Source organism: Halobacillus kuroshimensis DSM 18393, from assembly GCF_000425705.1.
Classification (GTDB): domain Bacteria; phylum Bacillota; class Bacilli; order Bacillales; family Halobacillaceae; genus Halobacillus; species Halobacillus kuroshimensis.
Genome location: NZ_AUDY01000008.1, coordinates 55804 through 113474, shown reverse-complemented (window position 1 = coordinate 113474; position 57671 = coordinate 55804). Strand labels below are relative to the sequence as shown.

At 48.8% G+C, this 57671-nt stretch carries 51 protein-coding genes (2 of these 51 only partly in view); 11 read left to right on the top strand and 40 right to left on the bottom strand.

Annotated elements, in window-relative coordinates; translation table 11 throughout:
• Window positions 1-998, top strand: the 3' portion of a protein-coding gene (locus H615_RS0102160) for a Ger(x)C family spore germination protein (RefSeq protein WP_051254558.1). It extends 199 nt beyond the left edge of the window; only the last 998 of its 1197 coding nucleotides appear in the window; the start codon falls outside the window, past its left edge; it ends in the stop codon at window positions 996-998.
• A 244-nt stretch (window positions 999-1242) separates the two neighbouring features.
• Entirely contained in the window at window positions 1243-2343 is a 1101-nt protein-coding gene (locus tag H615_RS0102150; protein WP_027953617.1) for a GerAB/ArcD/ProY family transporter, read from the top strand.
• An 80-nt stretch (window positions 2344-2423) separates the two neighbouring features.
• Here the strand turns inward: H615_RS0102150 and H615_RS0102145 are convergent, their stop codons facing one another.
• Window positions 2424-3977 carry a methyl-accepting chemotaxis protein gene (locus H615_RS0102145; protein WP_027953616.1) on the bottom strand — a complete coding sequence of 518 codons (1554 nt, stop codon included), beginning with the start codon at window positions 3975-3977 and terminating at the stop codon, window positions 2424-2426.
• 273 nt (window positions 3978-4250) lie between these two features.
• On the opposite strand from H615_RS0102145, the gene H615_RS0102140 reads away from it, so the two are divergent.
• Entirely contained in the window at window positions 4251-5015 is a 765-nt protein-coding gene (locus tag H615_RS0102140; RefSeq protein WP_027953615.1) for a sporulation protein, read from the top strand.
• A gap of 79 nt (window positions 5016-5094) precedes the next feature.
• On the opposite strand, the gene H615_RS20710 is transcribed toward H615_RS0102140, so the two are convergent.
• From H615_RS20710 to ilvE, 11 genes are all read right to left on the bottom strand, one after another.
• Entirely contained in the window at window positions 5095-6231 is a 1137-nt protein-coding gene (locus H615_RS20710; RefSeq protein ID WP_051254557.1) for a D-alanyl-D-alanine carboxypeptidase family protein, read from the bottom strand.
• 230 nt (window positions 6232-6461) lie between these two features.
• Window positions 6462-7625, bottom strand: coding sequence for an iron-containing alcohol dehydrogenase (locus H615_RS0102130; protein WP_027953614.1), 1164 nt, complete (start codon window positions 7623-7625; stop codon window positions 6462-6464).
• A 145-nt stretch (window positions 7626-7770) separates the two neighbouring features.
• Entirely contained in the window at window positions 7771-8730 is a 960-nt protein-coding gene (ilvA, locus tag H615_RS0102125; RefSeq protein WP_027953613.1) for a threonine ammonia-lyase, read from the bottom strand.
• Between the two features lie 14 nt (window positions 8731-8744).
• Window positions 8745-9350 (bottom strand): 3-isopropylmalate dehydratase small subunit, encoded by a 606-nt coding sequence (gene leuD / locus H615_RS0102120; RefSeq protein WP_027953612.1) that lies wholly within the window; start codon window positions 9348-9350, stop codon window positions 8745-8747.
• Window positions 9351-9354: 4 nt separating this feature from the next.
• Window positions 9355-10767 carry a 3-isopropylmalate dehydratase large subunit gene (gene leuC, locus H615_RS0102115; RefSeq protein WP_027953611.1) on the bottom strand — a complete coding sequence of 471 codons (1413 nt, stop codon included), beginning with the start codon at window positions 10765-10767 and terminating at the stop codon, window positions 9355-9357.
• 35 nt (window positions 10768-10802) lie between these two features.
• Entirely contained in the window at window positions 10803-11909 is a 1107-nt protein-coding gene (gene leuB / locus H615_RS0102110) for a 3-isopropylmalate dehydrogenase (protein ID WP_027953610.1), read from the bottom strand.
• A 15-nt stretch (window positions 11910-11924) separates the two neighbouring features.
• Complete coding sequence (locus H615_RS0102105; protein WP_027953609.1) at window positions 11925-13472, bottom strand: 2-isopropylmalate synthase; 1548 nt, start codon at window positions 13470-13472, stop codon at window positions 11925-11927.
• Entirely contained in the window at window positions 13459-14490 is a 1032-nt protein-coding gene (gene ilvC / locus H615_RS0102100; protein ID WP_027953608.1) for a ketol-acid reductoisomerase, read from the bottom strand. The genes H615_RS0102105 and ilvC overlap by 14 nt, the downstream gene beginning before the upstream one ends.
• An 18-nt stretch (window positions 14491-14508) precedes the next feature.
• Window positions 14509-15030, bottom strand: a complete 522-nt coding sequence (gene ilvN / locus H615_RS0102095; RefSeq protein ID WP_027953607.1) for an acetolactate synthase small subunit — start codon at window positions 15028-15030, stop codon at window positions 14509-14511.
• Window positions 15027-16742: a biosynthetic-type acetolactate synthase large subunit gene (gene ilvB / locus H615_RS0102090; RefSeq protein WP_027953606.1), complete on the bottom strand. Its 1716-nt coding sequence runs from the start codon at window positions 16740-16742 to the stop codon at window positions 15027-15029. The genes ilvN and ilvB overlap by 4 nt, the downstream gene beginning before the upstream one ends.
• 415 nt (window positions 16743-17157) lie before the next feature.
• The gene (ilvE, locus tag H615_RS0102085; RefSeq protein ID WP_027953605.1) at window positions 17158-18060 is read right to left on the bottom strand and encodes a branched-chain-amino-acid transaminase; all 903 of its coding nucleotides are present in this window, start codon (window positions 18058-18060) and stop codon (window positions 17158-17160) included.
• Between the two features lie 911 nt (window positions 18061-18971).
• Here ilvE and H615_RS21935 point away from each other — a divergent pair.
• Window positions 18972-19097 carry a YjcZ family sporulation protein gene (locus H615_RS21935; protein WP_084162947.1) on the top strand — a complete coding sequence of 42 codons (126 nt, stop codon included), beginning with the start codon at window positions 18972-18974 and terminating at the stop codon, window positions 19095-19097.
• Window positions 19098-19364: 267 nt separating this feature from the next.
• Here H615_RS21935 and H615_RS0102075 read toward each other — a convergent pair whose 3' ends face one another.
• The gene (locus tag H615_RS0102075; RefSeq protein WP_027953604.1) at window positions 19365-19544 is read right to left on the bottom strand and encodes a hypothetical protein; all 180 of its coding nucleotides are present in this window, start codon (window positions 19542-19544) and stop codon (window positions 19365-19367) included.
• Between the two features lie 104 nt (window positions 19545-19648).
• A complete protein-coding gene (locus tag H615_RS0102070) occupies window positions 19649-19888 on the bottom strand; it encodes a ferredoxin family protein (protein WP_027953603.1) in 240 nt (79 codons plus the stop codon).
• 122 nt (window positions 19889-20010) lie between these two features.
• Here H615_RS0102070 and H615_RS0102065 point away from each other — a divergent pair, with 122 nt between their 5' ends.
• The gene (locus tag H615_RS0102065) at window positions 20011-20730 is read left to right on the top strand and encodes a potassium channel family protein (RefSeq protein ID WP_027953602.1); all 720 of its coding nucleotides are present in this window, start codon (window positions 20011-20013) and stop codon (window positions 20728-20730) included.
• A 41-nt stretch (window positions 20731-20771) separates the two neighbouring features.
• Here the strand turns inward: H615_RS0102065 and H615_RS0102060 are convergent, their stop codons facing one another.
• The 3 genes from H615_RS0102060 to H615_RS0102050 are packed head-to-tail and all read right to left on the bottom strand — an operon-like array spanning window position 20772 to window position 23189.
• Window positions 20772-21224, bottom strand: coding sequence for a heme-degrading domain-containing protein (locus H615_RS0102060; RefSeq protein ID WP_035531149.1), 453 nt, complete (start codon window positions 21222-21224; stop codon window positions 20772-20774).
• Between the two features lie 15 nt (window positions 21225-21239).
• Window positions 21240-22424: an MFS transporter gene (locus H615_RS0102055; RefSeq protein WP_027953600.1), complete on the bottom strand. Its 1185-nt coding sequence runs from the start codon at window positions 22422-22424 to the stop codon at window positions 21240-21242.
• 15 nt (window positions 22425-22439) lie between these two features.
• Window positions 22440-23189 carry an IclR family transcriptional regulator gene (locus H615_RS0102050; protein WP_035531415.1) on the bottom strand — a complete coding sequence of 250 codons (750 nt, stop codon included), beginning with the start codon at window positions 23187-23189 and terminating at the stop codon, window positions 22440-22442.
• A gap of 181 nt (window positions 23190-23370) precedes the next feature.
• On the opposite strand from H615_RS0102050, the gene H615_RS20705 reads away from it, so the two are divergent.
• Window positions 23371-24099, top strand: coding sequence for a thermonuclease family protein (locus H615_RS20705; RefSeq protein ID WP_051254556.1), 729 nt, complete (start codon window positions 23371-23373; stop codon window positions 24097-24099).
• Between the two features lie 37 nt (window positions 24100-24136).
• Here H615_RS20705 and H615_RS21750 read toward each other — a convergent pair whose 3' ends face one another.
• The 7 genes from H615_RS21750 to H615_RS0102010 form a co-directional block, all read right to left on the bottom strand.
• The gene (locus H615_RS21750; RefSeq protein ID WP_169516176.1) at window positions 24137-25342 is read right to left on the bottom strand and encodes an aspartate kinase; all 1206 of its coding nucleotides are present in this window, start codon (window positions 25340-25342) and stop codon (window positions 24137-24139) included.
• Window positions 25343-25359: 17 nt separating this feature from the next.
• Window positions 25360-27177 carry an IucA/IucC family protein gene (locus H615_RS0102035; protein ID WP_027953598.1) on the bottom strand — a complete coding sequence of 606 codons (1818 nt, stop codon included), beginning with the start codon at window positions 27175-27177 and terminating at the stop codon, window positions 25360-25362.
• A gap of 9 nt (window positions 27178-27186) precedes the next feature.
• Window positions 27187-28518 (bottom strand): lysine N(6)-hydroxylase/L-ornithine N(5)-oxygenase family protein, encoded by a 1332-nt coding sequence (locus H615_RS20695; RefSeq protein WP_035531144.1) that lies wholly within the window; start codon window positions 28516-28518, stop codon window positions 27187-27189.
• Window positions 28496-29074, bottom strand: coding sequence for a GNAT family N-acetyltransferase (locus H615_RS0102025; protein WP_051254554.1), 579 nt, complete (start codon window positions 29072-29074; stop codon window positions 28496-28498). Before H615_RS0102025 ends, H615_RS20695 begins: the two co-directional genes overlap by 23 nt.
• Window positions 29064-30833 carry an IucA/IucC family protein gene (locus tag H615_RS0102020; protein WP_027953596.1) on the bottom strand — a complete coding sequence of 590 codons (1770 nt, stop codon included), beginning with the start codon at window positions 30831-30833 and terminating at the stop codon, window positions 29064-29066. The genes H615_RS0102025 and H615_RS0102020 overlap by 11 nt, the downstream gene beginning before the upstream one ends.
• A complete protein-coding gene (locus H615_RS0102015) occupies window positions 30820-32238 on the bottom strand; it encodes a pyridoxal phosphate-dependent decarboxylase family protein (protein WP_244877713.1) in 1419 nt (472 codons plus the stop codon). The genes H615_RS0102020 and H615_RS0102015 overlap by 14 nt, the downstream gene beginning before the upstream one ends.
• 91 nt (window positions 32239-32329) lie before the next feature.
• A complete protein-coding gene (locus H615_RS0102010) occupies window positions 32330-33736 on the bottom strand; it encodes an aspartate aminotransferase family protein (protein ID WP_084162943.1) in 1407 nt (468 codons plus the stop codon).
• Window positions 33737-34016: 280 nt separating this feature from the next.
• Here H615_RS0102010 and H615_RS0102005 point away from each other — a divergent pair, with 280 nt between their 5' ends.
• A complete protein-coding gene (locus tag H615_RS0102005) occupies window positions 34017-35699 on the top strand; it encodes a serine hydrolase domain-containing protein (RefSeq protein ID WP_027953593.1) in 1683 nt (560 codons plus the stop codon).
• A gap of 498 nt (window positions 35700-36197) precedes the next feature.
• Here H615_RS0102005 and H615_RS0102000 read toward each other — a convergent pair whose 3' ends face one another.
• From H615_RS0102000 to H615_RS0101990, 3 genes are all read right to left on the bottom strand, one after another.
• Complete coding sequence (locus tag H615_RS0102000) at window positions 36198-36653, bottom strand: SRPBCC family protein (RefSeq protein WP_027953592.1); 456 nt, start codon at window positions 36651-36653, stop codon at window positions 36198-36200.
• A 10-nt stretch (window positions 36654-36663) separates the two neighbouring features.
• Window positions 36664-36951: a hypothetical protein gene (locus H615_RS0101995; protein ID WP_027953591.1), complete on the bottom strand. Its 288-nt coding sequence runs from the start codon at window positions 36949-36951 to the stop codon at window positions 36664-36666.
• 432 nt (window positions 36952-37383) lie between these two features.
• Window positions 37384-38382, bottom strand: coding sequence for an NADPH:quinone oxidoreductase family protein (locus tag H615_RS0101990; protein ID WP_027953590.1), 999 nt, complete (start codon window positions 38380-38382; stop codon window positions 37384-37386).
• Between the two features lie 152 nt (window positions 38383-38534).
• Between H615_RS0101990 and H615_RS0101985 the strand changes: the two genes are divergently transcribed.
• A complete protein-coding gene (locus H615_RS0101985) occupies window positions 38535-39128 on the top strand; it encodes a TetR/AcrR family transcriptional regulator (protein ID WP_027953589.1) in 594 nt (197 codons plus the stop codon).
• A 40-nt stretch (window positions 39129-39168) separates the two neighbouring features.
• Here H615_RS0101985 and H615_RS0101980 read toward each other — a convergent pair whose 3' ends face one another.
• A complete protein-coding gene (locus H615_RS0101980) occupies window positions 39169-39594 on the bottom strand; it encodes an OsmC family protein (protein ID WP_027953588.1) in 426 nt (141 codons plus the stop codon).
• 262 nt (window positions 39595-39856) lie between these two features.
• Here H615_RS0101980 and H615_RS0101975 point away from each other — a divergent pair, with 262 nt between their 5' ends.
• Both H615_RS0101975 and rlmN read left to right on the top strand, forming a co-directional pair.
• The gene (locus tag H615_RS0101975) at window positions 39857-40180 is read left to right on the top strand and encodes a nucleoside triphosphate pyrophosphohydrolase (RefSeq protein WP_027953587.1); all 324 of its coding nucleotides are present in this window, start codon (window positions 39857-39859) and stop codon (window positions 40178-40180) included.
• Window positions 40181-40396: 216 nt separating this feature from the next.
• On the top strand, window positions 40397-41482 hold the full coding sequence (gene rlmN / locus H615_RS0101970; RefSeq protein ID WP_027953586.1) for a dual-specificity RNA methyltransferase RlmN: 1086 nt from the start codon (window positions 40397-40399) through the stop codon (window positions 41480-41482).
• Between the two features lie 38 nt (window positions 41483-41520).
• Here the strand turns inward: rlmN and H615_RS0101965 are convergent, their stop codons facing one another.
• Window positions 41521-44682 (bottom strand): bifunctional cytochrome P450/NADPH--P450 reductase, encoded by a 3162-nt coding sequence (locus tag H615_RS0101965; protein WP_027953585.1) that lies wholly within the window; start codon window positions 44680-44682, stop codon window positions 41521-41523.
• 68 nt (window positions 44683-44750) lie between these two features.
• Entirely contained in the window at window positions 44751-45326 is a 576-nt protein-coding gene (locus H615_RS0101960) for a TetR/AcrR family transcriptional regulator (protein WP_027953584.1), read from the bottom strand.
• Window positions 45327-45587: 261 nt separating this feature from the next.
• On the opposite strand from H615_RS0101960, the gene H615_RS0101955 reads away from it, so the two are divergent.
• Window positions 45588-46013, top strand: coding sequence for an excalibur calcium-binding domain-containing protein (locus H615_RS0101955; protein ID WP_027953583.1), 426 nt, complete (start codon window positions 45588-45590; stop codon window positions 46011-46013).
• Window positions 46014-46116: 103 nt separating this feature from the next.
• On the opposite strand, the gene H615_RS0101950 is transcribed toward H615_RS0101955, so the two are convergent.
• The 10 genes from H615_RS0101950 to H615_RS0101905 all read right to left on the bottom strand — a co-directional run.
• On the bottom strand, window positions 46117-46374 hold the full coding sequence (locus H615_RS0101950) for a phage holin family protein (RefSeq protein WP_027953582.1): 258 nt from the start codon (window positions 46372-46374) through the stop codon (window positions 46117-46119).
• A 78-nt stretch (window positions 46375-46452) separates the two neighbouring features.
• The gene (locus H615_RS0101945) at window positions 46453-47442 is read right to left on the bottom strand and encodes an NADPH:quinone reductase (protein WP_027953581.1); all 990 of its coding nucleotides are present in this window, start codon (window positions 47440-47442) and stop codon (window positions 46453-46455) included.
• Between the two features lie 124 nt (window positions 47443-47566).
• Window positions 47567-48703: an alanine dehydrogenase gene (gene ald / locus H615_RS0101940; RefSeq protein WP_027953580.1), complete on the bottom strand. Its 1137-nt coding sequence runs from the start codon at window positions 48701-48703 to the stop codon at window positions 47567-47569.
• A 22-nt stretch (window positions 48704-48725) separates the two neighbouring features.
• Window positions 48726-50066, bottom strand: a complete 1341-nt coding sequence (locus tag H615_RS0101935; protein WP_027953579.1) for an aspartate aminotransferase family protein — start codon at window positions 50064-50066, stop codon at window positions 48726-48728.
• A 136-nt stretch (window positions 50067-50202) separates the two neighbouring features.
• Window positions 50203-51795 carry a PucR family transcriptional regulator gene (locus H615_RS0101930; protein ID WP_027953578.1) on the bottom strand — a complete coding sequence of 531 codons (1593 nt, stop codon included), beginning with the start codon at window positions 51793-51795 and terminating at the stop codon, window positions 50203-50205.
• Between the two features lie 250 nt (window positions 51796-52045).
• The gene (locus H615_RS0101925) at window positions 52046-52282 is read right to left on the bottom strand and encodes a hypothetical protein (protein ID WP_027953577.1); all 237 of its coding nucleotides are present in this window, start codon (window positions 52280-52282) and stop codon (window positions 52046-52048) included.
• Window positions 52283-52295: 13 nt separating this feature from the next.
• Window positions 52296-53789, bottom strand: a complete 1494-nt coding sequence (locus H615_RS0101920; RefSeq protein WP_027953576.1) for an NCS1 family transporter — start codon at window positions 53787-53789, stop codon at window positions 52296-52298.
• An 87-nt stretch (window positions 53790-53876) separates the two neighbouring features.
• A complete protein-coding gene (gene hydA, locus H615_RS0101915; RefSeq protein ID WP_027953575.1) occupies window positions 53877-55292 on the bottom strand; it encodes a dihydropyrimidinase in 1416 nt (471 codons plus the stop codon).
• A gap of 17 nt (window positions 55293-55309) precedes the next feature.
• Window positions 55310-56596, bottom strand: coding sequence for an NAD-dependent dihydropyrimidine dehydrogenase subunit PreA (gene preA, locus H615_RS0101910; RefSeq protein ID WP_027953574.1), 1287 nt, complete (start codon window positions 56594-56596; stop codon window positions 55310-55312).
• Window positions 56597-56623: 27 nt separating this feature from the next.
• Window positions 56624-57671, bottom strand: partial view of an NAD(P)-dependent oxidoreductase gene (locus tag H615_RS0101905; protein ID WP_027953573.1) — the 3' portion only. 326 nt of this gene lie beyond the right edge of the window; only the last 1048 of its 1374 coding nucleotides appear in the window; its start codon lies off the right edge, out of view; the stop codon is at window positions 56624-56626.

The following is a 57671-nucleotide window of genomic DNA, read 5'->3' as shown; positions in this document are numbered from 1 at the left end:
GGCCCCCTGTCTCCACCTATACCATTACAGGAGAGACGCTGTTTGAAGCTTTTAGAAAGCTTTCGATTAAAACACCAAGGAAAATATACTTATCTCAAATGAGACTTGTCGTCATCGGTGAGTCACTGGCAGAAGACGGGATCATGCCTGCCCTCGATTTTTTATACAGAGACCATGAATTTCGCCCATCCTATTATATAACTGTTGCCAAAAATGCCTCGGTGGAGAACATCCTAAGTGTTCTTACGCCTTATGAAAAAATCCCTGCAAACAAAGTGATGAATTCGATTGAGAACGCGGAGAGCCATTGGGGGGTCACGACAGGCGTACACATTGATACCTTGATTTCCAAGATACGGAGCCCCGGTGAGGAAGCTGTTCTCGGAGGTCTTCTATTAAACGGGGAGGAGGATGTAGGTAACCGGATGTCCAACGTTGAACAAGCGGATGCACCGACAACACTGGAACTGGACGAAACAGCCGTCTTCAAGGAAGACAGACTTGCCGGCTGGTTAACAGAAAAACAAAGCTTAGGATTCAACTTTATAACAGGGGAAGTGAGCAGTACCATCGTGACCCACCCTTGTGAGAATGGTGAAACATCGAGCGTGGAACTCCTCCGTTCAACATCGTCCATTTCAGCAGAGATGGATGGAGATACTCCGAGCATTTCCGTATTGATTGAAGCGGAGGGGAACATCGGTGAAATGAACTGTGATATCAGTATTGGGGAGCCCGAAGGCATTGATCAGATCAATCTAGCACTGGAAGAAGAAATCGAAACCATCGTCCAATCAGCGATTGTTGCTGCACAGAGTGATTTTGAAAGTGATATCTTCGGATTTGGTCAGGCGGTTCACCGGTATGAAAAAAATGATTGGAAAACCTTAGAAAGCGAATGGGACGAAGTATTCAAAGATGTCCGTGTGCAAGTGGATGTCAAAGCAGAGGTTCGCTCAAGAGGAAATTCATCGCGACAGATCGATAAGAAAGGATAAGCTTATGTGGCCAATCATCGGGATCATTTTCGCCGCCTCCGTCATTTTTTCACTCCAATTCCCAGGACTTTGGAAAAAACAGAACAAGAAAGAAATCGCGTGCTTCATAATCGCTTTGCTAACAGCTGTGACCATGAGTATATGGGAAGCCAGGGGGATGAATGTTCCCAACCCACTTGATTATGTTAAAGCTTTTTATGCATGGATTTTTTCCTGGTTTGACTTTTAAAGGAGGTCGAACGTATTGAATCAGCCAGCCATCAGCCCAAGACAGTTTATGTTTATTGTCATTTTCTTCACCATTGGCAGCTCCATTTTGATTGTGCCTTCCCCTATTGCGTCAGCTGCGAAGCATGACGCATGGGTTTCTGTCCTGCTTTCCATCCTGGTTGGGGCCTCTCTTGTCCTGTTCTACATTTTGGTTTGGAAAAGCCTGAAGGGGAAGTCTTTTGTCCAGGCCTGCACCTTCGTGTTCGGTGCATGGCTTGGTCGATTATTCAGTTTCTTTTATCTTGCTTTCCTTTATATTTTATCCGCTCTCGTCCTAAGGAACATCGGTGATTTCATGACGACCCAGATTATACCGGAAACTCCCCTGACATTTATTCATCTGTTCTTTTTACTCGTCGTCATTGTGGGCTGCTATCTCGGAGTAGAAAGCATCGGACGATCTGCTGAAATCTTTATGCCGTGGATGATACTGCTTTTTTTGTTTCTCATATTTTCGATCACCCCTCAAATGAATATGGATCATCTCCGTCCTTTTTTCGACAGTACCAGTAAGGAGATTATCGATGGATCAACGGTGATGATCGGCACGCCTTACCTTGAAATGGTCGCGCTCCTGATGGTGATTCCTTATGTCAAAGAAAGTCCCAAAACAGCTCACGGATGGTTCATCGGCAGCATGATTGGTGGTGGATTTCTGTTTCTCATAACGATTCTGAGTCTTTTAGTACTCGGAAGTGACTTAACCTCACTGAATGCCTATCCAACCTATAATGTAGCTGAGAAGATAAACATCGCAGGCTTTATGGAAGGGCTGGAAATCATCATCGCCATTATTTGGATGATTACGATCTTTTTCAAACTGACGGTCCTCTATTATGCCTCTTCCGTTGGTATTGCCCAATTCCTTAACATCGACAATCATCGGATCCTCCTCCTTCCACTGGGCATGGGAATGATTGTCCTGTCTTTGGTCGCCTATCCGGACATGGCTTACTATGAAAACTTTGTCGCTGACACATGGCTGCCTTATGCAGTCACCCATGGCTTTCTGCTTCCCCTCTTTCTCTGGGGAGGCTTACAGATCAAAAATAGAGCACAGAAAAATACCCTTTGACAGGCATGTTCACCACCTCCCCACACATGATGAACGACGAAAAAACCCGGCAGCCATATGTGCCGGGTTTTTTAAACTGTTCAACTGACATCTTTCAACGCAGGCAGAGGCCTTTTGTAATCTTCCAAATGGCTGGCATCCATCTCTTCGGTAATCTGCTGGATGTCCAAGATCATATCTGTCAGCTGTTGAACTTCTTCTCCCATCGTTTGGATTGTTTTCAGCTGTCCTTTTGACACATCTCGAATATGATCGTTCTGGACTTTCCCCTCTTTTATAAAAGATAAAAGCTGTTCAAACGAACGGGATAACCCATCTGCTGTTATTGTCAGGTTTTCGCCAAACGCTTGGATTTCCTTTGCTTCACCCTTTACGTGCTGTGACTGCTTGAGAATATCCTTGAAGTTCGTCTCCATCTCGTCTAAATGCTTCTGGCTCGCAGTCATACGTTCCATTCCTTCACTTGAACGCTGATCAGCCTGATGAACGTAATGCTGGATGGTTTCCACGATCTCAAAGATTTTCCTTGTCGAAGCTTCCGACTGTTGAGACAACCGTTGTACCTCGGCCGCTACCACACTGAATCCCTTGCCATGTTCTCCTGCCCGAGCCGCTTCAATGGAAGCATTCAAAGCAAGCATCCTTGTATTTTCTGTAATGGATGCGATGTCTTTCGTAACCTGTGAAATACTTTCCGACGACGTGCTTAACAGCTGGACGGTTTCATTCGTTTGCTGGATGCTTGATTCAGTTTGATTCAACTGATCCAGAATCTGATGCAGCGAATCTTCCCCTACCTGGGTAACCCGGGCCGTCTGTGCCGCCTGGTCCAGGACCCCATGAAGGTTTTGATTCATGCTTTCCACGGCCTCATGCATATGCGAAAGGTCGTCAGCATTCTTCACCGCTTCTTTGACCTGAAGATCCGTGTTCTCATGACGTCGTTCTATTAAATCTTCCAACTCTTGAAAAGAATGGCTCGAGCTCTGGGAAGAACGGTTTAACAGCTGGACCGTATCCTTGAGGGCAGCACCCACGGTTTGAAGCTGTTCCATCAACCGCTTGGTTTCTTCCTGTTTTTCATCCGACAGGGCCTTCAATTCCTGGACGTGCCGGTTTTTCAAGACAATCTGATAGGTAGTCCCTGCACTTGTCAGCAGGAGATAAACCCCATGCAGCGCGAACATAAACCACGTATAATCTGACGTTCCATAGAAAAATTCGGTACCTGTAAACATAGCACCGAAGTGAAACAAACCAAAAACAATCGTCATCAAGCCAAGCAGCGCCACCCGGTCATAAAAGGCGGCAAGAGCAACAACTAAAAAGATGGAAAAATGGTAAACGACCATCCCTTCCCCGTTCGTGATCATGCCGATACTGATAAACGTAAAAAGAAGCGCGTGTATCCACGGCAGCGCCTGATGGGTCTTATTTTTGTAATAGAATACGGAAGATAATATAAACAGCAGCAACGGCACCACCATGTACATGTACAGATACGGCGTGTAGGCACTGAAATCCGCAGCTGACCAATGGTGCATCCTATTTCTGTGAATGAGATGAATCAAAAACATCAAAGCCAATCCCACCGCTGAAAACAACAACATCGTTCGATTTTTTTTATGTAACACTAGCCTCTTCCTTTCTACCTGGTCCTTATTCTCTAATATCGACCAAATATAGAAAATTTTCACTTTTTTGAACAAAATATTTTACCTTGGTAAAGAATAACAGCCTCTGAAAGAACTTCATTCCCTTCCAGCACTCATCTGAAACTTTTATCCTAAACCAACACCCTGAACCTTCCTTGCAATAGAGCCTTTATACCCATGAAGAAGCTGAACAAATTTTTTTGAACCCAATTCTTCTTTTCATCCGTATACAATAAAAAAGGAGGAGATCGTATGTTCAAAAAATTATTAGCTAGTGTCGGTGTCGGAGCCGCCAAGGTGGATACCCAGCTGGAAAAGGATCAATTCATCCCGGGTGAAGACGTTCACGGTAAGGTCGTTATCCAAGGGGGAGACGTGGAACAGTCGATTGACGCCATTCATATCTTTTTAATGACTGAAGCTGTCCGCGAGGTGGATGACCGTAAAGTGAAAGAAGAAGTGTCCCTGCAGAAATACGCACTATCCGGACCAATCACGGTTCAAGAGGGAGAGACAAAGGAAATTCCTTTTTCCATCCAAATCCCCTTCCACGTTCCGGCTTCTCTTGGACGACGTCTTCCGATATGGTTTGAAACCGGACTTGATATTCCGAGAGCCCTTGATCCAGAAGACCGTGATCCGGTCACCATTGCTCCCCATCCATACATTCAAACCATTCTGGAGGCGCTGGAAAACCAGCTCGGCTTCCGATTAAGAAAGGTCGAGATGGAATATTCCAAACGGCACGGGTATGTACAGGAATTCGAATTCGCACCTGGCGGAAACTACCGCTCCTACCTAGATGAACTGGAGACTATTTTCTTCCTTAATGAAACCCATGTCGAAGTCATGCTTGAAGTAGACCGCCGTGCCCGGGGACTTGGCGGATTATTCGCTGAAGCGCTTGAAATGGATGAAAGCCGTGCGTCGCTGACGCTTACAAAAGAGGAGCTGACGGGGCACCCTCAGACCGTTGCCCGACGTCTTCAAGAAACGATTGACCGTTATAAAAAATAAAAAGAAGGGTGGCAGGAATAATCCTGCCACCCTTCTTTTAAGATCCTCTGAAAAAGGATATCCTTCGTATTCATCAGCCTTAGAAATGAAGGACTTCCAACGCCCAGAACTTTGGAGGTATGATCAAATAGTTCAGATAATCCGTCCAGGTGTCCTGCTTTTTTTGTGCATCAGTGGTTTCCGGAACGTTCGTTACGTAATCCGTCTTCTCTTCCAACTGATAGTATGTCAACGGCGTGCCTTCTTCACTGCTGATCGTCACTTTCCCGTTGTCATCTACCGAAGCTTCCACCCCTTCCCCTTTCAAAGAGGTATAGGGAATCTCTCCCGGTAGAATATATTCGTCCTTTTTGTCTCCAAGGAGATCCTCTTTTGGGACGAAGGATGTTTCATAATTTTCAAATCCGTAGTCCAGGAGTTTTTCCGTATCGGTGTACACTTGATCTTGATACGGTGTCTTCATTGTGATGGCGATGAAATCTGTGTCTTCACGGGATGCTGTCGTTGCCAGCGTAAAGCCGGCCTGTGGAACAAAACCGGTTTTACCGCCTGTGATGCCTTCGTACGGGTTTTCACGGAACAATTTATGATGGGTATATAACGTGGTTTCCCATGATTCTCCCGTCCAGTCCATGGTTTTGGTTCCAAAGATTTCCATAAAGGTTTCATTCTGCATCGCGTACTGGGTGATTAAAGCGAGATCTCTTGCTGTTGTCGTATGCTGACCATCATAGAGACCGTGCGGATTGGTAAAATGGGTCTTCTCCGTTCCGACTTTTTCTTGTAGGAAGACACTCAAATCTTCAGAAAAGCTGTCTACACTGCCGCTCATATGCTCAGCTATAGCCGTCCCGGCATCATTCCCTGAGTTGATCAGCAGTCCCTGGACAAGCTTTTTCAGAGAAACCTGCTCCCCTTCCATTAGGAAAACACTCGATCCGCCTGTATTCCTCGCTTCTTCACTAACCGTCACCTGATCTTCCGGGTCTCCGTTTTCCAACGCATAAATCGCTGTGGCGATTTTAGTCAGACTAGCGGGGTACATCTCACGGTCGGCGTCCTTCTCATAAATGACCTTCCCGGTGTTTGCTTCCATTACAATTGCTGATTCACTAAGAATATCAGGAGAATCAGGTTTAGTCTCCCCATACACGGGGGTAATAGAGAAATTGGCAGCTAGAAGGATAAGTGTCAATATAATTGTAAGCTTTTTCAATCGAATGTCTCCTTGTTCATTTGATTAATTTCGACATTTTTCTGCAATTGCTTACAATTATATCTTGAAATCATTGAATACCCAGACAAAATACATAGATTTAATTGAAATGTAACCCCCATGTAAATTTTCTAACTAATCTATGAATAAGAGGTAAATACTTACAAAAATTCATTTTTCTATTAAAAAAAAGACCTGGGAGGACTACAATCCTCTCAGGTCTTTTCACTTTACAGGGAACGGCGCAGGATATCCCGGACACTTTCCTTGTCCAGTTCTTTATACGTGCCGACCCCCGGCTTGATGAATGTTTTCTCAACGATGGAATCAAAGTCTTGATCGTCAATATCGTAATCTTTTAAAGTGGATGGAGCGCCGAGGGAGTTCCAGAACTCCCTTAAGGCTCCCGCCCCTTCTTCAGCCAGCTGGGTATCACCTTTTCCTTCAGGGTCGATACCGAAGACGTTGACGGCCAGCTGCTTCACGCGGCTTGGATCTTCTTGGAGCACGTGCTCGAGCCAGTTTGGGAACAAGATGGCCAGACCGCCGCCATGGGGAATATCATATACTGCTGAGAGCGCATGTTCGATGCGGTGTGTCGCCCAGTCGCCTCCATCGGTTCCATTGGACAGCGTACCATTGAAAGCTGTCGTACTTATATACATCATTGTTTCGCGGTACTCATAGGACTGTTGGTTTTCCATCAGTTTAGGTCCATATTCAACAGCTGTGCGAAGCAGCGATTCGATAAACCCGTCGATCATTGGTGTATTCGGAGTGCGGTGGAAATAGTGCTCCAACGCGTGAGACATACTATCGACAATGCCGTACACTGTCTGGTGTTCCGGTACAGAAAATGTATAGGAAGGATCCAGAATCGAGAACGTCGGGAATACGTGCGACGATCCCCAGCCAAGTTTATCTCTTGTCTCCCAGTTTGTGATGACAGATACCGCATTCATCTCCGAACCAGTTGCGGCCAGCGTAAGGACGGTACCAAACGGAAGCGCCTTTTCGACAGGAGCGCTGCCGGTAATGAGATCCCAGGCATCTCCATCGTACTGTGCACCAGCTGCGATTGCTTTTGTACAGTCAATCACACTCCCTCCGCCGACAGCCAGTAGGAAATCAATCCCTTCCTGCTTACAGATCTCCACACCTTTTTGTACCGTCGTTAAGCGTGGGTTGGGCTCCACACCGGAAAGTTCATAAATGTCGGAATCAAGAGATTTCAGCATGCCGACAGCTTCATCGTACACACCGTTCCGCTTAATGCTTCCGCCGCCATATACGACAAGCACTTTCGACCCTGTAGTGATTTCCTTGCCCATCTGCTCGATCTGGCCTTTGCCGAAGTACAGACGAGTCGGGTTATATTGTAAAAATTGATTCATCATTTTCACCTCTTATGTAATAGATTCACGAGTATTGTACCATCCCCTCCCCTCTCAGACGAACCATCCGCCTTTGCTTCTTTATTCAACCTACAAAAACCAGAAGAAACCGCTGCCGGTTTTCTTCTGGTTTAATCCTGTCACCTTATGCGATGACAACCTTTTTTGGGTTGGCCAGCTTTCGGACCAGTGGCAGCCGGGAGAGATCCATGTTCCCGCCGCTCAAAACAACGCCGCACTGCTGCTGTTCAAATGTGTGGCATGTTTGGAGAAGGCCGGCAAGCGCTGTGGCACCAGCCCCCTCTACAAGGGTTTTCTCCCGTTCAAGCAGCAAAAGCATCGCCTGCGCGATTTCATGTTCTTCCACGGTGATGACCTGGTCCACGTATTTCTGGATACACGTATACGTTAACCTTCCATGCTCTTTCACGGCAATGCCGTCTGCGATTGTGGAAACAGACGTCAGTTTTTCCGGTCCTTTCTTATAAAGCGCATTATAGGTGGATGGTGCTTTAGCTGATTGAACACCGATCACCGTAATGTCCGGTTTCAGCTGTTTCGCAGCAAAAGCGACGCCGCTGATCAGCCCGCCTCCTCCGATTGGTACGAAAAGGCGTTCAAGATCCGGCTGCTGCTGAAGCATTTCCACAGCCACCGTAGCCTGACCGGCCATGACTTCATAATCATCAAAGGGATGAAGGAAAGTCGCGCCGGACCGTTCCTGTTCGACCCGCGCTGCCTGATAAGCTTCTTGAAAGGATTCCCCGGTAAGGACGACGGATGCCCCGTAGCCTTCCGTTGCTTCCACCTTCGCCTGTGGTGTTCCTTCCGGCATGAAGATTTTTGCCGTAATTCCCCGCTTCGCTGCAGCAACCGCCACCCCCTGGGCGTGGTTGCCTGCGGATGCGGCAATGACTCCACAGGCGGCTTCCTCTTCCGTTAGGCAGGCAACTTTATAGGAAGCTCCCCTGACTTTAAACGCACCGGTTTTCTGTTGATTTTCCATCTTCAAATAGACGTGATGCCCTGTCCGTTCATCAAAGGTTTTTGACGTCTGCAGCGGCGTGCGGTGTACAACCTCCTGCAGCTGTTCCTGTGCATCCATTACTTTAGCCAGCGTTAAGAAATCCCCAACGTCTTCACTCCTTTTTGTTTTTCTTCAAATTGGTCGATCTTGTCTTCGTACGTCAGCGTAACGGCAATTTCATCCCAGCCATTCAAAAGCATTTCTTTGTGATAGGGCTGGATATCGAATGCCACTTCGAAACCGCCGCCATCAATCGTCTGTGCCTCAAGATCCACGGCCACTTCATAAGCCTCCGCTTCCGCCTTTTCCATCAGCTGATCAACAACAGGCTTCGGCAGTTGAATGGGAAGAATCCCGTTTTTGAAGCAGTTGTTATAAAAGATATCAGCAAAACTCGGAGCTATGACGACACGGAAACCATAATCCTGGATCGCCCATGGGGCATGTTCCCTGGAGGACCCGCATCCGAAGTTCTCTCCCCCTGCTAAAACCGAGGCTCCATCATACTTCGGACTGTTCAGGGAGAAGTCCCCGCGTGGAGAGCCGTCATCATCAAACCGCCAGTTGTAGAAGAGGAACTGACCAAATCCCTGACGCTCAATCCGTTTTAAAAACTGTTTTGGAATGATCTGATCGGTATCGACATTCGATCGATTCAATGGGTAGACCAGACCTTTGTGCTGTTTTAGTGGTTCCATCTGTTCACCCTCCTACCGTACTGGCATATTTTCTGACGTCTACAAAACGGCCTTCAAGAGCTGCTGCCGCTGCCATTTCCGGGCTGACAAGATGGGTACGCGCCCCGTTCCCCTGACGGCCTTCAAAGTTACGGTTCGATGTTGACGCACACCGCTCACCCGGTGGAACGATATCATCGTTCATCGCCAGACACATGCTGCAGCCGGCATCGCGCCATTCAAATCCGGCAGTGAGGAATATGGTGTCCAGGCCTTCGGCTTCTGCTGCATCCTTTACTGATTTGGAGCCAGGGACAACAAGAGCCCTGACCCCTTCGTGGACACGGCCGCCACGGACGATTTCAGCCGCCCGGCGAAGATCGCTCAAACGGGAGTTTGTACAAGATCCGATAAACACGTGTTCAACAGGTATGGATTCGATTGCCTGATTCGCCTCAAGGCCCATATAATCGATTGCCCGCTCAATGCCGTCACGGTCATCCTCCACCTGCTCCGGATCGGGGACACGGCCGCCGACAGGAACACACTGAGAAGGGTTGGTCCCCCATGTAACCTGGGGCTCAATTTCATCAGCATGGATGGTAAGGGTCTGGTCGTATTCTGCCCCTTCATCCGATGCCAGTGACAGCCACTGCTCCTTGACTTCTTCAAAATCTTCTCCCTCAGGTACGTAACGCTTCCCGCGGAGATACTCGACTGTGGTCTCATCCGGTGAAATCAAACCGGCACGTGCGCCCGCTTCAATTGACATGTTACAGACCGTCATTCGTTCTTCCATCGTCAGATTACGGACCGCTTCGCCCGTGTATTCAATGACATGGCCGGTACCGAAACGGACGCCATATCGACCGATGATCGCCAGAATCAAGTCCTTGGCTGTCACTCCTGTGCCCAAAACTCCCTCCACATGAACCTGAAGGGTTTTCGGCTTGGCCTGCCAGAGAGATTGAGTGGCCAGCACGTGCTCCACTTCACTCGTGCCGATTCCAAATGCGAGGGCGCCAAAAGCCCCGTGTGTAGAGGTATGACTATCTCCACAGACGATTGTTTTTCCCGGCTGGGTTAACCCAAGCTCCGGACCGATGACATGGACAATGCCCTGGTCCGGGTGGTTGATATCCGCCAGCCGCACTCCAAATTCCTTACAATTTGTCTCGAGTGTTTCCATCTGTTTCTTGGAAACTTCATCCTTGATGACATTGCGGTGGATGGTCGGCACGTTGTGATCCATCGTAGCAAACGTACGATCCGGCCGCCTCACTTTCCTTCCGCTCATGCGGAGCCCTTCAAACGCCTGGGGAGAGGTCACTTCATGAACCAGATGCAGGTCGATGTAGAGAAGATTCGGCTTCCCTTCTTCTTCGTGGACGACATGCTGATCCCAAATTTTTTCAACAATGGTTTTTGGTTGACTCATTCCGTTCCGCTCCCTTCTTTTCTCTGTTGTACCGCTCATACATAGCAGCGCATAATGTTTTCTGTTGCATCACTCGTACTGATCTGGTCAACGATTTTAGCTGCCAGTTCACTTCCGCTGACCTTTACACCGTTTTTCAAATCGATGTCTGCGGTGTGGTACCCTTCCTGCAGTACGCCGGTCACTGCTGTTTGCACTTGTTCGGCTTCCTCTTCCATACCGAAGGAGTGCTTCAGCATCATGGCAGTGGAGAGAATACTTGCAATTGGATTGGCTTTATTCTGTCCGGCAATGTCCGGAGCCGAACCGTGGACAGGTTCGTAAAGGCCGACACTCTGTTCGTTCAGGCTTGCTGATGGAAGCATGCCTAGAGAACCGGTTAAGACAGAGGCTTCGTCGCTCAAAATATCGCCGAACATGTTTTCCGTAACTATCACATCAAAATACGATGGATTCGTTACAAGCTTCATCGCCGCGGCATCCACGAGCATATGCTCGACAGTCACGTCCGGATAATCCGCCTTTTTCTCTTCAACGATTTCCCGCCACATCCGGCTGGATTCCAGGACATTGGCTTTATCTACCGATGTCAGGTGTTTTCTTCTGACACGGGCGCTTTGAAACGCCTGATCGACGATTCTTTCAATTTCATGGCGCTCATAAGCCAGCGTATCCACGACTTCCTGTCCGTTATTGCGACGCTCACTCGGCTGTCCGAAATATAAACCCCCGGTCAGCTCCCGGACTATCAACAGATCACTGTTTTCAACGACTTCCTTTTTCAAAGGGGAAGCATGGAGCAGCTGTTGAAATGCCTGGACAGGACGGAGATTGGCAAACAATCCAAGCTGCTTGCGGATACCCAGCAGCCCTTTTTCCGGCCTCATGTGACCGGGCAGCTGATCCCATTTCGGACCCCCGACAGCTCCAAGGAAAATGGCGTCGGCTTTTTTAGCCGCCTGGACCGTATCATCCGGGAGCGGTGTCCCGTGCTGGTCGATGGCTGCTCCGCCAATGTCATGACTTTCAAATTTAAAGGTATGCTGGTAACGGTCGGCGACCGCCTGCAGCACCTGTCTGGCTGCTTTCGTTACTTCCGGACCGATGCCGTCGCCCGGCAGTAAAACTATATGTTTCTCCATGTACATCCCCCTTTGTTATACCTGCACTTTTTCGTAGCCTTCGTGACGTTTATGCTGATAAAGCGTACGATTGACCGCATTTAAAAATGCGTGGGCGGAAGCTTCCAGCACATCCTGAGCCGATCCACGGCCGGAGGCCTTTACCCCGTTGACAGTCAGCTGGACGTGAACCTCTGCCAGTGCATCACGTCCTCTTCCAATGGAGCTGAGTTGATAATCCTGCAGATGAACATCCGCATCAATCAAATCATCCAGTGTGTTATAAATCGCTTCGACACTTCCTTCGCCGGTGTTGGCTTTTTCCGCTTCTTCTCCATCCGGTTTCGTTAAAAGAACCGTAGCGGTCGGGCGGTTGATGCTGCCGTACTGGACCTGGAAGGCTTTCAGTTCGTATTTCGGCTGGTCTTCATGTTCGGTCTGCGTATCGGTAAGAATCGCAAAAAGATCATCGTCGGTGACTTCTTTTTTCTTGCCGGTCAAATCTTTGAAAGATGCAAACGCTTCTTTCAGCTTCGTTTCGTTCAATTCAAAGCCCAGCTCTTCCGCTTTCTGCTTGAAGGCATGCCGGCCGGAGTGTTTGCCAAGAACCATCCGGTTGGAATCAATGCCCACCATAGCCGGTGTAATGATTTCGTACGTCGTGGCTTCCTTCAGGACACCGTCCTGGTGAATGCCGGACTCATGGGCAAAGGCATTGCGTCCAACAACCGCCTTGTTCCCCGGAACCTGCATCCCGGTCAAACGGCTGACAAGATCACTCGTCCGCTTAATTTCCTTAAGAACCAGCCCCGTTTGGAAATCGTAGCGGTCCTGCCTGATCTGAAAGGCAACAGCAATCTCCTCTAAAGCGGCATTTCCCGCACGCTCGCCGATTCCATTGATCGTCCCTTCAATCTGACCGGCTCCATTTTCGACAGCTGCCAGGGAGTTGCTGACGGCCATCCCCAGATCATCGTGGTTATGCGTAGAGAGGACCGCTTGATCAATGTTAGGCACCTGCTCCCTTACATACCGGAAAAGACTGCCGATTTCATCCGGTGTCGTGAAACCGACCGTATCCGGCAGATTGATTACTGAAGCCCCCGCATCAATGACTTGTTCAATGATGTGAACGAGAAAATCCCGGTCCGAGCGCAGCGCATCCTCTGCGGAGAACTGGACATAAGGGAATTTTTCGCGGGCGTAGCGGACCATATTCACCGCCGTTTCCACCACTTCATCCGGCGTTTTTTTCAGTTTATGCGTCATGTGAATCGGAGAGGTGGCAAGAAAGACGTGAAGTCTCGGCTCCGCTCCGCCTTTCAATGCTTCCCACGCAATATCGATATCGCGCTTGTTCGCCCGCGCCAGTCCTGTCACTGAACAGCCGCGCACCGTATCGGCAATCTCTTTGACTGCATCAAAATCCGCCTGGGAGGAAGCAGGGAACCCTGCTTCCATAATGTCTACACCAAGCCTTTCCAGCTGCTTAGCAATTTCCATTTTTTCCAAACGGTTCAAGTTGACCCCGGCGGACTGCTCTCCATCGCGCAGGGTCGTGTCAAAGACATTAACGTGAGCCATGAGTGACCACATCCTTTTCTTTGGATTGGGACTTCTTGACGAACGGCATTAATTCACGGAGCTCTCTACCCACCTTTTCGATTTGATGCTGGCTTTCTTTGGCATTGATTGCTGTGAACTCAGGACGATTCACCTGGTTTTCAAGAATCCAACCTTTAGCAAACTTACCGGTCTGAATATCTGTCAGGACTTCTTTCATGCGGGCTTTCGTAGTTTCATCAACGACGCGTGGGCCTGAGACGAAATCACCCCACTGAGCGGTATCGGAGATGGAGTAACGCATGCCTTCCAGACCGCCTTCATACATAAGGTCTACAATCAGTTTCAATTCGTGAAGACACTCGAAGTAAGCAACTTCCGGCTGATAACCGGCTTCTGTCAATGTTTCAAAGCCTGCTTTGACGAGGCTGGTCAAACCACCGCATAAAACAGCCTGCTCACCGAACAAATCTGTTTCGGTTTCTTCCTGGAAGGATGTTTCCAGAACACCGGCACGGCCGCCGCCGATTCCCTTCGCGTAAGCAAGGGCGACCTCCTTGGCTTCACCTGTTACATCCTGTTCTACACCAATCAGGGCCGGCACCCCTGCTCCTTCTTCAAATGTACGACGGACAAGGTGTCCCGGCCCTTTTGGAGCGACTAGGAACACATCCACATCGGAAGGAGGTACAACCTGATTGAAATGAACGTTGAATCCGTGGGCGAAAGCAAGCGCTGCACCGGATTTCAGATTCGGCTTGATCTGTTCTTCGTACACTTTCGGCTGATACTCATCCGGAAGAAGGATCATAACGACATCGGCAGCTTCTACAGCCTCCGGAACCGTCTTCACTTCCACACCGTCTTCCACAGCTTTATCCCATGATTTCCCTTTACGAAGACCAACAACGACATCATGACCGCTCTCTTTCAGGTTTAATGCGTGGGCATGGCCCTGGGAGCCATATCCGATGACAGCTACTTTCTTATTTTTTAGAACCTCATCTTTAATATCATTGTGGTAGTATACGTGTGCCATGTTTCATCCATCCTTTCATCATTTTAATAGGGAGTAAGATTTGAATTCTGCTACCTGGGGCTGGTGGCCGCGCGTAAAGGCGGTCAGCCCGGTTCTTGCTGATTCTTTTATTCCATAAGGGCGGAGCAGATCGATGAGAGCATCAACCTTGTCGGATTTACCAGTCACCTGAACCGTGACACTTTCCTTGCTCACATCAATGATCGACGCCCGGAATGGCTCAATAATGCTTTGGATTTCATTGCGGATCTGAGGGTTGCTGATGACCTTCACCATCGCCAGTTCTCTTGCTACGATGGCTTTGTCCGTGATGTCCGAAACCTTCAGGACATCGATTTGTTTGTTCAGCTGTTTCGTCAGCTGCTCCAGCTTCCTCTCATCCTCCACCTCGACGACGAAGGTCATTTTGGATACTCCTTCGGTTTCTGTGCGGCCGACAGATATGCTTTCAATATTGAACTGTCGTTTAGCGAGGAGACCGGTGACCCGGTTCAGGACACCGCTCCGGTTATGAACCGTTGCTGTCACGATGCGTTTCATCGTTTCACCCCAATCATCTCGTGGATTCCTTTTCCTGGTGCAATCATTGGATAGACGTTCTCTTTCTGTAGAACCCGGCAGTCGATAAGGGCCGGCTGATCATTGCTCAGAATTTCAGGAAGTACATCCTCCAGCTGTCCCTGGGTTTCAATTTTATATCCAGGTACTTGGTAGCTCTCCGCCAGCTTCACAAAATCAGGCTGGACATCCATGATCGACTCGGAGTAGCGTCCGCTGTAAAACTTCTCCTGCCACTGCCTTACCATTCCGAGCGCCTGATTGTTGACGATAAGAACTTTGACTGGAAGCCGCCGCTCCTGGAGAACGGACAGTTCCTGCAGCGTCATTTGGAAACCGCCATCGCCGACGACCGCCACACAGGTGGATTTCCGATCTGCCAGCTGAGCACCAATCGCAGCTGGAAAACCGTACCCCATCGTCCCAAGACCTCCTGAAGTGACCCAGCGGTTCGGCTGATCAAACTGGTAATACTGGGCCGCCCACATTTGATGCTGGCCGACATCTGTCGTTACAACTGCTTCCCCTTTCGTATATTCATAGACTTTCTGGAGAAGCCACTGGGGGACGATATCTGCATCCGGCTGGTCATGCCACAAAGGGAAATCCTGTTTGTTCTTTTCTGCTTTCATCATCCAGTCCTGGTGATCCAGGTTCTGGACGGCTTTTTCATTCAATGATGTAAGAGCCGCTTTCGCATCTGATACGATTGGGATATGGGTTTCCACGTTTTTTCCGATTTCTGCAGGGTCGATATCGATATGCGCCACTTTGGCATGTGGTGCAAAATGCTTCAAATTGCCTGTCAATCTGTCATCAAACCGCGAGCCGAAGTTGATGAGCAGATCGCATTCGTACAGGGCCATATTTGCTGCATAGGTCCCGTGCATCCCGGCCATGCCAAGGGAGAGACGGTCACTTCCGGGGTAACTTCCCAGACCCAGAAGAGTAGAGGTGACCGGAAGCTCGTAATTTCTTACAAACGTCCTCAGTTCTTCAGAAGCCTTGGCATGGATAACGCCGGATCCGGCCAGAACGACAGGCTTTTTAGCTGCAAGAAGGGCCTCATGCAGCTTATTGATCTGCATAGGATTCGGTTTCGTCGTCGGCTGATATCCTGGAAGATGAAACTCCTTGTTGAGGTCTTTTTCAAAGACGGTTGAACTGATGTCTTTCGGAATATCCACGACGACAGGGCCCGGTCGTCCGGTCGTGGCAATGTGGAAAGCTTCATTCACAATTCTCGGAAGATCTTCAATATTCTGAACTTGATAGTTATGCTTCGTGATGGGTGTAGTGATTCCCATGATGTCCGATTCCTGGAATGCATCTGTACCAATGACCCCTTTCGCCACCTGTCCGGTGAAGATCACGAGTGGGATCGAATCCATCATGGCATCGGCAATACCGGTCACAAGGTTCGTTGCCCCTGGTCCTGATGTGCCGATAACAACTCCAGCACGGCCGGAAACACGGGCATAGCCTTCAGCTGCATGGATGGCTCCTTGTTCATGCCTTGGAAGCACGTGGTCAAAGCTGCCTTCCGCCCGGTAAATGGCATCGTAGATCGGCAGCACAGCTCCTCCTGGATAACCGAACAACGTATCAACACTCTGGCCAATCAATGCTTCTACAAGTAAATCGGCCCCTGTTTTCACTGCGGTCTTTTGTTCCGCACTTGCCTGTGCTTTCATTTTTTCATCCCTCCTGCAGTAATTGTGAAGAATAAAGCGGATTTTCCGCTGTTCCACCTGCTCTTTGTCGAATAAAAAAGAGACCTTCTCCTCCTCAAGTTCTCATGCACCACCAGAATGATGCAGGAACGTGAGGGGTGAAAAGGTCTCTCTTTACTTCCACGGTACCACCCTCGTTCATGAAGCTCTCAAAAGCTTCACCTCATGGAGTCGTCATAACTCCTTTTGATAACAGGTGCAGTGATACACCTGGTCCGGCCTACTAAGCATACCGTTCAGCGGGGACACTCAAGGATGATGTCAGAATAAGATGTATTTCCGGGCTTCCAGCAACCCCGGCTCTCTGTGAATACAAGGCCTTATCCCTTTTTCCTCTCATTGTTTTACGTTGATTCAGTTGTCAAAATGCGTCTAATCAGCTTACGTGCGCCTGATCCTTGCCGTATACCTTGTAACCATCTGTTGTTGTTACCTGTCTGAACTCAGACAAGAGATGGTTGGTCACAACACCCGGTTTCCCATTTCCTACCTGCCTCTGATCAACTTCAACGACGGCGATGACTTCTGCAGCGGTTCCAGTGAGGAAAACTTCATCTGCAACATACACATCGTGCCGTGTAAATGGCTGTTCCTTGACGGTATAGCCTTTCGCTTCTGCGAGATCCATGATGGCGTTTCTTGTAATTCCTTCAAGGGCACCTAGATAGGTTGGTGGTGTAAAGATGGTCCCGTTCTTAACAATAAAAATGTTGTCGGCGGAACCTTCCGTTACATACCCCTGGTCATTCAGCATGAGCGCTTCATCCACGCCCGCCTGATTGGCTTCCATTTTTACAAGAATGTTATTTAAGTAGTTTAAAGATTTCACCTGCGGTGGAAGGACATCCGGCCGGTTTCTTCTGCTGGAGACAGATGCAAGCCGGACTCCCCGCTCGTAAAGTTCTTTTGGAAATAAAGCGAGTGCTTCAGCAATGACAACCAGGCGCGGATTTGCACAGCTGGATGGGTCCAGACCAAGATTGCCTGATCCTCTTGAAACGACAACCCGGATATATGCCGTTTCCAGCTGGTTGCGGCGGACCGTCTCTGCGATAATTTCCTCAAGCTCCTCCTTTTCATATGGAATTTGGAGCATGATCGATTTCGCTGAATCATAAAGGCGGTTTAAATGCTCATCGAGCTTGAAAATGTTGCCTTCATAAACGCGAATGCCTTCGAACACCCCATCTCCATATAAGAAACCATGATCATAGACAGAAACGACGGCCTCTTCTTTCTTCACGTACTCGCCGCTCATATAAATCCATTGGCTGCTCATCCTCAGCACTCCTTTCTTTTATTATTTAATGTGTAAAATAGTTAAAGAATGATAAAGAAAATATGGACCCTCTATAGAAGGTGAGTATTCCACTTATACAGGGTCCAAGTTCAGGGCTTCCACATGAACCAACCGGACGATTGGGTGTAATCGATGTGGTTGATTGAGGACTACTCTAAACGGATTTTCACAGAAGGTCAACAGCTTTTCAGTAAATTTTCTGAACACTCCAATTATTCAATGAATTCGTGAAGCGCTTACACCGTTGGGACGGTTGACTTTTTCCGTTTGGAAAGACTTTCTTTTTTTCTTTTTTATCTCCATGACGGGCTTTAAAAGAGAAAAAAGAAAAGTAAACGATGGATGTATGTCATTTTGCCGGGAGATGAATTCCTGGAATGAATAAACGTTCAATTAGAGAGAACCCTTCTTTCTCATTGTCAAAAAAGGAGCGGCACAACTATACTCATGTCGATCAAAACCGTTTTCGATCACTTGTAATTGCCGAGCCCTTTTTCCTGTATTATTATGATGGATTCTATCGATCTTCCGGTTCTCACCGGTGAGTTGACTTGCGGTCCCGGATCAGGAATGATCATCCAATTCCTAATACGGGACCGCCGGTGGGACAGCCCCCGCGTTTCTTTTCCTAATCACTTATTGTCGGATCGCTCTGATTTTTCTTCACAAAAAAGAAAAAAGGTGGACCCGTTCCTTCTGACGGTTTCCAACCTTCTTCTGCTTGGTTTGTATGGATATTTTTCACTTTTCATTTCGTCTGTCTGCGATTATGAATCTGACCATCGGAAGGGCAGGAAGCCTTTAACCCGGCTGGCCCGGGCATACGCCCTGCCCTCCTCCCCCTTTTCTACATAGTTTGTGATATAGCAGAAAAAAAGGTGGTGAAAAGCATGGGCTGTGGTTATGGTGGCTACGGTTACGGCGGCTACGGTGGTTGTGGCTATGGAAGTTCATTTGTCCTGATCGTCGTATTGTTCATCCTGTTGATTATCGTAGGTGCATCGTTTTACTACTAATCGATGATGGGGGACGGACGTCTGTTCTCCAATCTACAAAAAAGAACCAGAGGTATTCACCACCTTCTGGTTCATTCATCACTGGTTGACAGTGGATATTTGTTTTTTCAATATAGAAAAGGTTATAATGAACGTCGAGGCATGAAACAAACTCTACCTGTATATGTCTCCCCTGAAACCGGAGCTCCCCGCTCCGGTTTTTCTATTTCAATATAACTTAGAACCTAAAAGTCCACGACAGAACATACGCCGTTCCTTCAGCTTTTTCTACGCACGCTCTTCTCTTTGATACTCCAGATTGATGTAGATCTGCTGCAGTTCCGGCAGCGTCATCTCCACCGTTTTCTTACCAAGCAGGTCTTCGGTGTAGCCGAGATTTCTCAGGTGGTCAATTAAAGCATACCTGTCCTCGAATGATTTTTCGGGCGGATAAGCCGACATCAGCATCCAATCAACTCCTGTACAAAGATTAAAAGATTATATCATTACTTCTCTTTGTTTACCCGGTTTTCCTGCTTATTAACAATACTTATTTTACCAGCTTCCCTGCGTCATTCGACCCCGAAGAAGGCTTCGGCCTTTGCAAGATATGGCTCTTCCTCCGGCCTCATCTCATACTCTTCAACGATCGCATCCACCGGGCACACCGACACGCAGGCTCCGCAGTCGATACAGATATCGGGATTGATATAGTACTGATCCTTCCCCTGTTCAATACAGTCGACCGGGCAGACAGTGACACATTCTCCTGCCTTTTCGCCTTCACAGGGCTGTGTAATGACAAATGCCATATGTATCTCTCCTTCTTTTCATATAGTCCCAGTTTCTCGAAGAAACAGGCAGGTTGTCAACTCCGCAGAGCGATTTATAATAGATAAGAGGACGCACACACATTCAGGGAGGAATTTTACTGATGGTAAAAAAATGGGCCGTCATCTACGAAACCGTTTTACTCACACTTGCACTATTATCCGTCATGTATTTATGGTCGGATCATCCAGCTGCCATCTTCCTGGACCGGTTTGTCTGGCTGCTGTTTTTCGTCGACGTTACCATCCGGATCCTCCGTTCAAAGGACAAACTTCAATACATAAAAAAGCATCCGCTTGAAGTCATTGCCGCCATTCCTTTAGAGAGCATTTTTCAGCTTGCCCGTGCGGCCAGGCTGTTCCGTCTTCTGCGAATGCTGCTCATTGTCCGGCGTCACTTCCCCCATCTGCTTAAAATTCTCAGGACTAACGGACTGGACCGTGTTCTCCTGTTCTCGTCCGTCATGCTGTTTGCCTCGTCGGTCATTATCCGGCATGCCGAGGAAAATATTTACTCTTATGCAGACGGATTGTGGTGGTCGATCGTGACGGTCACCACAGTCGGCTACGGAGACATTGCCCCTTCCACGCTTTCCGGAAGGCTCGTCGCCATTTTTCTGATGGTCATAGGGATCGGGCTGATCGGGATGCTTACAGGTTCCATTACGACCTATTTTGTAAAAAAGCCGAAAGAAGGAAATCCGACAATCCGGTATGTACAATCTGAGCTGGACCGCTATGATGAGCTTTCCCCCAAGGAACGGGAGCGAATCGTATTTCTTCTTAAAGAAATGAACGAGGAGCATACAAGGCAGCCCAAATAAAAGGAGAGAGCCGGTCTCATACGGCTCTCTCCTTTCTGTTCCTATTCTGCCAGGAAGCGTTCCACACCTTCGATTACATATTCGTGGTCAAGCTGTGGAGTAAGTCCTGCCACTGTCACCGACCCGATCACTCCCACATGTGGGATACGGACTGGAAAGGAACCGCCGACAGCCTGATACCGGGCAGGGTCAAGGAGAGAGCTTTCCGAGTGAGACGTTCCATTCTCCTCAAACCTTGCTGCAATAAACTGGGTGCTGTGATGATAATGGTCCACGACCGATTTCTTCCGGTAAAGCCAGGAGACATTTTCTTCTGACGTACCTTCCATGAGATGGGTAAACAGCGGCACCCGGTTTCTCTCCACGTGCACCGCAATGGATACCCCTGTTTCTTTAGCATAATCCACAAGGGTCAACCCTAGCTTCAGGGCATCATCATTCGTGAATTGTTTAAATGTCAGCCTTTGTTCCAGCTGTTCCAACTGTTGTTTCATGATAAATCAACTCCATTAAATAAATTGTTTTCGGTCACTCTTCGTATTCCAAACCGCCAAAACACAGGCAGCAGCGGCCATGAGGGCTCCCATCCATGCCGCGTCAAGAGGCGTGAACCTGTTCACGGCCATTCCCCCGAGAGCAGATCCGGCGGCTATCCCCACATTAAAAGCAGCGATATTAAAGGCGGACGCCAGGTCTTTTGCAGAGGGGGCCAGTTTTTCAGCGAGCGTTACAATATAGGACTGGACGCCCGGTGACATCATAAAGGCAAACAACCCAAGCAGGACGATTGATACTATACTCAGAATCCTGTTTGGAAGAAGGAGCATCTGCAGAAGCAGTACGACGGCCTGTACTCCGAAGATGTACCGGAGTGCCTTGACCGGATGGCCATCTGCCCATTTCCCTCCAAGAATATTCCCGATCGCTACAGCCACTCCGTAAATAAGCAGTAAAAGGGAAATCCAGTCAGAAGGATGACCACTCACTTCTTCAAGAATGGGGGTCATATACGTAAAAATGGTAAAGGTCCCTCCAAAACCAAGAGCCGTCATCATCAAGGACGAAACGATTTTCGGATGCTTAACGAGAACGATAATGTCGCCCACTTTGGGACCCGTGGTTGACTTTGCTATCCGATCCACGGCAAAGAATGTGGTGACAAGGCCAAGGAGGCCAAGAACCGCCACCACAATGAAGGTGACCCTCCACCCTGCGTTCTGACCAATGTACGTACCCATAGGGACGCCGGCGATCGTCGCAACCGTTAAACCTGTAAACATAATGGAAATGGCACTTCCCCGTTTATGCTCCGGTACTAAATCAGCGGCAACGGTGGCAGCAACCGCAAAGAACACTCCATGAGCCACAGCTGTTACCACACGAGCCGCCAGGAGTAATTCATACGTTTGGGCGATAGCTGCAGCGGCATTTCCAGCTGAAAACACCATCAATAATAAAAGCAGAAAGAATTTTTTTGGTATTCTACTTGTTACTGCTGTTACAACAGGGGTTCCGATGGCAATGGCCACTGCATAACCAGAGATAAGCGTTCCTGCTTTTGTTACCGTGATGCCTAGATCTGAGGCCACCGTCGGCAGGAGCCCGACGATAACGAATTCGGTGGTTCCGATAGCAAACGCGCTGACAGCAAGGGCAGTCAGTGCGATATAAACTTTTGTTGATATTTCCTTCATACACCTTTTCTCCCTTTATGAAGATTTTGCTGTTTCAAACAATTGTGCGAGGAGGGTGCTGCAGGCAGTCAATGCCTTTCCAACGCTTTTATCACGCTTCCGGTGAAGCCGCTCTGCCGGTCCGGAAACCGCAATAGCCGCAATGACTTTTCCCTGAAGTACGACAGGAGCAGCTATACAGCGGAGACCTTTTTCTGTTTCTTCATCGTCAACCGCATAGCCCTGGCTCCGGATAACTTTTAAATGCTCCTTGAAAAGATGGGAATCCACAAACGTCCGATCCGTATTAGGTGTCAATTTCAACTCCTCCAATACACGGCTTTGCTGCTCTTCCCCCAGAAAAGCAAGCATCACTTTTCCGAGGGCGCTCAAATGGACAGGAGACCGGTCGCCCACACGGGAATGCGCCCGGATGGAATGAGGGCCGTCGACGACCTGGGCTGTAACCACATCTGTCTTAAACAACACGCCGACATAGGCCGTCTCCTCTACTTCTTCACTCATTTCAATCAGCGGAGGGACAGACAGCCAGTTGAACATAGGTTCATACTGGTCCAGTCCCGCACCGGTTTTGTGAGAAGAACGATACACATGGCCGGTCTTTTTTATATATCCCATAGATTCAAGCGTGTACAAGAGACGGAAAGCTGTGGATTTTTTGAAGGAAAAGTGGTGCATGACGTCCGTCAGTGTCATATCCTTCTCTGTCAGGGCATCAAGAATGCGCAATCCTTTTTTCAACGTTGCCGCTTCATACTGTTTCATCATCATTCCTCGCTTTCGCACGTGTCTATAGTATCCCCCTTCATCATACCTCTTCAAAAAAAGAAAAAAAGTTTCTATAAATGAAACGTTCGGTCAAAACCAGGTCTTCCCGTCCATTGAAGAAGCGGACAAAGAAACGTAGAATAAAGATCGTCGTATGACAGGGAAAGGAGTACACCAGATGCCTGATACACATTCATGGATCAAACCTGTGATCCTTCTCCTTCTTTCTTCCATTCTCATCACCGGCTGCCAGCTGGAGCAGTCGGCTTCAGGAGATCTTGAAACTGCCGTCGTGACCCGTGTTGTTGATGGCGACACCATACGCGTGGAGTGGAACGGCGCTGAAGAAACCGTCCGCCTGCTGCTGGTGGATACACCGGAGACCGTCCACCCGGACAAACCTGTGCAGCCTTTCGGGCAGGAGGCAAGTCAATTTGCAAAGGATACATTAACCGGGAAAGAAGTACAGTTGGAGTTTGACGGACCGGAACGCGACAAATACGGCCGGCTGCTTGCCTACATATGGATCAGTGATACATCTTTCAACGAGCTTCTATTGGAAAAAGGCCTTGCCCGCTATGCCTACGTCTATGACCCTCCCTATACACACGCGGGAGATTTGAAGGAAGCGGAACAGGAAGCTTCCGACGGTGAAAAAGGGATATGGAGTCTTCCAGGTTATGTGACCGAGGACGGATTCGCTGAAGGTTTTGAAGTGGAACAAGCAGAAAAACGTTCATCAAACAATACGAAAGACACCTTCGAAGGCTTTGACAAGGACTGTTCTGATTTTGATACTCAAGAAGAAGCTCAGGCTTTTTATGAAGACGCCGGCGGCCCCGGAGACGATCCGCACCGGCTGGATGGTTCGGATCAGGATGGGCTCGTCTGTGAAAGCTTATCCTAAAAAAAACCCCTGATCTCATTGCTGAGATCAGGGATTTTTAATTAGCGGCTGATACGGGATCTGTCTCTCTTTTCATACAATAGTCGTGAAGCACCTGGCAGACATCCACTCCGTGATTCTCAGCAACATCGATGCTCCAGACATGCGGGTGACTCTGTACGATAACGCCAGGCGGAAGCGGAAGCTGTTGAAGGAACGCCTCCGCATTTTGTTTTTCTTCCCCGGATTTGAAAACCACGTGCACCAATGCTCTTCCTGTGGTATGCTCAGACACCCGGTACGCCAGTTTACCACGGAATCGGGTAAGAAAAGACATCGTATCATATACGTCTTCATCACGGATGATGACGCGGTATTGGCATCCGCCCGTATGTTGAGTGGCCTTCCAAGGGTTCAACGTTTCCTTCCACTCTTCCTCCAGTTTCTTCATATCCATACTTCCATGGATGGAGAGGTGGGATAACCCGGTTTCATAAGTCACTCCAATAACCGGAAAGGCATAGGTGCGTGCGTTGGCAGGAAGCACGGTCGTCCCTTCCTGTTCCGTGAAGCTCGAACGGACAACTAAAGGGATGTGACCAGATTTTGCAGCTTCAGCAGCTCGCGGATGAACAACGGACGCCCCGAGTTCTGCGAGTGCTGAAAGACTTTCAAAATCCATCTCCTCATATTTCTGCGCTCCTTTGATTGTACCTGGATCTGCAGTATAGACCCCGTCCACATCAGTGAAAATCTCACAACGGGCGGCTTTCAGGGCTGCTGCCAGTACCGCCGCCGTCGTATCCGATCCTCCACGGCCGAGCGTTGTCACCTCATGACCGCCTGGACAGCCTTGAAAACCGCTGACGACGACGACCTTCCCTTCCTCCAGCCTTTGACGGATAGGGAGGGGATCGACGCTTTTCACAATGGACGATCCGTAAGTCGCATCGGTTTCAAGACCAGCCTGGGACCCGGTCAGCGCGTCAGCCTCTATTCCCCGTGCCTGCAGCGCCATCGCCATCAACGCACAGGACACCTGTTCCCCCGTCGATAGGAGAAGATCCAGTTCCCTTGCAGCAGGACGTGTGGTAACCTGTCCGGCCAAGGCCGTCAAGTCGTCAGTTGTAGAGCCCATGGCAGAAACAACAACAACGACCTGCCTCCCTTTCTTTGTTTCCTTGATGATCCGATCTGCCGCCTGAGCCATCCTTTCAGCGGTCTGCAGGGATGTTCCCCCGTATTTTTGTACGACAAGTTCCACCATGATCCCTCTTTTCGTCAAGTTGTCTGTTCAAATTTTTTCTTGAAGGCGGCCAGCGCATTCGTTACTTGACCATGCTCCGATGCATGAGGTCGGTCATCACCATCTCCATATCCATAATCAACCATCCGGTTCCGGTTCAGACACAACTTGGTCATCGTCGGCTTAAAGAAATCAAATAACTCAAATCTTTCCTTCAACTGAGGGAATCTCTGCTGATAATCGTGGATCGCCTCTGCGAGCAGTTCCCAGAATGTTTCCTCATCCAACAGCTCATACGTTTCCAGTACATCACTGAAATAACGCAGGTGGCAGATAAACAACCCGGTAAAAATAAATTGAGTCAACCCTTCAGGCGGTTCACTGCGGAGTACGTCCTTCATTTCCTGAGAGAGACCTTCCAGCTCTTCGAACGGCTGATCCGTCACATTGACATCATCAACAAAATCTTTGACTGCCAGGCGGTGAGGCTTGTAGTCTTTCAATACTAGAATCGTGTTCTGACCATGGGGGCTGAATACGGTTCCGTATTGGTACAGGAAATGCAGAAGCGGATCCATGACCACTTTATAAAATTGGCGCATCCATTCCTCCGGCTCCATGCCTGACGCTTTCATCAGTTCCTGTACGTAAGGGGTGCCCTCATAGTCTTTATGAAGCAGTGCGGCAAGAGTGATGGGCTGCTCTCCTTCGTCTATATATGTATAAATACTTTCCCGCCAGATCGTCCCGAGCATTTCCAAGTATTGATACGGTGTTTGGTCTACGGATGTGAAATGAGGCTGATCTACATTGATGCTGGCGTTCTCTCCAGGAAGAATCACCCGGCACTCCTGTTTAAGAAAATCATCCTTCTCATACATCCCCTTGATGAGCGCCGTCACTTTCGGAGCGATCCTTGTCCGTTCAGCGGGAAGACCACGGTAGACGAGGGTGTTCAAAATACTCATTGGCAGCTTCACATGGTGTTTCTCCTGTACACTTCGGTTGACGAACGTACGGATGGACTGCTGCGGCAGATATTTATCCCGACCATCACCGAGCGGAATGATTGTTTTTCGGGACAATTCGCCCGGAAAATGCAGCACAATCTTATTTTTCCACTGCCATTCATGGACAGGAAGGAAATAATAGTCGTCAGGATCTTTTCCTTCTTCTCTCACAACGTCTGCAAACTGTTCTCTCTCTTCAGGGCTGAGCTCTTTTTCCAACAGTTCCTTGTAGGAGAGCCCTTCCACAGCCTGGAATTCAGCGAGACTACGGTGAACGGCCAGCCAGGAAAGACATATTTCTTCCTGCTGTTCCGGCGCGTACTTCAAGTAGTCATCATAACCGAAGCCGATCCGGCCTTTGTTGTAGGTGATCCACGGATGTCCGGTCATGCAGCCCTCCAGCTCTGCATAATCAAGGTCGATCAAATCACGGGAGGTCCGGTCTGTTTGATTTTTCAAGTAAAGGTCTGCTGTTAAGGTTGCCTGAAGCTCTTTGATCAAGTGTCCCGTCGTTTCCGGTTTCATGCCAATCCTATCTTTAAGATCAATGAGAAGCTGAACCGCATCATACGGTTCTTTCACTACGCCGTCCTGTGTGACCGTTATGGATGCTTCTGCCACATCCCAGCTGTCAAACAGGCGGCTGACCGCTTCAAATGTATACACCCGTCCGTGCGGGGCCTGGAGGACGAATGTTTTTTTCTTCCCATTCTCCGAAGCCACCTCTGGGTGGATCATATCTTCATACATATATTCGGCCAGCATTTTCGCCATCAGCTTACGATTGACTTCTTTCCAGTCCGCTTCGTTGAATTGCTTGGAAACTTCCGCTTGTTTATACATGTTCATCCCTCATTTCTTTATGATTGAATGTTCCGGCTGCCTGGATGCTCCAAAAGTCTGAAACACATTTTCCGCCTGTACCGGGTATACCTCCCGGCCGGCAAGCCGGTTGATAATGACCGCATTCCGGTGTGCACCAAGGCCCAGATCCGGTGCCCCTACCCCGTGGGAGTGAAGTTCACCATTCTGAACAAAAAGATCCCCCCGCGTATTCAGGTTTGTTTTCAGTTCATACGTTTTCTCCACTTGGAAACGGCCTTGATCATCCCATAAAATCTTGTCCGTCAGCGGCTGTAGAAATAGAGGTACCGCAGGCTGGTAGCCCGTTCCCAGAATGACTACATCCGCTTCTGCCGACACCTTGTCTTCTTTGACCCTATGAACACCATTCAGTGCCCACCGGCCGTTTTCCCATTGGATGGACGTCAGTTCCGTCATGGCCTGGAGATGGATGTCCGGGGACGCTCCTTCAATGGTCCGTTCATATAAATGGTCATAAATATCCGCAATGGTTTCCGCGCTGATCCCTTTATACAAAAGCCCTTGATTCTTAAGGAGCGCATCCTTCTTTTCCTGCGGCAGTTCATAGAAGAAATCGATGTAATCCGGCGAAAAATATTCAAGGCCGAGTTTTGAATATTCCATAGGAAAGAATCCATTCGACCTTGTGAACCACTGAAGACGTCCCCCGGTTTCCTGCTGGCTGCGGGCAAGATCGAGGAAGACTTCCGCAGAGCTCTGGCCGGATCCAAGAACAGCAATCGACTGGTCAGGATGGAGGTTTTTCTTTAAATACTCAGAGGTGTGAAAAACCGTATCTCCGAGCGCCTCTTGAAAGGCAGGTGGTATGTAGGGCTGTGTGCCAATTCCGAGGACGACATTCTCTGCGTAATACACCTCTTCCACCCCTGACGATCCACGAAGGACCCCCACTTCATAAACAGACCCGGCGTCCTTTTCCACCACCTCTACACGGGTTACGGTTCGGCCGAAGCGGCAGGAGGAAAGGCGTCCGCTCACCCAGCGGCAGTAGGCATTGTATTCTTTTCGTGGAATATGGAACTTTTCCAAAAAATAAAAATGGTAGAGCCGCTGATGCTCCTGCAGGTAATGAAGGAAGCTGTACTCACTTCGGACATCCACCATGCTGACAAGGTCAGCAAAGAAAGGGACCTGGAGGGTCGTTCCTTCAATCAGCATGTTCGGATGCCAGTTGAATTCCTCTTCCTTTTCGAAAAAGAGCGCAGAGACGTCCTCGACAGGATCAAGGAGCGCTGCCATCCCGAGGTTGAACGGCCCAAGTCCTATTCCAATCACATCATATACGGATGAATGCTTCATCTTTCCATCTCCTTTCGAACTCTTCCCGCTCACAAAACATTAAAAGTGCTTCTTTATCAGGAAGTGTGATCGGTCCCACCGGCCTGAAACCGCACGCTTGAAAAACGTGAATCATCTTTTCATTGCGGATGTCCGGCTCAGCCACGACCTTTGATGTATCCTCGTGCCTGAATTGAAACTGCACCATGGCTTTTAATAACGGCAGGGCGTACCCGCGGCCCAGAAAATCTTTCTCACCAATCAGCAGGTGAATGCCCTGATCGAAAGGATGCGGATGATAGAAGTCTTCTATGACATCCCCCCTCACCCAGTAAGCTTCCCAGTAACTCATAGCCATCCCGTGTATACATCCGATATAAAGCGTTTGGTGAGGATCATTCACTGCCTTCTGAAAATGGGTGTGAAAGGCCGGCCAAGGGAGGTTCAGCTGCCAGTATGGATGGACATGGTCCTCCTTCATCCACTTATGTACGAGCGGCCCGTCCCCTTCCTGCGCCTCTCTGAATGCCAGCGTCCGCGCGATGGCAGGATCATAGATTTCATAATCAAACCTCATGATGTGCGCCCACCTTCGCAGCCAGAGGGTTATACACGTTCGTATATACAGACTGGGACTCCATCGGACCGACAAGTTCATCCATATCATACAGTCGCGTTAACAAGTTGGCCTTACATGGAAGCTTCTCTTCCTCCAGAAGTGTGTGAACCACATTCATCGGCAGCCAATCTGCCAAACGGGTACGAAGCAGGTCCAGGAGCTTTTCCTCCTCCACCAGACCGTTTACACCGAAGCCGTTGATGATTCCAAAAAGATGATTAAAGAAAAAGTAGTAGCGGAGCCGTTCTTCAGCCACCACATCGTCACAGATCGTGTCACTTTCCTCATTCACGGATGGCAGAAGGGCCGATAGTTTCTCGGCAGATGAACGGCTGAAGTAATACCCCTGGTTATCTCTGTAATAAAACGTTTCCGGATACCCCTCTTTTAAGCGTACGACTGAATTCTGCTGATGAGCTTCGAGCGCAATTCCATAGTTGGACAGCAGCCAGAGAATCGGATCCAGGCTGATGGATAAATAGCGGTCAAACCAATCGAGACTCACATCTTCGGTGGTCCGCTTTTCTTTTTCAGCCAGGTTGTGGACGATGGAAGCCAGTCTCGCCTTTTTCCCATAAGCATGATCTTGAACGAGGGCAGCGACTGCCGTAACCTGGGTCTCATCGTTATAAAACGGATTTTCCCTGAGGACCACTTCGAAACCGGACACCTCTCGATTTGTTCTCACGTTTACAGAAGCCGGATCTTTAATGATTTGAAAATCAGGATGGTTCTCCTTCATCTCCCTTCCAAGCTCTGTATCCAGCAGTCTCGATACTTCCACGCCACGCGCCAGCTCCTTCGGCTGATTGATGCGGAGAGAGTTTGTAATTTTCACAGGTACCGAGAACTTATACATAAAACGGGAGGTTTCATTGTAAAGAGTCCTGAAGGAAGAAGTAGCCGTAAAAGGCTCCCCTGCCGGTCCGAGGTCTGTTAACAGCCCTTTGGTGAGAAGTTCCTGAACCTCTGGTTCCTGAAGTACCTTCTCCGCCTGCAGCGGATGAAGCGGCAGCAGATATCTCCCTTTCTCCCATTCTTTTGTCATTCTATCGGACCGATCTCCTTTGACCGCCTCTTCCTTGATCCATTCGACAGCCGGTTTGGAAAGACTGGAATCCTGCGCTACTATGGACGGATCCGCGCTGAAATAATGAAGCTGGAAGCGCCCTTTCAGTTCGGGTGTATAGAGATCATCCTGAAGATCCGTGAGGCCCTGCTTGCTTTTTGGAGTAGGGTGCAGAAGATGACCAAAAAGGAGCGACTGTTCAGCTTCTATAAATGTAAAGAACTCATCAGAAAGCTGTTCCTGATCACCCTCACGCTTTTTGATATAGCCTTTGACTTTTTTGCAGCTGAGCAGAACCCTCAGCACCAGTTCGTCCTCAGACCATTCACGGCCGTTGCCGATGAGCCATTCCTTTACGATCAGCGTCGTCATCGTCACATAATCCAGGGTATGGTAATCTCCCGAACGACCCGTTTTGTAATATGCGGGAAACCGGAAAAGGTGTCTGCCTGTCAAGGACCAGTAGTCTACGTTTACGTATAGGTGAATGTTCTGTCTGCCAAGAGGCAGACGAAGCACAGTCTGCCCCTCCTCCCGGAATGGATGATCTTCTGTATCGATTTGTTCAAATTCCTGAGTTTCTCTTAAATAACAATTAAGAAAACTCTGCATCGAAGCCTTTTCGGCTCTTTCTTCAGCTCTCATCAAGGCTGCCTCCTTCTTTCCTCTGCTGTACTGCTGTTTGTTCGACACGATCAAGTACGTCCTTCACATCATCGATCGACGTTCTCGGATTTAAAATTGTAAGCTTAAGATGGGTTTCTCCATGGACCTTCGTTTTCGCCACCACCGCTCTTCCGTCCTGAAATAACGCTTGCTGCAGTCTCCGGTTCAAGCGATCCACGTCCCCATCACCATCATCCGGTCTGTACTGAAAGACGACGGCCGACAACTGTGGTTCTGGATTTGCCGGATAAAAAGCAGACCGCCTTGTCATTTCCTGCGCCGCCAGCCGGGCTGTCTCAATCGTCTGGTCGATCATACTGCCAATCAAATCTGTGCCGAGCGTTTTCAACGTCAGGAAAATTTTCAATGCATCAAAACGCCGGGTCGTCTGGACACTCTTGTTGACGAGGTTCAGAACGCCTTCCTGTTCATCCTGTTCCGGGTTCAAATAATCGGCATGATGGGCAATCCATTTAAAATGATCGGAATCCTTCAGTAGAAATACACCGCTGCTGATTGGCTGGTATAGCCATTTATGAAAATCGAGGGTCATGGAATCTGCCTGCTCCAGACCGGCCAGTTTATGACGGTGACTGCTGAGAAGGAGCCCTCCTCCATAAGCGGCATCAACGTGAAACCAGATGTCATTTTCCCTGCAGATGTCTGCCAGTTCCTCTAATGGGTCTAGGCTTCCAAAATCTGTTGTTCCGGAAGTAGCAAAAACGGCAAAAGGAAGCAGTTCCTGTTCTTCCATTTCCATTATAATCTGCCGTAGAGCGGAACAGTCCATCCGGTGCTCTTCGTCGACCGGTACGGAAACGACAGCTTTCTCTCCAAGACCAAGCTGTGCCGCGGCCTTTTTCACAGAAAAGTGAGCTTCCTCTGAACAAAGGACCCTCAGCTTTGTGAAGCCTTCCGGCAGTCCCTGCTTCTGAACGTTCTGGTTCCAATTTTTCTGGCAGAAAGCATCACGCGCAAGCAGGAGTCCCATATAATTGGATTGAGTTCCTCCACTGGTAAAAACGCCATCCGCCTGATTGCCGTAGCCTGCCCTGGATGTCCAATACCGGATCATGGCCTCCTCCACATAAGTAGCGGCAGGGCTCTGGTCCCACGAGTCCATCGATTGATTCAAAGCTCCGATCAGCAGTTCACCGGCAATTCCCGTAAGGAGCGGGGGACAGTGAAGGTGCGCCATACTTTTTTCATGGGAGACATGAAGGCTGTCGCGGATGACAGGCTGAACTGCTTCCTTCAGCACATCCTGGAAAGGGCGGGCTTCTTCTGTTATATCCATGACGGCCTCGATCTGCCTGCGGATTTCCTCCGGTTGTGCGCCGGAGAAGGGATGATCCGCCTGCTTGAATGTTTCCGTGAATGTTTGCATGACCGCCTCCACCTGACTTTGAAATGCCTGGAGACTCTCTTCCTCCTGGTGAAGGAAAAAGGATTCAAAAAGATCAGTCTGTTTCCTCGATTCAGTCCTCATTGACATATCCTTTCACTGCTGCTTCAACAGCTTTACGGAAGATATCCGTAACTTCCTCCACCTGTTCTTTCGTAATAATCAGCGGCGGCAGAAAACGGACGACAGCGCCGTGACGCCCTCCTACCTCTAAAATGAGTCCTCGATCAAAACATTCCTTTTGAATACGACTGGCAAGCCTGCCATCTCCCGGGAAGCTGCCCCGCTTAGATTCCTTACCTGCTGGGTCTACGATTTCAGCTCCGATCATCAACCCGCGGCCTCGGACATCCCCCAGCTGAGGGTATTCCTTTTGGATATCATTTAAAGCCTGCATCAAAATCCTTCCCATCTGCTCGGCATGATCTGGAATCCGATGATCTTTCACATATTTCAAAGTTGCGGTCCCTGCCGCCATCGCCATTTGGTTGCCCCGGAAGGTTCCAATGTGCGCGCCCGGTTCCCAAGCATCCAAATCACTGTCATAGATGAGAACAGAAAGAGGAAGGCTCCCTCCAATCGCTTTGGACAGGACGAAAGCATCCGGAACAATCCCTGCATGTTCAAACGAGAACAGTTTTCCCGTACGGCCGATGCCTGTTTGAACTTCATCGATAATCAGCGGAATTCCCCGTTCCTTCGTAATCCTCCGCATCTCCTGGATCCATTCAACCGGGGCCGGGATCGATCCTCCTTCCCCCTGAACTGTTTCAAAAATCATTGCAGCTGGGGGAAGGATTCCACTTTCCGGGTCATCCAGGAGTTGTTCGATATAGGCAGCACTCAGCTCAGCTCCCTCTTCGCCACCTTTGCCGAATGAACAGCGGTAATCATAGGGATAAGGAAGGAAATGGGTATCAGGAACAAGTCCCTGCACCCGCTGCTTCGGAGCGAGGTTGCCGCTGATGGACATCGTCCCGTGTGTGGAGCCATGGTATCCTCCCTGGAAGGTTAAAATACTCTGCCTTCCTGTCGCGGTTTTAGCAAGCTTGAGCGCTGCTTCAACCGCGTCTCCTCCTGTCGGACCGCAGAACTGCACTTTCGCCCTTTCACGGAAAGATTCCGGCAGACTCATAAACAGCTCATCGACAAAGCTTTCTTTAACTTCGGTGGTAATGTCCAATGTATGTAAAGGCAGACGGTCATGAAGGACTTTCTCCATCGCCGCAGTCACAACAGGATGATTGTGACCGAGAGCAAGCGTCCCCGCACCGGCCAGGCAATCGATGTATCTCCGCCCTTCCACGTCTGTGATATGAATGCCTTCCGCTTCCTTGATCGCCAGTGGAATGCGTCGCGGATAGGACCGGGCGTTCGATTCTCTCTTCTCCTGCTGCTCCAGCAGCTGATGATTTGAAACTTCCGTATGTACACTCATGTTTCCAACTCCTTTATCGTCTTGTTGTTGATCCAATGCCATCTTAGTTGATAATGATTTTCAATGTCAATAATAATTGATAACTATTATCATTATCAATTAGTCCTATATACATCTCCTAAAGACTGTCACGACGGTCTTCTATCAACTTTGCTAAAATGACGATTTTTCTGATAATTGGTTAAAAAGGCCCGCTGCATAAACGAGGCCCATGGTTCCCGATAATTACCAGTATTTTCAATAGACCGTTCAAAAGTGGTATAGACATCTATATGGACTTCTTTTAAGATGAAAGAAGAATGGAAAATTAAGGAGGAATGTGATGAGGAAGAAAGCGTTGTCAATCATACTCACAACGACTCTTGGGGTTACGTTATGTTCAGGGGTTGTCGAAGCTTCACCGAAGGCAAGTCTTGAAATCCCGTCGAAAGTCAATCCGTACCAACAGGGGACATCCTCTCCCAATAACCACGCATGGGACCGTACCTATCCAACGCTTCCCGTGTTACATCCAGGATCGATTCGAGGTGCAGGAATGAGAACAGAACCACTGAAGCATATGGATAACATTTTGCAGACCGCTGTCGAAAATGACGTCATGCCCGGAGCTGTCGCCTTCGTTGCCAGGCGCGGACACATTGTTAAAGAAAACTCCTACGGGTATGCAGTCCGCTATGAAGATGCAGACCGGACAGAAACACCCCACCCGATCACCATGACCAAAGACACTATTTTTGACCTGGCCTCCATCAGCAAAATATTCACGACGACAGCAGCGATGAAGCTTTACGAGCAGGGTGAATTCAAACTGGATGACCCTGTAGCCAAACACATCCCCGAATTTGCAGGGAATGGAAAAGAAGACGTAACCATTGAACAGCTCATGACCCATACTTCCGGCTTTAAGCCATGGATCCCTCTCTATCAGGTGGAAGGTGACCGTAACGACCGGCTGCAGCACGTGTTTCAATACCCGCTTGAACATGCTCCGGGATCTACCTACACCTACAGCGACCTCAACATGATCACCCTCGGCGCGCTCGTGGAGCGGCTCTCCGGCATGAGATTGGATACTTTCGTTCAACAGGAAATTACCGCCCCCCTTGGCATGGATGACACGATGTACAACCCGCCGGAACAGCTGAAGAATCGTATCGCTGCAACGGAATATCAGCCTTGGACAAACCGTGGACTGGTGTGGGGAGACGTCCATGATGAAAGTGCCTGGTCTCTGGACGGCGTTGCCGGCCATGCCGGCGTTTTTTCAACCGCATCAGACTTAGCCGTTTTTGCCCACATGTTCTTAAAAGATGGAAAGTACGGGAGTACACGAATCCTTGAACCTGAAACAGTCGAACTGTTGACTGAAAACCGGATCCCGCAGTTTCCTGGAGATGATCACGGCCTTGGCTGGGAGCTCCAGCAGGGATGGTTTATGGATGCTCTTTCTTCCCCATCCAGCTATGGACACACCGGATATACCGGAACATCGATTGTCGTGAATCCAGAAAACGAGACCATTGCGATATTGCTCACCAACCGGGTTCATCCGACGAGGAAGACTGTTTCCACCTCGCCTACCCGCCGGGCCTTTGCCCGTACCGTTGCTGATGCCATCCCGGTAACGGCACCAAAATCGAAGAAGGAGACGTGGTTCGCCGGCTATGGTGACCAGTTATCCCGTTCCATGACCGCTGAAGTCAACCTCTATAAAGACCGGACCCTTTCGTTCTCCACATGGCACCAGATCGAGAGCGGTTTCGATTTCGGAAAAATAGAAACCTCCACAGACGGCAGCAGCTGGGAAGAAGTGTTGTCCCTTACAGGCAGAAGCCAGGCATGGGAGGAAAAATCTCTTACCATTCCGGCAGAAACGAAATATGTCCGGTTCACCTACGAAACGGATACCTCCGTCAACAACCGCGGATGGTATATCCATGGGGCTGAAATGAATGGAACTCCCCTCTCCTTTTCCAGCGAAGAATGGGAAAAGAGGAACTACTAACAACAATCCGCTGTCAACCCGGGGTTTTGTTCAAAATAAAGACGGATGACATGGTATCATCCGTCTCAGCTGGTAGAGAGCCCTTTTGTTTTTCCAGTATCTGCAGGAGTCCGCACCTTCACTTTCTGCGGACGAAAATCCAAGCCTTCTTAGGAAAACTCTACGCGGCTTCGGCCGACCGTTACCCGAGGAGAATAAAGAACTGCGCTTGTTCCGGAACCAAAAAGAGACTCCCTTCCACCCAGACACCCTGGGAACTATTTTTCAAACTTCATTTGGTTAGGTCACGAGGAGTGTTCGGTGGTGACGCCTGCGGGAACTGCACGAGCCGAAGATCCACTTGGGGAGGTGGTTTTCCTGCTCAAGTTAGCTGAGGTCGTGCCCGCGGCAAGCACCCGCCGATAAGCGGAACGTGGCCGTAAATCTTTCATTCGGTAAGCGCAGCAGATACCATATATTCTCTTTCTCTACAGCCTGAAAAAGACGGATGACCTCATGTCATCCGTCTTTTTCAAGCTCATTTTTTAAAACCACTGCCCGATTTTTCAGCATCCTTGTCATATACTTCTCCAAAAACAGCCGGTCAGCGAGCCGTCCCAAGATGCCAAGGGGCGATTGATAAACAAACGTATCCACCATCAGCGTCCCCTCAGCTTTTTCAATGAAATCATGGGTATGAGTAAAGGAATGGAAAACTCCTTTATCCATCACATCCACGAACCGATGGGGCGCCTGCATGGAAACAATTCGTGCCGTCAAGCGCTGCCGCACACCGAAATGAACACCTTCCCATGTCACGGTGTCTCCTTCCTCCAGCAAGCCTTCGGTTACACCACCGACCGCTTTTTCTTTTGTCTGCGTCATGCTTTTTGTATGGAGTTCCACACTTCGCGCCGCATCAAAAACCTGCTGCACCGGAGTTTTAATAAATTGGTGATGAATAATTTCAGGCATATATTTCCCCTCATCTTTCGTTGGACGTAAAAAAACCGGCAGTCAGGAGTGCCGTGCCCCCTACAGCAGGAACAAGATGGACGAGGAATACGATAAACACCGTCGAGAGCCCATGTTCCGACGCACGCGCTTCAGCAAACAGTGGAGCAAGAGGAAATACAAGCAGGGATAGAAGAGCAACCCCTGCCCCTATCCACCTGCGCTTTTCCCCTTTTCTCACTGTTTTTTCGAAACTGATCCATATGACCGCTGCATAAATACAAAGTAAAAGAAAAAGCAGACGACCTCCTCCTTTCATACGGATCGTTCTTTACAGCTTCCCGATAGTCAACGCCCCACCCGGGTTCAGACATGACAGCTTCTCTCCCTTTCGTCTGCCCTTAGTCATCCTGATGATATGCACACTCCGTAAGCTGTTTACTTGTAATCCTGTACCCGTCCCGGCCCGTGACAAATCCAGGAATGCCGGGTTGTCTCTCCAAACTGAAAGTTTACATAAGCCGCACAGCTCTCCCCCTATGATTCAAAGGTTCCACCTTTTCTGAAATGACGCTCAATACATGTATGCAGATCCTACTGAGGTTCGCCTGTCATCCATTCCACTATCATCGTTTCTTACAAAACCCGCCACTTTTACGCCCGGACCCGTAGTTTTTAATAAGAAGTGAACTATATACTTTCATTTCCTTCAGATAAAAAAGCCCGGTTCATAAACCGGGCTCTCCTTCATTTATTCTTCTGTTACCTTCACAATCGTACGTCCGCGTGTTTTTCCTTCCAGAATATCTGAAAGGGTTTGAGGAAGCTGATCAAATGTGATTTCATTCTTCATTTCATCAAGGTCCTCCGGCTTCAGATCATCAGCGATCCGGTTCCAGATGGTTTTCCGTGTTTCGATCGGGCAGTAGACGGAATCGATACCCAGAAGATTGACACTGCGCAGGATGAACGGGAATACGGTCGTCGGAACGCTTGTACCCGCTGTCAAACCACTCACCGCAACGGCACCACCGTATTTTGTTTCACTTAAGATGGTCGCAAGCGTCTTACCGCCGACAGGATCGACGGCCCCGGCCCAGCGCTGTTTGCTCAATGCCCGTACTTTTTCCGGGGAAAGCTCTTCCCGTGGAATAATATCCTCTGCACCGAGATGCTTCAAATAATCATGCTCGGATGCTTTTCCTGTGCTTGCTGTCACATGATAACCGCGCTTTTTCAGCATAGCGACAGCCATACTTCCGACACCGCCGGTCGCTCCAGATACAAGGATAGAACCGTCGTCAGGCTTGACACCTGCTTCTTCAAGCTTGTGAACGGACAAAGCTGCTGTAAAACCAGCCGTTCCGAAAATCATCGCTTCCTGCAGACTCAGGTTTTCCGGAAGTGGTATAATCCAGTCTCCAGGAACACGCGCATATTCACTGTATCCACCGTAATGAGACACTCCAAGTTCATAGCTGGTTACGATGACTTTCTGACCTTCCTCATAGCGGGAGTCAGCAGATGATACGACCGTCCCGGCCAGGTCGATTCCGGGAACAAACGGATAAGACTGGACGATCTTCCCGTTCGGAGTACTTGCCAGCCCGTCCTTATAGTTGACGCTTGAGTAATGCACCTGAATGGTGACGTCCCCTTCAGGCAGGTCATTCAATGTCAGAGACTGAATGTCCGCTGTAAAATCATCTTCTGTTTTATTCACTACAAAAGCCTTAAATGCTTCGCTCATGTGTAACATCTCCTTTCACCTTTTCATAAGATCCAACTCTATCGTAAGGCATTTTATACTGACTGGTCAAATTATTCTATCCGGTCAGAAAAAATATTTTCATGTCATCTCTTCTTCTTGTATAATAGATGGTTAGTATAGGAGGTAAGCTTATGGCTAAGAAAGCAGAGCAGCGACGACAACAGATTTTGAAGGCCGCTTTTGAAGCAGTGGCTGCCAAAGGCTATGATTCTGTTACGCTTCAGGATATCGCGGATTATGCGGAAGTGAGTAAAGGCGTCACCAATTATTACTTTAAAAATAAAGTGGATGTCTTTTCCCACTTGTTGGAGTGGATTACCACACGCATCTATGAAAAAGAGGCCGCTTCTATTGAATTAAAGGAAACAGCCTTGGGAAAACTCGAAGCTTATATAGATCAGGTGTTTGTCAGTCCTGAAGAAAATAAAACGTTTTACAGCGTCTACCTCGATTATCTGTCTCAAATGAAGCACCAGGAACGCTACAGGCAGATCAACCAGCAATTTTATGAAAACTGCTGGTCCATCGGACGAGAAATCATCACGCAGGGACTGAAAGAAGGCGTCTTTCACGTCGAGGATGTCGAACAGTCCGCCATCAGTATCCGCAGTATGATTGACGGAACCCTTATCCAATGGCTGATGAGTCAGGATGATGCCAAGCACGCCAGTTATAAATCCCACTGTCATCAGTCCGTCCTTCGTCTACTGAGGGCGTCCTCATAGAAAAACCTCTCAGGCAGCTGTCCTGAGAGGTTTTTCTATTTTATAATTCTTTCGTACCCTTGACGCCGTTAATTGAATAGCTTGCCGTCAATTCCGCACTAATGGAGTGGGAAACTGAACAGTATTTGTCTTTGGACAATTGAATCGCGCGGACGACTTTTTCCTCTGGAAGGTCGCCTTTCAAATCATAATGGATGTGCATGCTCGTAAATTTACGCGGGTGTTCATCGGCTCTGTCACCACTGACATCCATATGGAAATCTTCAATTGGAAGACGCATTTTCTTTAAGATGGAAATGATATCAATACCCGTGCAGCCAGCGACTGCGTTCATTAATAATTCGGTCGGTCTGGCACCGCCGTTCTTCCCGCCGGAGTCCTCTCCAGCATCCATATCGACCGTGTGGCCGGAAGGAGTATCTCCTGAGAACGCCATATCTCCATTCCATTGAACTTTAAATTCCATCAGCTTCATCTCCTTTGATAGGAAGGGTTTGTTTTATCATGCACTTTCTGATTCCCCTTATACAGTACGGGGTTCCCTCAGAATCATCTCCTACTTTACCACAGCTTTTCTAAAAAGGGGCGGCACACGCTCACGATGCTTTTTTTATAGAAGAAAACCTGCCCCTCCAACCTCATACTGTCGTAATCAAAAGAAGCGAGGATTGTTTCTCTGTCCAGAAAAAAAGGTATGGACAGGTATAGGTGAAAGGAGAGTGGAATACGTGGAACAGAAAAACAGACTCGTCCGCGATCATACCCCGGAGGAAATGAAGGATTCAGGAAAAACGATCCGAACGAGGCAGCTGGCCGGTCAAGAATACAATGAAACATTGAAAGAGAAGCTTCTCGAAGTCGTCGATGACTATGCCCACGCAAAAGAAAACCGTAAATCCCTCACGAAACTCGCGGACATGATGGAGGTCATTCATGAATTAACCTATTCACATGGAGCGACCATCGAAGAGGTCGAACATATCCGTCAGCACCGCAGCAGGGAAAGAGGCGGATTTAAAAACCGCACCCTCCTGATCGACGTAGATGAATAAACAAGAGCGGTCCTTTTCTTCCCATCCTGCATTCCAAACGTTCGGCTATCGGAAGAAAATAAACCGATGCTCATGAACGTCCGCAGAAAAGCTGTGGCGTGTACACCTGAAGAAGCCGGGATTTTTGCAAAATTATAACATTGGCTTGGATGTTGTCCTTCCTGTTAAAATCGCTTATGATAGAAATAGTGATTTTTTTTAAAGAGGAGCGTATATATGAAACAATCCATTTACGGATTGACGTTTGAACAGCTGACCAGCTGGCTTGAGGAGCATGGGGAAAAGAAGTTCCGTTCCAAGCAGGTGTGGGACTGGCTGTACCAAAAGCGTGTAACAGAATTCTCGCAGATGAAAAACGTCAATCAGTCCTGTATCGACCTTCTGGCTGAGCATTTTACGATAGAAACATTGACCGAGGAAATTAAACAGGAGTCTCAGGACGGTACGATCAAATTCCTATTCAAACTGGATGATGGAAACGTTATTGAAACCGTATTGATGCGGTTCAACTACGGCCTATCCGTCTGTGTAACGACACAAGTCGGCTGTAACATCGGCTGTTCGTTCTGTGCCAGCGGTATTCTTCGTAAAAGCCGTGACCTGACAAGCGGAGAGATCGTGGAGCAGATCATGCAGGTCCAGCATCATCTGGATAAGCAGGGCAAGGATGAGCGCGTCAGCCACATCGTAGTCATGGGAATCGGAGAACCGTTTGATAACTATGACAACCTGATGGATTTCCTGAACGTCGTGAATGATAAAAAAGGTCTTTCCATCGGTGCCCGGCATATCACGGTATCCACCAGTGGAATCGCACCAAAAATGTACGAGTTTGCGGATGAAGGCATACAAGTCAACCTTGCCTTATCCATTCATGCACCGAACAATGAGCTGCGGACTCAGATTATGAAAATCAACCGGGCCTATCCGCTTGAAAAGCTGATGCCGGCCATTGACTACTATCTGGAGAAAACCAACCGTAGAATTACGTTCGAATATATTCTGCTTCGTGATGTGAACGATCATAAAAAAGAAGCCGAAGAACTTGCAGCTCTGCTGAAGGATAAGCGTCACTTGTCCTATGTCAACTTGATCCCTTACAACCCGGTCGCCGACCACCCTTACGAGCGAAGTGAGAAGGAAGCTATTCTGACGTTCTATCAGACATTGATGGACCGCGGGATTAAATGCGGGGTTCGTACGGAACACGGAACAGATATCGATGCCGCCTGCGGTCAGCTCCGCAGTAAGCAGATTGAAAAAGAAAAAGCACGTAAAAAGAAACAGATGCAGACAAACTAAAAAGGATGAGGCTTTCCAGCCTCATCCTTTTTTTATTTTCAAGTTCCCGACCATACGTCTTTAGCCAGTCTGCCCTCTTTCTCCAATTGATCGAGCCAGGCTGCAGCTGCTTCATCATCTGCCCCTCTGACTGCCTGATAACTGCTCTTCAACGTTTCCAGAACCTCAGGAGCCATCCGGCTTCCATCTCCGCAGATGTAAAGATGGGCGCCCTGCTCCAACAGTGGGACCAGAATGTCTTTGTCTTGATCCATGATGTGCTGGACATACGTTTTCGGTTGATTTTCACACCTTGAAAACGCGGTGTTCAACGTGATCAACCCTTCTGCCTCTGCTTCCCTCAACTCTTCTTCATACAGGAAATCCTGCTGAGGATGACGGCATCCGAAATAGACATAAGCTTCTCCCAGGTCTTCTCCTTCATTTCGAAGATGGGTCCGCTGCTGGATGAATCCTCGGAATGGAGCAATCCCCGTCCCTGGTCCAACCATAATGACCGGTGTCTGTGGATCCTTCGGCGGCTGGAAGTCCGTCTCCGGCGTCCGGATAAAGCAGGCGATTTTATCTCCTGCGTCGAGGTGCGCCAGGTAATTGGATGCAATGCCTTTGTATTCTCCTTGACCACTCCAGGCTTTCCCCTTCACGACGCTGACGGTGATACTCACCCGCTCTTTTCCTGCAGCCGGCGAACTTGAAATGGAATAGTAACGGACACGCAGCGGTGGAAGCAGTGCAAGGAACTGCTCAAATTCCATCAGACAGGAATCATATTCCTCCAGCAATTCGAGCATCGTCCGTCGTTTAGCAAGAATCTCCTTTTTGTAAACTTCGCCTTCTGTCAGGCGTTCCAGCTCCTGCTTATGGGGAGGACAGGGATTACTGACGGCAAGGGCACGAAGCTGCGCCCGCGTAGCCGGTTCCTGAAGTTCAACATAGGAGGATAACAGTTCCCCCAGCTGGACAGGCTGCCCTGATGGCAGATGCTTCGCTTTTCCTGCCCCTTCCTTCAAAACGACAAAGGCTTCTTTTTTCAGTGAAAAACGGTCCACCACTCTGTCCACGAGGACTTCATGGTTCTCTGGGACAACACCGATGTGGTCACCTTCTTGATACACAGTACCTTCTGGCAGCAGAAGTTCCACGTGTCTTGTACTCCGTGCCCCAGCCTGATGAAGCTCACGGTTCTCCAATACTTCCGCCGTAAATGCCCCGTAAGACTGACCAATCGGCGTATAACTCGTCCCGCTCACATAGTCCATAGCAATAGAACTGGACTGATCGGACGTTTCTTTCACTTCCAATTCATAGAAGGAAGTGAGTTCATTCCAGAGGTTTTCCTGCCAGGCTTCCAAATCACCATCAAAATCTTCACTGGCATCTCCTTCGCCGCGGGAAAGAAGTCGTCCTGCACCTTTGGCTTTCATTTCTTCATCGATCCGTTGAGGGATCCGCTGATACGTAGCCGCCCAGTTTCGATCCCCACAGCCGAAGACCGCATACGTGACACCGGACAACTCCCCTGATTCAAGTGTTGGAATCCATTCCATGAACTGACGGGCATTATCAGGCGGGTGGCCGTTATAAGAAGCGGAGACAAACAATACTGCCCCGTCCTCCGGAACGGCACCCACGTAGTCATCCAATGGAGCTGTAACGGTTTTGAACCCAAGAGATGACCCTTTTTCCGCTATTTCCCTTGCCGTTCCTTCTGCTGTCCCAAGGTTGGATCCATACAGTACATACAAAGGCGTTCCGTGAGCATCCGATGCAATCGCTGGTTCTTCTATGCTGGACGCTGCCGGTTCTTCCGCCGGTTTTTGGAAGACCGATACTTCCTTTCTCGTCTTCACTTTCATCGTTAACCCCTCAGGCTTCAAAGTCAGCGTTTCTTTCACATCCAGCTCATAGTCCTCGTCATCCACTAAATCAAAGTGCTGAAGGACCATGCCGAGAACAAGTACGGCTTCATGAAGGGCAAACTGTTGTCCAATACAGGCTCTCTGGCCGTTCCCGAACGGTTTGAAAGCGTTGGACGGTACGGATGAAGGATCTTCAAAACGCTCCGGTCGAAAGACTTCCACATCCTCTCCCCATGCTGCTTTATCTCTGTGCAGTTCAGGGATCAACAGAGTGAAGGCATCCCCTTTTTCCACTTCATATTGACCGCCAAGCGTCGTATCTTCCTTGGCGTAGACAGAAAATGCGGGCGCGGTGGGCCAGAGACGAAGAGCTTCATTCAACACCATCCTTACATATTTCAACTGCTTCACTTGTTTAAAGGATGGGGTGTCACCGCCCAGGACTTCATCTACTTCCGCCTGTGCTTTTTTCCGCTTATCCGGATGCTTCATTAAGAAATAAAGAGCAAACGACAAAAGGCCGCTCGTCGTTTCGTGTCCGGCGATGAGGAACGTAATGATCTGAAAACGGATGTTTTCATCTGAAAGACCTTCACCTGTTTCAGGATCCACCCCTTTGAGCATATGGGATAGAAGATCATCTTCTCCCTGGTCACCTGCCTCTTTCCGCTCAGCAATTAAACCGTCCACAAGCTCAAACATATAATCAATATCTTCTTTATACTGGCGTTTAGACCGGACCATCAGCTTATCCTGAATGCCAAGACGCTGGGACTGACTCATCGATTCATCGAGAGCACGGACCATTTTCTCAACGAACGGATGCATATCCTCTCTATAGAAGCTGTTGAAGCGGAAGTTGAAGCCGCACAGGCCGATCGTATCAAGAGTCAGCCTCGTCATATCATCAGGAACCTGAACAGATTCACCTGCATTGAGCCGTGACCACTTCTGTACCAGTTGACCGGCGATGTCGACCATTTTATCGTGATAACCTTTCATGGCCTGCTGACTGAAGCTCGGAAGCAGGATGTTATGCGCTTTTTTCCAGTTGGGCTCTCCCGTTCCACTCGTAAACAATCCATCCCCGCCAAAAGCCCTCACCTTTTGCAGCGCAGGACCCACATGTTTGTCGAACCGGTTTTCGTCGAGGATTTCACCCGCTAAAGACGCACTGGAGATAAAAGTGCTCACTCTTCCGGGGAATTGAAACTGAAAAATGGACCCGTACTCCTCCGCCATACTCATGAACGACTGGATGGGTTTGTCTTTATTCAGCAATGGCAGGTTTCCAAGCGGCCCATATTCCTTCGGACGTGGTATTGTATTCGTTTTATTCACAATGATTCACCTCTTGTTAAAATTACGGAATGAACATTCATTCCGTTTTGTGTAAAAGAAATGCCCCATCAATGATGATGACGCACAGCATCCCAGCAGCTTTCTTCAACTCCATGAAGTAAGTCCCGGCTGGCTTCCAACTCTTCGGATCTGATCAATTGTTCAAGTTCTAAAAAGCCACCGAAAATAATAGCAATCAAGGCGAGCGACGGCAGCTGGCGGATTTCTCCCCGCTCTTTTCCCTTGTCCAGAAAATCCCTGAGAATCTTCCAAAGACAGCTGAACTGTTTCCGGCTGGACTCATTCAGGAAATAAGCCCCGTTATGCGTCTTAATAAAATAAAGCGCATGTTCGTGCTCATTTGTGAACTGGACCATCCGTTGAAACAAATGATGAAACTGCTCCCTGCTCGAGCTTTCTTGAGGATATTCCTCCTCCAGCATCCCTTTGAATGCCTGGACATAATGCTGGAAAAGCGTATTCACAAGAACTTCCTTGTTCTCAAAATAACGGTAAATCGTTCCTGCGCCTACACGGGCATCCCCGGCAATCATCGGAATCGTCGTAGCATCGAAGCCGCGTTCAGCAAACAATTTCAAGGCGCTGTCTAAAATATCTTCTCTCTTCGTTCTGTTTGTGGGCATCGGTGTTTCTCTCCTTAACCAAGGAATGAATCCTCATTCCTATTAAAATCTTAGTATAGTTTATCATACCCCTCAATCAATCAAAGGACTCATATCTGGTAACTTTATCTAATTCCCACCCCTCATTTTTTCATAATTGTAAAATTATTCTACATCATTGTAAATTTTTGGTTTACCTTCGGTTTTTTTGAGGAATTACCTCTATATAGAGAGAATTATATTAAAGGGAGATGGTGAATCTATCTAAAAGGGGTTTTTCTATTGAAAAAGCTGCTTGCAGGTCTGTTTGCCATTGGTTTGATTTTCAGTAGTTTCGGAGCCGTAAGTGCCGATAATCATGACGGTGATAAAGACTGCCCTGATTTTGCTTCTGAAGAAGAAGCAAAAGAATATTGGGATGAAAAAGGCTACTCCGCCGAAAATGACCCAGAGCGTTTAGACAGAGATGGAGACGGTATTCCTTGTGAGGACCCAGACAGTAGTTCCTCCGACAGTTCAGAGGAATCTTCCGATGACATGTCCTCCGGAGATGAGGATGCAGCCGAAGAAGAAGAAACGATGTCCAGTGAAGAGGAAGGCGGCGAACTGCCTGACACTTCAGCACCGTACGCTACATATGCGTTGTTGGGGATGACTCTTTCTGTACTTGGTGGAACCGCTTTAGTCGTGCGCCGCAGGGAACAATAAAATGAATGACACCTTCTCCCCTCATGCTGACAGGCTCTCCTGCCTGTCTTTTTTATGCCATAAAAAGAAGCAGACGCGCTCGCTCCTGCGTCTGCTTCCATTCTTATTTCTGCGCCGTGTCCTTTTCTTTCTTTTCCAGAAAGTATTTAATTCCAGCCACTGTACCAATGCCGAGCAGTGCATACTTCAGCCCTGTAATGACAGCGTCAGGATTCAGACCATTTTCCCAAAGCGAAAAACCGATACCGAGAAGGACGGCAATAATCGGAATAAATCGATTGGACACCCGTCGGGTCTGACGGATAGCGTACAAAACAACGGCCAGACCGATATACGGGGTGAAATCCATCATGATTTCCATCGTGCATGTCTCCTTCAAGTGAAATAAGCCTTCCTGCTATCAGCCTATTCACGAAGAAACAGCGCTAGACATGACCCGTTAATCTTCTATATTGACGATGACACAGCCGTAACCTTCTCCACTGTCAATGAGCGCATTGGCTTCTGCAATGTCTTCCAATGGGTAGATCTTATCGATGCGGTGGAGAAGCAGATTAGACCGCAGTGCTTCATCAATATCATCGATGGCCTCCTGCTTCGCTTCTTCCGGCATGTCATAAACGATAATCATACGAATCGTTAAGTTCATAAACATCATACGCTTGAATGGAAGAACAGGCTCCGGGACGACCGTTGAGGAATATGTGGCAATCACACCTCCGACTCGGATGATGTCCAGCACGCTCTCGAGGTTCGCTCCAAATTCCACATCAATGACACGGTCCACTTTCCGGCCTCCGGTAAAGTCCAGCACCTGTTCAACCATATCACCAGATTTATGATTGACAACAAAATCCGCTCCTGCTTCACGGCAGTAGTGGCTGGATTCTTCATTACTCGCCGTCGTAATGACGACCGCGCCGGCAAGCTTCGCCCATTGGATCGCATAGTAACCGACACGACCGGCTCCACCCGTAATAAATAGTACTTCCCCTTCTACCGGTCCATCAGCAAAAACGCTGCGGTGGGCGGTCATGACCGGAATACCGAGGCAGGCCCCTGTTTCAAAGCTGACCTCTTCCGGCAGCTTTACAGCTCTCCGGCTTTCTACCGCACAATATTCCGCTGCAGTTCCATGCTGCCGTTGAAACTGGGCCTGATACACCCAGACTCTTTCCCCGATTCTCGCGTGGGAGACGCCGGGACCGACAGCTTCGATTACACCCGCCCCGTCACTGTTAGGAATGACTGGTCCACCATCCAGCAGATTTTGAAAAGATCCCTGGCGTTTTTTTGTATCAGAAGGATTCACTCCTGAAGTTTTCATTCGTATCAATACTTCTCCATGTCCGGGTTCAGGGGCAGTATACTCCCCTGTCTGCAGCACCTCTTCCGGTGCACCGAATGCTTCAAACCATGCTGCTTTCATACAAAAACCTCCTTGATTTTCTCCCCTTACTATACCCTGGATGCTGAAAATCAAAAAGCCCGAAGAAAGCAAAAAGGCTGTCGAGACCATTCCCGACAACCTGATGGAAACAAGATTTTAGTGCTTACTTAGGCAGCGTCGTCTTACGACCCAGGACTTTCTGGACGTCCGTATAATCCATTTGATGGGATTCGGCTACCTGCTTATATGTGACAAGTCCATTGACAACGTTCAAACCTTTACGTAGAGCAGAACTTTCAAGACAGGCTTTCCGCCACCCTTTACCAGCGATCTGCAAAGCATACGGAATCGTCACATTTGTAAGCGCGACAGTAGAAGTCTGAGGAACAGCCCCCGGCATGTTTCCTACTGCATAATGGACGACGCCATGTTTCATATAGACGGGATCATCATGAGTGGTCACATGATCCACCGTTTCGACGATCCCGCCTTGATCGACAGCTACATCCACGAGCACGCTGCCTTTCTTCATCGTTTTGACCATTGCTTCAGTAACGAGCTTCGGCGCTTTTGCTCCCGGAATAAGCACGGCACCGATCACAAGATCGGATTCCTTTACAGCTTCGCTGATATTCAGCGGATTGGAAACGAGTGTATTGATCTGCCATCCAAAAATATCATCCAGCTGCCGGAGACGCTCAGGACTTAAGTCGATGATGGTGACTTCAGCTCCGAGACCAACGGCAATTTTAGCCGCATTTGTTCCAACGACCCCGCCACCGATAATGGTCACTTTTCCGCGTTTCACCCCGGGTACGCCGCCAAGAAGGATTCCGGTCCCCCCGAGCGGGCGCTCTAAAAATTGTGCGCCTTTTTGAGCTGCCATCCTCCCTGCCACTTCACTCATCGGCGTCAAGAGCGGCAGGGAGCCGTTATCGCTCTGCACTGTTTCATAGGCGATAGCCGTCACTTTCTTATCGGCCAGCGCTTTTGTCAATTCTTCATCCGCAGCCAGGTGCAGGTAGGTAAAAAGAATGAGCCCTTCATAAAAAAACCCATACTCCTCCGCCAGCGGTTCTTTTACTTTCAAAACCATCTGCTGACCCCAGGCTTCTGAAGCCGACCCGACAATCGTCGCACCGACCTGCTTATAATCGTCATCCGAAAAGCCGGAGCTATCCCCGGCTTTGGTTTCCACGAACACCTCATGGCCCTGCTGAATCAGGTAAACGGCCCCAGCCGGTGTCATAGCGACCCGGTTTTCATTATTCTTTATTTCCTTCGGGATTCCAATACGCACACTGAAAACCTCCTGTCATTATCTAAAGGGTGTAGATAGCCTCGACCAGTGTATGGATCAGGAAGGTGACATCCTCCTCTTCAATCGATAACGGCGGCGCCAGAGTTAATATGTTATTGTAACCGGCTACCGTCATCCCATTCTTTCCGATAATGATGCCTTTCTCCTTACACCGATGGATGACGGCATTGACTTTTTCCACAGCCAGCGGTTCTTTCGTTTCTTTATCAGAGACGAGCTCGATTCCAATCAGCAGCCCTTTACCTCTGACATCTCCTACATATTTATGCCCCTGCAGACGCGTATGCAATTCGTTTTTCACAAGATCTCCCAACTGGCTGGAACGTTGGAAAAGCTTTTCCTTCTCCATAATTTCAATATTTTTCAGTGCAACGGCGCAGGAAGCGGGGCTGCCTCCAAATGTATTGATATGCCGGAAGAAATCGTAAGTCTCTTCTCCACAGAAGGCTTCATAGATTTCTCTTTTCACAGCGGTCGCTGACAAGGGCAGATAGGCACTGGTCATGCCCTTGGCCATCGTCACGATATCAGGCTGAACCCCGTAATTCATAAACCCGAACGGCTGACCTGTCCGCCCAAACCCACAGATGACTTCATCCACAATCATTAAAGCTCCGTGTTTTTCGCAGATGGACTTAACTTCCTTCATATAATTTTCCGGCGGAACAATGACGCCTCCCCCGGTGATAATCGGTTCCATAATCACTCCGGCAATCGTTTCGTTATATTCCCAGGTCATGACCTTATCGATATCCTCCGCTCCCCAGCGGTCAGCTTCACTATGTTGATTGCGGTATTCATCAGGCGGAGCTACATGAAGAAAACCTGATCCCAGTGGTTCATATTTATACTTCCGCTGGGCCTGGCCTGTAGCAGAGAGGGAGCTTGTCGAATTCCCATGATACGCGCGGTAACGGGAGATGAATTTGGATCGGTAATGATCCCCCTTCTGCTGGTGATACTGCCGTGTCATTTTGAACGCCATTTCATTCGCTTCGGACCCACTATTGGAAAAGAAGACGACATAGTCTCCCCCGAGCATGTCATTGATCTTTTCAGCCAGATTTACGGCAGGCTCGTGGCTTTCGGTCATCGGCATGTAGGACAATTCCTTAATTTGATTATAGGCGGCCTCCGCCAGTTCCTCACGGCCGTATCCGATGTTTACACACCATAAGCCTGACATCGCATCCAGAAAACGATTGCCTTGCACATCCGTAATCCATGAGCCTTTCGCACTTTTCGCGATCATCGTATTTTCGGGTTTGTACGGCTTCATGGAGTGCCATACATACTTTTCGTCCTTTACGAACATATCATTCTGCACATCCGCTTTTGTCATGGAAAAGACCTCCCCATTCCTGGATAATTATTTGAATTATCTTAATTATCCAATATTAAAGAACGGGTTTCATTAGACATTGTGTTAAACCGTCCTCCGAACGCTTACACATAATGACAACACGGCTGTATGGAGGTCAGGCATGCAGGGCCTGCTGGTATTCATGAGCGACAAGCGCAAACTCGATCACCTGTCGTTTTTCACAGTCCATGAAGTCCGCTCCAAGCAGCATTTCCAGCTTCTCGAGACGGTGATAAAGTGTCTGCCGGACAACAAAAACCTTGTCTGCCGTTTCTTTCTTGGAACCGTTACAGGCAAGATACACCCGTAAGGTTTCCAGAAGCTTCGTATTATGTTTTTGGTCATACTGTATAATCGGCTCTAAATATTCATTGACCAGCCCGGTGAGGTTGCTGTGTTTATGTACAAGGGAGATGAGCCGGTACATGTGCATATCATCATAAAAATATCTGTGCTGTTCAGGTGGAAGATTACTTTGCAGCGTCAGCGTTTCCAATGCGGTCTGGTAACTTTCACTGATATGATCCAGACGACGTATATATTTTCCGACGGCGATTTGGAAAGAAGCCACCGACGAATCATTCAGCATGCTGATTTTTTTCAGTCTGTCCACACCCGTCTTCATGCGCCTCTTCCAGTCCTCCTCCTGTTTTCGGTTCAAGAGGATGTACGTAACCAGCTGACGGCGCTGTACTGGAAAAACGTAAAATCCATTCTGATCAAAAATATTCTGCACAAGCATGTTCAAATACGTAACATCCGGATTGGTGCGCCGTTCGTCGGCCATGTTCATTTTTATGGTCACAGCCGCAGCCCCTGATGAAGGCAGCTGGATTTTGTAGCGGGGCAGACGGTTTTCGATTTCCTCTGTGGTATGCTCTCCTTCCAGCCACCCCATCAGCCATTCGGTTTCCTTCGCCTTTCGTTTTTCCTCCGTATACAATTCCCGGAGGAGGTACTGGGCGAGAGCGGTTGCTGTCCGGTCGAGAAGAAGAGATTCGAATTCCCCGAGCTCCCGTCTTCCACATAATAAATAAATGACAGCAAATTCCCGTTCCAGCACTTGGACAGGCTGTTGCAGCAGCCACCGTTTCCGCTGAGCGGGCGGGGCATTCAATTCAGCAAGCGCCTCCTCCCTCTCCTTATTTCTAAGCTGCGGCACCGTAACCACCGTGTGATCTTTCGTGACATATATCAATTGGCAGTTCACATACTGCTGCAGATTTTTCAGGATATCGAAATAGTTATCAATGGACAACAGACGTTTATTCAGACGCTGGGCATAATCCTCCAGGCTGGAAATCCGCTCATACTGATGGTTGATTAAATCGGCATGGATCTCCCGGGTGATTTCAATGAAGGAAACCTCCTTCTCGAAAACGATGACCGGGAAGTCGTGCGCATCTGCAAAAGCCAGAGCATCCTCTGATAACTCCTGAATAAACGTACCGAGCTCGATGCAGATGCCTGCGACGTTTCGTTCAACCAGCTGCTGAAGCAGACCCAGAAGCAGGCGGTCATCATTTTTCCATCCAAACCCTGTAGAAAGAATGAGCTCTCCACCCTTCAGGTTTTCTCTCACTTCCGTCATTTCAAAGACATGCACCCATTTCACTGATTTCGAAAGTCCGGCGTGTCCCGATATGACTTTTGCCGATGAAAAATGGTCTCGTTTCAGAATGTTTTCAATAGACATGGAATCTTTCATACAACGCCCCCCTCTTTTTAACGTATACCAAAAGGCCGTGATAATCGAACATCTTGTAAGATAATCTCACACAGAGGCTGAATCCTTGGAAAGTAAGGGCTTGAACACACTTATATTCCCCTGTCGGTCAGAAAATCTCCCTTGACCGATTCTGTAAGCGCTATCATTATTCTTCATAAAAAAAACCGTCTCCTTCTATTTTAACAGGAACGGATGAAAAAGACAGAAAAAAAAGCAGGGAGCCTGCCCCCTACTTCATTTCCTGTTTCTTCTGCTGCTGAAATAATATCGTTGAAAAATATTTTCTTGAATCCGGATGAAGAATATGAAGCCTCTCCACCTCCGGCTGGTCCGGATCACTGCCTTCGTACACAAACTCCAGGAAAGCTCCGCTTAAATTTTCAGTCACGGCTTTCATGACATACCCCTGTTCCAATAAAAAGTCGATTTTTTCCCTTTCTGCATGAAATTCACGATGGTCTGACATGTTACTCCTCCTTTTAAGCATCTGCTTTTTTTGTTAAATCCTCTGTCCCTGTTCGCTTTCCAAGCTTCTCTTCTACAAATCCTTCACCGATAACCCAATCCCGTCCAACTGTGATTCCCAAATACTCATCATCACTCGGGTTCTCGATCTCAGCCTGCGGATGCTTTTTAAAATACCAGTGCTTGGCAAGCAGATAGTAACAAAGCGCTCCGATCCCAAATCCTACGAAGAAGGACCATGTACTGAAGAGATAAGCGAATACACTGCCAATGACCCAGGAAATCATACCAGCCCAGTTTATCCCGCCGTCGTAGGTATACTGACCGCCGCTCTTATACAGATCCGTAACATTCATCCGGCGTCTTCTTAATAGATAGTAATCGGCAAAGATGATCCCGACAATCACAGATAGAATCGCCGCCGCTATTAAGAGGACGGGAATCAGCAGATTAAAAATACTCCACGGCTGTATGACCGTCCCGACAAGACCCGCTATGAACACCCCTGCCCAGAAAGGCAGTTTCGGGCCGCCGACGTTGGAAAAGATCGTTGCAGCCGGAACAATATTCGCACTCACGTTCGTCGACCACTGGGCCAGTACGATCATGAGAAGGAGAATCCCAAGGACAAGTCCGCTTGCTGATTCCTGCAGGGCGACGACCGGGTCAAAATTGGAAACCGCAATGTACGAGACAGCACCAAGCACAACGATAAACGTCTGTGTTAGAGGCAGACCGACAAGACTTCCGACCATTGCCCCTTTATTCCGCTTGAACCAGTTCCTCTCATATTTTGGAGCTTTAATGAACCGGGATATGGAGGAAATATCCGCCGCCAGCGTTGCCCAATATCCCATATTACTGACCACAACGATGACAAAAGCGGTGAAAGCCGCTCCACCAGTCACCGGGCTTTCCACCCATGCCCAGATGTCTTTGCCCTGTTCCGCCGCGGTACCTGTAAGGTTGAAGTACATCCATACCCCGATCAGAATAATGATCGGCGCGGCGAGGTCCGCAAATTTCTCAACAGCCTTGATTCCAAGTGCGGTATTAAAAAGCTGGAATAAAGCAAACAGAATATAACAAACAAACCAGTTATCAAACCCGAATAAAATGTTTAAAATGCCGTTAATGGCTGTCGATCCGAAGTAGGTATTGATTCCAAACCACATCGATGCAGCCACACCGCGGATAACGGATGGGAAATGCGTGCCGACGATACCGAAGGGAGCCCGCATGTATACGGGAAAAGACAAGCCATGCTCAATACCGATGTCAGCAGTCAGAGTGATGGCTAGACCGATCAGCAGCGTACCGAGAAGTGTTCCGAGGACAACCCAGATGAGAGAGATGGACTGGACCCCTGCTCCGCCGATGGCGAATGCAGCTAAAACGACAGCCATCCCGACCCACATAAATGTAAATCCGAGGGTGCCGATTTTCTTCTGATCATGGGGAATGGGCATAAGGTCCGGGGACATTAAATGATTATCTTTCCTACTCATGAAGCCGTCTCCTCCTAAGTTTACCTATAAATTTTTCAGCTGCCCGGCTGGTGCCGGACAGCCTTTTATTTCTGTAACGAGGACGGGTTACTTTTGGTAAAGCTTCTCCTGGGAAGACGTTGGACTACCGAACTTGGAACGCTTCACATACCTGCCGCTGCCGATTTTTCCGACAAACTGCTGGTCCTTAATGACGAATTCCCCACGGGAAAGGACGCTGACCGTCTGTCCGGTCACCTGCATGCCTTCAAACGGATTGTAATCCGCAGCCATGTGACTCGTCTCGACAGAAATCGTCCGTTCCACATCCGGATCAAAGATGACGATATCCGCATCGGCCCCAACGGAAATCGTTCCTTTCTGCGGGAACAATCCAAACGTTTTCGCTATTTTGGTAGAGGTAATATCAACAAATTCATTCAAGCTGATCCGGCCTTTTTTCACACCTTCTGAGAATAATATACTGACACGATCTTCAATGATCGGACCGCCATTTGGTATTTTAGTAAAGTCGTCTTTGCCAAGGTCCTTCTGTCCCTTGAAATCGAATGAGCATTGATCCGACCCGAGCGTCTGCAGATCGCCGGTCTTCAATGCATTCCATAACACTTCCTGGTGGTGTTTTTCTCTGAGAGGGGGAGACCAGACGTATTTTGCCCCTTCAAAGTCCGGTTTTTCCAAGTAGCTTTGATCGAGAACCAAATACTGCGGACACGTCTCACCTATGACGTTGTACCCTTTCTTCCTTGCTGCAGCAATGGCTGATACGGCCTGCTCACAGGTGACGTGGACGACATATAACTGGGAATCGGCCAGTCCTGTCAATTCTGCTGCCCGATTGGTCGCTTCTCCCTCCACTTCCGGCGGGCGGGTCAAGGCATGGTAAATAGGGTCGGTCTGCCCTGCGTCAAGGGCCTTTTTCACTAAGTGATCGATAACGTCCCCGTTTTCAGCATGTACCATGACAAGCGCTCCTAGGTTTTTCGCTTGTTCCAGCGTTTTAAAAAGCGTACCGTCATCGGACTGGAACACATTTTTATACGCCATAAACACTTTGAATGAAGTGATCCCCTCATCTTCAATGACAGAAGGAAGCTGATCCAGCACACGTTCATTCATTTCGCTGATCATCAGGTGAAAGCTGTAGTCGATGACTGATTTATCCTGAGATTTGGCATGCCACTGATCGATGGAATTTTGGAGCGGTTTTCCTTTATCTGTTAAACAGAAATCAATGACTGTTGTCGTTCCACCATAGGCCGCAGCAATGGTTCCTGTTTCAAAGTCATCCTTACTGACCGTACCCCCGAACGGCATCTCCAGGTGAGTATGCGGGTCGATCGCACCTGGGAAGATGTAGCGGCCGGAAGCATCCACAATTTCGGCCGAAGTTTCATCAAAACCTTGGCCGATCATGGCGATTTTTTCATCTTCGATCAAAAGGTCTGCCTGATACGTATCTGCTGCCGTGACAATCGTTCCGTTCTTTATAATTTTTCTCATCCAATCCCTCCATGAAATTACTTGATTAAATCAACGTTGCACGATGGAGTGGCTCCAATCGCTGCCTGCCGCTCGTTCCACGTCATCGGAGGCTTCCCGTTGGCATACTCCACCATATCAATGGCTCCGTCCACCGGACAGACGATGCTGCACAAATTACATCCGACACAGTCTTCCTCGCGCACCTTCAAAATGTCCCTGCCCTTGTCATCCTTGAGCATATCGATACACTGGTGGGACGTGTCTTCACAGGCAATATGACACTTATTACAGTTGATGCACACATCGTTGTTGATTTTGGCAACGACCTGATGATTGAGATCAAGATTACCCCAGTCGGAATACTTTTCGACAGATTTTCCAACAAGATCCATGACCGAATCAAGACCCTTGTCATCCAAATAATTGTCCAGCCCGTCAATCATATCCTCGACGATGCTGAAGCCGTGGTGCATGGCGGCTGTACACACCTGCACGCCTGTCGCGCCCATCAGCATGAACTCGACCGCTTCCCGCCAGCTGGAAACGCCGCCCATTCCTGATATCGGTACATTGATTTTCGGATGTCGGGCACATTCCGCCACCATGTTCAAAGCAATCGGTTTTACGGCAGGACCGCAATACCCTCCGTGCGCTCCTTTGCCGGCTACGTTTGGTACCGTATCCCATGAGTCCAGGTCCACGCCGGCAAGACTGTTAATCGTATTGATCATACTGACCGCATCTGCGCCACCATTGACGGCTGCTTCCGCTGTAAACGTAATGTCTGTTATGTTCGGGGTCAATTTCACAATAACAGGGGTCTGCGCCACTTCCTTCGCCCAGGCGGTCTGTTTTTCCACAAGCTCAGGAACCTGGCCCGAGGCCGCGCCCATGCCGCGTTCCGCCATGCCGTGGGGACATCCGAAGTTCAGCTCAAGCCCGTCCACCCCGACATCTTCCACGCGTTTAACAATTTCGTGCCATTTTTCCTGGGTTGGTTCGACCATTAAGGAAGCAATAATCGCATGATCCGGAAATCTTTTCTTCGTTTCATAGATTTCCTTCAGGTTTACTTCAAGCGGACGGTCTGTAATCAATTCTATATTGTTAAATCCCGCCACACGCTTTCCGCCATAGGAAACAGCAGCGAACCGGGAGGACACATTCAAGATTGGATCGCCAAGTGTTTTCCAAACAGCTCCTCCCCACCCCGCCTCAAACGCACGCTGCACCTGGTACCCCGAGTTGGTCGGGGGAGCGGAAGCCAGCCAGAATGGATTGGGGGATTCGATCCCTGCCAGATTTAATCGTAGGTCAGCCATAAGATTCCTCCTCGTAGTTTTGTAAAGTTACACCGCAGCCGTAGGCGTTGGAGAGAGCTGTTTATGAATCGCCATAGCGACTTCCTTGCCCTGCTGGGCAGCCGTTACGACCATGGCCTCTCCCTGCCCCTTCGCAAAAATGACATCGCCGGCAGCAAAGACGTTGGATTGGGAGGTTTTTAGAGTGACAGGGTCGACTTTAACGACGCCGCCTTCATGGTCCAGACCAAACGATTCAATTAAATCTGTGTAGCGCGTCTGACCGATGGCTTTGATCACCGCATCCGCCTCCATCAGGAATTCGGATTCCGGCACGGGTTCAGGCCTTTTTCTTCCATCTTCATCAGGGGCCCCGAGCTTCATCTCCACACATTTCAAATGAGTGACATGTCCTGTCTCATTACCAATAACTTCCACAGGCTGAGTCAGCCAGTGGAACTGTACATCATCCTGTTTGGCAAAATCGTACTCAAACTCATAGGCTGTCATTTCTTTTCTTGTTCTGCGGTAGACGATTTTCACATCCTCCGCCCCTTTACGGGCGGCACAGGTCGCTGCATCAATGGCTGTGTTTCCAGCGCCGATTACAACAACTCTGCGTCCAAGCAGTTCATCCGTAATCGGACCAGATTTGGTTTCTTTTACAAAATCAATCGCATCGTGTACGCCTGTCAGATCCTCTCCGGGGATTCCAAGCATCGGTACGTGGCCCATACCGATCGTCAAGGCAATCGCATCAAACTGCTCAGACAGTTCTTCAAAGGAAACATCTGCTCCAACCGCCGTATTCGTTCTAATCTTCACGTCCAGCTTTTCCACCTGGTCCACTTCCCACCGGGAAATTTCCTGCGGCAGCCGGAACGATACGATTCCGTATGTATCCAAGCCACCAGCCTCCTCTGCCGCTTCAAAAATTGTGACATCATAGCCGAAACGGGCAAGCTCCCGTGCGGTAGACAAGCCGGCAGGTCCGCCGCCGATCACAGCGATACTCATCCCATTCTTCTCTCCGGGTTTGAATAACAGCTGTTCATTTTTAATGGCCCAGTCTGTGGCAAACCGCTGCAGATCACCG

Coding starts and splice junctions, on each gene's coding strand:
- H615_RS0101985 (WP_027953589.1), top strand. CDS start 38,535: ATGGCTAAGAAAGCAGAGCAGCGACGACAACAGATTTTGAAGGCCGCT.
- H615_RS0102105 (WP_027953609.1), bottom strand. CDS start 13,472: ATGGCTCACGTTAATGTCTTTGACACGACCCTGCGCGATGGAGAGCAG.
- H615_RS0102035 (WP_027953598.1), bottom strand. CDS start 27,177: ATGTATAAACAAGCGGAAGTTTCCAAGCAATTCAACGAAGCGGACTGG.
- ilvC (WP_027953608.1), bottom strand. CDS start 14,490: ATGGCACACGTATACTACCACAATGATATTAAAGATGAGGTTCTAAAA.
- H615_RS0101990 (WP_027953590.1), bottom strand. CDS start 38,382: ATGAGCGAAGCATTTAAGGCTTTTGTAGTGAATAAAACAGAAGATGAT.
- H615_RS0102005 (WP_027953593.1), top strand. CDS start 34,017: ATGAGGAAGAAAGCGTTGTCAATCATACTCACAACGACTCTTGGGGTT.
- H615_RS0102015 (WP_244877713.1), bottom strand. CDS start 32,238: ATGCAAACATTCACGGAAACATTCAAGCAGGCGGATCATCCCTTCTCC.
- H615_RS0101945 (WP_027953581.1), bottom strand. CDS start 47,442: ATGAAAGCAGCATGGTTTGAAGCATTCGGTGCACCGGAAGAGGTGCTG.
- H615_RS0101930 (WP_027953578.1), bottom strand. CDS start 51,795: ATGAAAGATTCCATGTCTATTGAAAACATTCTGAAACGAGACCATTTT.
- H615_RS0101935 (WP_027953579.1), bottom strand. CDS start 50,066: ATGACAAAAGCGGATGTGCAGAATGATATGTTCGTAAAGGACGAAAAG.
- H615_RS0102050 (WP_035531415.1), bottom strand. CDS start 23,189: ATGAAACAGTATGAAGCGGCAACGTTGAAAAAAGGATTGCGCATTCTT.
- ilvB (WP_027953606.1), bottom strand. CDS start 16,742: ATGAAAGCACAGGCAAGTGCGGAACAAAAGACCGCAGTGAAAACAGGG.
- rlmN (WP_027953586.1), top strand. CDS start 40,397: ATGAAACAATCCATTTACGGATTGACGTTTGAACAGCTGACCAGCTGG.
- H615_RS0101995 (WP_027953591.1), bottom strand. CDS start 36,951: ATGAAAGGAGGAGGTCGTCTGCTTTTTCTTTTACTTTGTATTTATGCA.
- H615_RS20695 (WP_035531144.1), bottom strand. CDS start 28,518: ATGAAGCATTCATCCGTATATGATGTGATTGGAATAGGACTTGGGCCG.
- H615_RS0101960 (WP_027953584.1), bottom strand. CDS start 45,326: ATGCCCACAAACAGAACGAAGAGAGAAGATATTTTAGACAGCGCCTTG.
- H615_RS0102140 (WP_027953615.1), top strand. CDS start 4,251: ATGTTCAAAAAATTATTAGCTAGTGTCGGTGTCGGAGCCGCCAAGGTG.
- ilvA (WP_027953613.1), bottom strand. CDS start 8,730: ATGGATGCACAGGAACAGCTGCAGGAGGTTGTACACCGCACGCCGCTG.
- H615_RS0101980 (WP_027953588.1), bottom strand. CDS start 39,594: ATGGAATTTAAAGTTCAATGGAATGGAGATATGGCGTTCTCAGGAGAT.
- H615_RS0102075 (WP_027953604.1), bottom strand. CDS start 19,544: ATGCTGATGTCGGCTTATCCGCCCGAAAAATCATTCGAGGACAGGTAT.
- H615_RS0102130 (WP_027953614.1), bottom strand. CDS start 7,625: ATGAATCAATTTTTACAATATAACCCGACTCGTCTGTACTTCGGCAAA.
- H615_RS0102060 (WP_035531149.1), bottom strand. CDS start 21,224: ATGAAACAACAGTTGGAACAGCTGGAACAAAGGCTGACATTTAAACAA.
- H615_RS0101925 (WP_027953577.1), bottom strand. CDS start 52,282: ATGTCAGACCATCGTGAATTTCATGCAGAAAGGGAAAAAATCGACTTT.
- preA (WP_027953574.1), bottom strand. CDS start 56,596: ATGGCTGACCTACGATTAAATCTGGCAGGGATCGAATCCCCCAATCCA.
- H615_RS0102010 (WP_084162943.1), bottom strand. CDS start 33,736: ATGGCATTGGATCAACAACAAGACGATAAAGGAGTTGGAAACATGAGT.
- leuB (WP_027953610.1), bottom strand. CDS start 11,909: ATGGAGAAACATATAGTTTTACTGCCGGGCGACGGCATCGGTCCGGAA.
- H615_RS20705 (WP_051254556.1), top strand. CDS start 23,371: ATGCCTGATACACATTCATGGATCAAACCTGTGATCCTTCTCCTTCTT.
- H615_RS0102070 (WP_027953603.1), bottom strand. CDS start 19,888: ATGGCATTTGTCATTACACAGCCCTGTGAAGGCGAAAAGGCAGGAGAA.
- H615_RS0102065 (WP_027953602.1), top strand. CDS start 20,011: ATGGTAAAAAAATGGGCCGTCATCTACGAAACCGTTTTACTCACACTT.
- H615_RS0102025 (WP_051254554.1), bottom strand. CDS start 29,074: ATGAGGTTTGATTATGAAATCTATGATCCTGCCATCGCGCGGACGCTG.
- hydA (WP_027953575.1), bottom strand. CDS start 55,292: ATGAGAAAAATTATAAAGAACGGAACGATTGTCACGGCAGCAGATACG.
- ilvN (WP_027953607.1), bottom strand. CDS start 15,030: ATGAAACGCATCGTGACAGCAACGGTTCATAACCGGAGCGGTGTCCTG.
- H615_RS0102055 (WP_027953600.1), bottom strand. CDS start 22,424: ATGAAGGAAATATCAACAAAAGTTTATATCGCACTGACTGCCCTTGCT.
- H615_RS0101920 (WP_027953576.1), bottom strand. CDS start 53,789: ATGAGTAGGAAAGATAATCATTTAATGTCCCCGGACCTTATGCCCATT.
- H615_RS0101950 (WP_027953582.1), bottom strand. CDS start 46,374: ATGGAAATCATGATGGATTTCACCCCGTATATCGGTCTGGCCGTTGTT.
- leuC (WP_027953611.1), bottom strand. CDS start 10,767: ATGAGTCAACCAAAAACCATTGTTGAAAAAATTTGGGATCAGCATGTC.
- ilvE (WP_027953605.1), bottom strand. CDS start 18,060: ATGAGCAGCCAATGGATTTATATGAGCGGCGAGTACGTGAAGAAAGAA.
- leuD (WP_027953612.1), bottom strand. CDS start 9,350: ATGGAACCACTAAAACAGCACAAAGGTCTGGTCTACCCATTGAATCGA.
- H615_RS0102000 (WP_027953592.1), bottom strand. CDS start 36,653: ATGCCTGAAATTATTCATCACCAATTTATTAAAACTCCGGTGCAGCAG.
- H615_RS21935 (WP_084162947.1), top strand. CDS start 18,972: ATGGGCTGTGGTTATGGTGGCTACGGTTACGGCGGCTACGGTGGTTGT.